The sequence below is a fragment of the Clostridium paridis genome (assembly GCF_016765615.1).
GTDB classification, from domain to species: Bacteria; Bacillota; Clostridia; order Clostridiales; family Clostridiaceae; genus Clostridium_T; species Clostridium_T paridis.
The window spans coordinates 1-57,671 of the sequence record NZ_JAESWA010000015.1; the positions used below are offsets into that span (position 1 = coordinate 1).

The 57,671-nt window shown below is 30.3% G+C and carries 50 protein-coding genes (1 of these 50 running past the window's edge); 39 read left to right on the plus strand and 11 right to left on the minus strand.

Going from position 1 to position 57,671, the window contains the following annotated elements; genetic code table 11:
- Window positions 1-118: 118 nt before the first annotated feature.
- Together JK634_RS02655 and JK634_RS02660 are read right to left on the minus strand one after the other, a co-directional pair.
- A complete protein-coding gene (locus JK634_RS02655) occupies window positions 119-700 on the minus strand; it encodes a TetR-like C-terminal domain-containing protein (RefSeq protein ID WP_202766076.1) in 582 nt (193 codons plus the stop codon).
- The gene (locus JK634_RS02660; RefSeq protein ID WP_202766077.1) at window positions 690-1,415 is read right to left on the minus strand and encodes an MBL fold metallo-hydrolase; all 726 of its coding nucleotides are present in this window, start codon (window positions 1,413-1,415) and stop codon (window positions 690-692) included. Before JK634_RS02660 ends, JK634_RS02655 begins: the two co-directional genes overlap by 11 nt.
- 353 nt (window positions 1,416-1,768) lie before the next feature.
- Between JK634_RS02660 and JK634_RS02665 the strand changes: the two genes are divergently transcribed.
- From JK634_RS02665 to JK634_RS02725, 13 genes are all read left to right on the plus strand, one after another.
- Entirely contained in the window at window positions 1,769-2,107 is a 339-nt protein-coding gene (locus JK634_RS02665; protein ID WP_274601332.1) for a methyl-accepting chemotaxis protein, read from the plus strand.
- Window positions 2,108-2,299: 192 nt separating this feature from the next.
- Window positions 2,300-3,211 carry a chemotaxis protein gene (locus JK634_RS02670; RefSeq protein ID WP_202766078.1) on the plus strand — a complete coding sequence of 304 codons (912 nt, stop codon included), beginning with the start codon at window positions 2,300-2,302 and terminating at the stop codon, window positions 3,209-3,211.
- Between the two features lie 298 nt (window positions 3,212-3,509).
- The gene (locus JK634_RS02675) at window positions 3,510-3,689 is read left to right on the plus strand and encodes a hypothetical protein (RefSeq protein ID WP_202766079.1); all 180 of its coding nucleotides are present in this window, start codon (window positions 3,510-3,512) and stop codon (window positions 3,687-3,689) included.
- Window positions 3,690-3,740: 51 nt separating this feature from the next.
- Window positions 3,741-4,214 carry a stage V sporulation protein AC gene (gene spoVAC, locus JK634_RS02680; protein WP_202766080.1) on the plus strand — a complete coding sequence of 158 codons (474 nt, stop codon included), beginning with the start codon at window positions 3,741-3,743 and terminating at the stop codon, window positions 4,212-4,214.
- Window positions 4,215-5,216: a stage V sporulation protein AD gene (spoVAD, locus tag JK634_RS02685; RefSeq protein ID WP_202766081.1), complete on the plus strand. Its 1,002-nt coding sequence runs from the start codon at window positions 4,215-4,217 to the stop codon at window positions 5,214-5,216.
- 16 nt (window positions 5,217-5,232) lie between these two features.
- Window positions 5,233-5,586: a stage V sporulation protein AE gene (spoVAE, locus tag JK634_RS02690; protein WP_202766082.1), complete on the plus strand. Its 354-nt coding sequence runs from the start codon at window positions 5,233-5,235 to the stop codon at window positions 5,584-5,586.
- A gap of 135 nt (window positions 5,587-5,721) precedes the next feature.
- Window positions 5,722-5,982, plus strand: a complete 261-nt coding sequence (locus tag JK634_RS02695) for a spore coat associated protein CotJA (protein WP_243425544.1) — start codon at window positions 5,722-5,724, stop codon at window positions 5,980-5,982.
- Entirely contained in the window at window positions 5,972-6,268 is a 297-nt protein-coding gene (locus tag JK634_RS02700; protein ID WP_202766083.1) for a spore coat protein CotJB, read from the plus strand. The genes JK634_RS02695 and JK634_RS02700 overlap by 11 nt, the downstream gene beginning before the upstream one ends.
- Window positions 6,269-6,271: 3 nt before the next feature.
- Window positions 6,272-6,871, plus strand: coding sequence for a manganese catalase family protein (locus JK634_RS02705; protein ID WP_202766084.1), 600 nt, complete (start codon window positions 6,272-6,274; stop codon window positions 6,869-6,871).
- 263 nt (window positions 6,872-7,134) lie between these two features.
- A complete protein-coding gene (locus tag JK634_RS02710) occupies window positions 7,135-7,572 on the plus strand; it encodes a LytTR family DNA-binding domain-containing protein (RefSeq protein WP_202766085.1) in 438 nt (145 codons plus the stop codon).
- 13 nt (window positions 7,573-7,585) lie between these two features.
- The gene (locus JK634_RS02715; protein ID WP_202766086.1) at window positions 7,586-8,023 is read left to right on the plus strand and encodes a DUF3021 family protein; all 438 of its coding nucleotides are present in this window, start codon (window positions 7,586-7,588) and stop codon (window positions 8,021-8,023) included.
- A 102-nt stretch (window positions 8,024-8,125) separates the two neighbouring features.
- A complete protein-coding gene (locus JK634_RS02720) occupies window positions 8,126-10,177 on the plus strand; it encodes a thioredoxin domain-containing protein (RefSeq protein ID WP_243425545.1) in 2,052 nt (683 codons plus the stop codon).
- Window positions 10,178-10,264: 87 nt separating this feature from the next.
- The gene (locus JK634_RS02725) at window positions 10,265-10,432 is read left to right on the plus strand and encodes a CDIF630_02480 family spore surface protein (protein WP_202766087.1); all 168 of its coding nucleotides are present in this window, start codon (window positions 10,265-10,267) and stop codon (window positions 10,430-10,432) included.
- A gap of 56 nt (window positions 10,433-10,488) precedes the next feature.
- Here the strand turns inward: JK634_RS02725 and nifJ are convergent, their stop codons facing one another.
- Entirely contained in the window at window positions 10,489-14,016 is a 3,528-nt protein-coding gene (nifJ, locus tag JK634_RS02730) for a pyruvate:ferredoxin (flavodoxin) oxidoreductase (RefSeq protein WP_202766088.1), read from the minus strand.
- 224 nt (window positions 14,017-14,240) lie between these two features.
- Between nifJ and cooS the strand changes: the two genes are divergently transcribed.
- Window positions 14,241-16,154: an anaerobic carbon-monoxide dehydrogenase catalytic subunit gene (gene cooS, locus JK634_RS02735; RefSeq protein WP_202766089.1), complete on the plus strand. Its 1,914-nt coding sequence runs from the start codon at window positions 14,241-14,243 to the stop codon at window positions 16,152-16,154.
- A gap of 100 nt (window positions 16,155-16,254) precedes the next feature.
- On the opposite strand, the gene JK634_RS02740 is transcribed toward cooS, so the two are convergent.
- The 3 genes from JK634_RS02740 to JK634_RS02750 form a co-directional block, all read right to left on the minus strand.
- The gene (locus JK634_RS02740; protein WP_202766090.1) at window positions 16,255-17,955 is read right to left on the minus strand and encodes a methyl-accepting chemotaxis protein; all 1,701 of its coding nucleotides are present in this window, start codon (window positions 17,953-17,955) and stop codon (window positions 16,255-16,257) included.
- Between the two features lie 794 nt (window positions 17,956-18,749).
- On the minus strand, window positions 18,750-19,220 hold the full coding sequence (locus JK634_RS02745; RefSeq protein WP_202766091.1) for a spore coat protein: 471 nt from the start codon (window positions 19,218-19,220) through the stop codon (window positions 18,750-18,752).
- Window positions 19,221-19,342: 122 nt separating this feature from the next.
- Complete coding sequence (locus tag JK634_RS02750; protein ID WP_202766092.1) at window positions 19,343-20,671, minus strand: FAD-dependent oxidoreductase; 1,329 nt, start codon at window positions 20,669-20,671, stop codon at window positions 19,343-19,345.
- 373 nt (window positions 20,672-21,044) lie between these two features.
- Here JK634_RS02750 and JK634_RS02755 point away from each other — a divergent pair, with 373 nt between their 5' ends.
- The 5 genes from JK634_RS02755 to JK634_RS02775 all read left to right on the plus strand — a co-directional run bounded on the left by JK634_RS02755 (window position 21,045) and on the right by JK634_RS02775 (window position 24,175).
- Window positions 21,045-21,920 (plus strand): response regulator, encoded by an 876-nt coding sequence (locus JK634_RS02755; RefSeq protein WP_202766093.1) that lies wholly within the window; start codon window positions 21,045-21,047, stop codon window positions 21,918-21,920.
- Window positions 21,902-22,369: a chemotaxis protein CheX gene (locus JK634_RS02760; protein ID WP_202766094.1), complete on the plus strand. Its 468-nt coding sequence runs from the start codon at window positions 21,902-21,904 to the stop codon at window positions 22,367-22,369. The genes JK634_RS02755 and JK634_RS02760 overlap by 19 nt, the downstream gene beginning before the upstream one ends.
- Window positions 22,370-22,552: 183 nt before the next feature.
- Window positions 22,553-23,002: a LytTR family DNA-binding domain-containing protein gene (locus JK634_RS02765; protein ID WP_338031203.1), complete on the plus strand. Its 450-nt coding sequence runs from the start codon at window positions 22,553-22,555 to the stop codon at window positions 23,000-23,002.
- Between the two features lie 13 nt (window positions 23,003-23,015).
- On the plus strand, window positions 23,016-23,444 hold the full coding sequence (locus JK634_RS02770; protein WP_202766096.1) for a DUF3021 domain-containing protein: 429 nt from the start codon (window positions 23,016-23,018) through the stop codon (window positions 23,442-23,444).
- A gap of 2 nt (window positions 23,445-23,446) precedes the next feature.
- Window positions 23,447-24,175 (plus strand): 4Fe-4S binding protein, encoded by a 729-nt coding sequence (locus JK634_RS02775; protein ID WP_202766097.1) that lies wholly within the window; start codon window positions 23,447-23,449, stop codon window positions 24,173-24,175.
- 53 nt (window positions 24,176-24,228) lie between these two features.
- Here the strand turns inward: JK634_RS02775 and JK634_RS02780 are convergent, their stop codons facing one another.
- Both JK634_RS02780 and JK634_RS02785 read right to left on the minus strand, forming a co-directional pair.
- The gene (locus tag JK634_RS02780) at window positions 24,229-26,322 is read right to left on the minus strand and encodes a glutamine synthetase III family protein (RefSeq protein ID WP_202766098.1); all 2,094 of its coding nucleotides are present in this window, start codon (window positions 26,320-26,322) and stop codon (window positions 24,229-24,231) included.
- Between the two features lie 481 nt (window positions 26,323-26,803).
- Window positions 26,804-27,688 carry an AraC family transcriptional regulator gene (locus tag JK634_RS02785; protein WP_202766099.1) on the minus strand — a complete coding sequence of 295 codons (885 nt, stop codon included), beginning with the start codon at window positions 27,686-27,688 and terminating at the stop codon, window positions 26,804-26,806.
- A 230-nt stretch (window positions 27,689-27,918) separates the two neighbouring features.
- Between JK634_RS02785 and JK634_RS02790 the strand changes: the two genes are divergently transcribed.
- The 10 genes from JK634_RS02790 to JK634_RS02835 all read left to right on the plus strand — a co-directional run bounded on the left by JK634_RS02790 (window position 27,919) and on the right by JK634_RS02835 (window position 41,573).
- Window positions 27,919-29,139, plus strand: a complete 1,221-nt coding sequence (locus JK634_RS02790; protein WP_202766100.1) for an MFS transporter — start codon at window positions 27,919-27,921, stop codon at window positions 29,137-29,139.
- A gap of 171 nt (window positions 29,140-29,310) precedes the next feature.
- Entirely contained in the window at window positions 29,311-30,003 is a 693-nt protein-coding gene (locus JK634_RS02795) for a L,D-transpeptidase family protein (protein ID WP_338031204.1), read from the plus strand.
- Between the two features lie 153 nt (window positions 30,004-30,156).
- Window positions 30,157-31,191 (plus strand): Tim44 domain-containing protein, encoded by a 1,035-nt coding sequence (locus JK634_RS02800; protein ID WP_202766102.1) that lies wholly within the window; start codon window positions 30,157-30,159, stop codon window positions 31,189-31,191.
- Between the two features lie 35 nt (window positions 31,192-31,226).
- A complete protein-coding gene (locus JK634_RS02805; protein ID WP_202766103.1) occupies window positions 31,227-32,558 on the plus strand; it encodes an SPFH domain-containing protein in 1,332 nt (443 codons plus the stop codon).
- Between the two features lie 202 nt (window positions 32,559-32,760).
- Window positions 32,761-33,363 (plus strand): DUF3793 family protein, encoded by a 603-nt coding sequence (locus JK634_RS02810; protein ID WP_202766104.1) that lies wholly within the window; start codon window positions 32,761-32,763, stop codon window positions 33,361-33,363.
- A 443-nt stretch (window positions 33,364-33,806) separates the two neighbouring features.
- Window positions 33,807-34,844, plus strand: coding sequence for a ribosome small subunit-dependent GTPase A (gene rsgA, locus JK634_RS02815; protein ID WP_202766105.1), 1,038 nt, complete (start codon window positions 33,807-33,809; stop codon window positions 34,842-34,844).
- A 128-nt stretch (window positions 34,845-34,972) separates the two neighbouring features.
- On the plus strand, window positions 34,973-35,533 hold the full coding sequence (locus tag JK634_RS02820) for a TetR/AcrR family transcriptional regulator (protein WP_202766106.1): 561 nt from the start codon (window positions 34,973-34,975) through the stop codon (window positions 35,531-35,533).
- Window positions 35,534-35,656: 123 nt separating this feature from the next.
- A complete protein-coding gene (gene lon, locus JK634_RS02825; RefSeq protein WP_202766107.1) occupies window positions 35,657-38,038 on the plus strand; it encodes an endopeptidase La in 2,382 nt (793 codons plus the stop codon).
- Between the two features lie 31 nt (window positions 38,039-38,069).
- Entirely contained in the window at window positions 38,070-39,233 is a 1,164-nt protein-coding gene (locus tag JK634_RS02830; RefSeq protein WP_202766108.1) for an iron-containing alcohol dehydrogenase, read from the plus strand.
- Between the two features lie 189 nt (window positions 39,234-39,422).
- A complete protein-coding gene (locus JK634_RS02835; RefSeq protein WP_202766109.1) occupies window positions 39,423-41,573 on the plus strand; it encodes a transporter substrate-binding domain-containing diguanylate cyclase in 2,151 nt (716 codons plus the stop codon).
- 70 nt (window positions 41,574-41,643) lie between these two features.
- Here the strand turns inward: JK634_RS02835 and JK634_RS02840 are convergent, their stop codons facing one another.
- Together JK634_RS02840 and JK634_RS02845 are read right to left on the minus strand one after the other, a co-directional pair.
- Window positions 41,644-42,021 carry a CBS domain-containing protein gene (locus JK634_RS02840; protein WP_202766110.1) on the minus strand — a complete coding sequence of 126 codons (378 nt, stop codon included), beginning with the start codon at window positions 42,019-42,021 and terminating at the stop codon, window positions 41,644-41,646.
- Window positions 42,022-42,124: 103 nt separating this feature from the next.
- The gene (locus tag JK634_RS02845) at window positions 42,125-42,991 is read right to left on the minus strand and encodes a LysR family transcriptional regulator (protein WP_202766111.1); all 867 of its coding nucleotides are present in this window, start codon (window positions 42,989-42,991) and stop codon (window positions 42,125-42,127) included.
- 144 nt (window positions 42,992-43,135) lie between these two features.
- Here JK634_RS02845 and JK634_RS02850 point away from each other — a divergent pair, with 144 nt between their 5' ends.
- Window positions 43,136-44,869, plus strand: coding sequence for an ABC transporter ATP-binding protein (locus tag JK634_RS02850; protein ID WP_202766112.1), 1,734 nt, complete (start codon window positions 43,136-43,138; stop codon window positions 44,867-44,869).
- On the plus strand, window positions 44,866-46,611 hold the full coding sequence (locus JK634_RS02855) for an ABC transporter ATP-binding protein (RefSeq protein WP_202766113.1): 1,746 nt from the start codon (window positions 44,866-44,868) through the stop codon (window positions 46,609-46,611). The genes JK634_RS02850 and JK634_RS02855 overlap by 4 nt, the downstream gene beginning before the upstream one ends.
- Before the next feature lie 43 nt (window positions 46,612-46,654).
- Here the strand turns inward: JK634_RS02855 and JK634_RS02860 are convergent, their stop codons facing one another.
- Window positions 46,655-47,263, minus strand: coding sequence for a DedA family protein (locus JK634_RS02860; RefSeq protein WP_202766114.1), 609 nt, complete (start codon window positions 47,261-47,263; stop codon window positions 46,655-46,657).
- A gap of 336 nt (window positions 47,264-47,599) precedes the next feature.
- Here JK634_RS02860 and JK634_RS02865 point away from each other — a divergent pair, with 336 nt between their 5' ends.
- The 8 genes from JK634_RS02865 to JK634_RS02900 form a co-directional block, all read left to right on the plus strand.
- Window positions 47,600-48,664, plus strand: coding sequence for an HD-GYP domain-containing protein (locus JK634_RS02865; RefSeq protein WP_202766115.1), 1,065 nt, complete (start codon window positions 47,600-47,602; stop codon window positions 48,662-48,664).
- Between the two features lie 137 nt (window positions 48,665-48,801).
- A complete protein-coding gene (locus JK634_RS02870) occupies window positions 48,802-49,680 on the plus strand; it encodes a S66 family peptidase (RefSeq protein WP_202766151.1) in 879 nt (292 codons plus the stop codon).
- Window positions 49,670-50,467 carry a RelA/SpoT domain-containing protein gene (locus tag JK634_RS02875; protein ID WP_202766116.1) on the plus strand — a complete coding sequence of 266 codons (798 nt, stop codon included), beginning with the start codon at window positions 49,670-49,672 and terminating at the stop codon, window positions 50,465-50,467. The genes JK634_RS02870 and JK634_RS02875 overlap by 11 nt, the downstream gene beginning before the upstream one ends.
- Window positions 50,464-50,919 (plus strand): hypothetical protein, encoded by a 456-nt coding sequence (locus tag JK634_RS02880; RefSeq protein WP_202766117.1) that lies wholly within the window; start codon window positions 50,464-50,466, stop codon window positions 50,917-50,919. Before JK634_RS02875 ends, JK634_RS02880 begins: the two co-directional genes overlap by 4 nt.
- Window positions 50,920-51,032: 113 nt before the next feature.
- Window positions 51,033-53,663: an EAL domain-containing protein gene (locus JK634_RS02885; RefSeq protein WP_202766118.1), complete on the plus strand. Its 2,631-nt coding sequence runs from the start codon at window positions 51,033-51,035 to the stop codon at window positions 53,661-53,663.
- A 104-nt stretch (window positions 53,664-53,767) separates the two neighbouring features.
- Complete coding sequence (locus JK634_RS02890; RefSeq protein WP_202766119.1) at window positions 53,768-55,480, plus strand: MCP four helix bundle domain-containing protein; 1,713 nt, start codon at window positions 53,768-53,770, stop codon at window positions 55,478-55,480.
- Window positions 55,481-55,980: 500 nt separating this feature from the next.
- Window positions 55,981-57,282: an MFS transporter gene (locus JK634_RS02895; RefSeq protein ID WP_202766120.1), complete on the plus strand. Its 1,302-nt coding sequence runs from the start codon at window positions 55,981-55,983 to the stop codon at window positions 57,280-57,282.
- Between the two features lie 18 nt (window positions 57,283-57,300).
- A protein-coding gene (locus JK634_RS02900; protein ID WP_202766121.1) for a metal-dependent hydrolase crosses the window boundary here: on the plus strand, window positions 57,301-57,671 show its 5' portion. 166 nt of this gene lie beyond the right edge of the window; only the first 371 of its 537 coding nucleotides appear in the window; the start codon lies at window positions 57,301-57,303; the stop codon falls past the right edge of the window.

The window sequence follows — 57,671 nt, forward strand, 5'->3', positions numbered from 1 at the left end:
AGGCCGTCTGTAAAAACTTTGCGGTTGGTGGATTTTTCAGCGTGTCTTGAGACACAGCCAGGAATATGCCCTTATAGGGCTAGAGCATGCCACCCGTTTTACGGGTGGTCATGACTAATTATTTGCTAGCAGTATCTTTAATGACATAAAATCCAGCTATTAATGCGTCAATTGTTAAATGCAAACTTTCATTTACACTTTGAGAAAGTCCAAATCCGTTGTTTTGATCCAATGAAGTAAATCCATGTAGAATACTTCTTAGTCCTCTTGTAGCGTGAATTGCACTATCTCCTTTTAAACCATAAGCAGCTAATACTTTTAAGACTACGTCTATAAGAGCATTTTCTTCAGCAATAAGATCCTCATCATTAAAGTCTGAAACATTATTGATAGAGGAATATAATCCAGGATGTTTCTTTGAAAAGCTTGTGTATGCGTCAGCCAGTGCATGAACAGCATCATCACCAGATTTGCCTATAGCAGCATTAGCCATATCTTCGCGAAGTTTTCGTATGCTGTATATACTTAATTTCTTTCTTAAATCTTGAATTCCATTAATATGATTATATAGGGAGGGTGTTTTAATATTCAAGAATTTAGATAAGGAAGCTAATGTAACTTCTTCCAAACCATTAGCATCAGCTAATTTTGATGTAGCTAGTAAAATTGTATTTATATCTAATCCAACTCTAGGTGACATATTTTTTCTCCTTTAGTTTAATTTCAGTATCATTAATTATTTTATCCATAGCGGCTTGAGGATTAATTAGCATATTCCCATGTCCTGTAGCCAAGATACTTGGATTTAGTCTTCTTAATTTTGTAGCACTTTCTAAAGAAACGATATTATTCCATGTGGCTAAAGCAGGGAAAGGAAATAAGACTTTCTTTTGTCCAGCAATGGCAAATCCACCTCTTACTTGAAAAGCATCTCCAGCAATCAGAATATTATTTCTTGTGTCCAAATATGCCATAGAGCCAGGGGTATGCCCAGGAGCAGATATTGCTAGTAATGAGCCTATCATATCTCCATCATTCAAGAAAATATCAGCTCGAGTTTTAAGGTTTTTTGGTACAGAACCCTTTATGGGTAAATTGCCTTCATCAGCATCTAAAGAGATATCTCCAGACATCAAACGTGAGTCCCTTTTAGACACATAGACTGGAACATTTTTCAATGTTTCTTTTAAAGCATCTAATGCACCTATGTGATCTCCGTGAACGTGTGTTAATAGAATTTTAGTTATAGGTTTACCGATTTTTTCAGAAGCTTTAATTATATCTTTATATCCGAAAGCAAGTGCTGCGTCTATTAATGTTAGGCCAGTTTCTTCTTCAACAAAATAGCAGTTTACTGGGAATAGAATAGGCATAAAAGTTAATTGATATACTGTTTTTTCTTGAATAAGTCTCATAATAACAACTCCTTTCATATAAAAACTAATATAATTAGTTTTTATAATATTATATTCTTGATTACAACTAATGTTATTAGTTTTTACAATAAAATAATTAGTTAAAAATAAATATACATAAAAAAGTTATAAAAGTTGTAAAATAAAAATGAAAAATTACTTAAAACGTACGATAAATATATAGATAGGGTTTTGAACTATTAAAGTAATATATAATGCAAAAATCATATTACATCTCACGGTCCAACTCTAAGTTGAAGCGTCTAAGAGCTGGACAGCGACATGTAAATTCTTTAATGCATTATATATATATAAGGATATTGAAAATAAAATTTAAAAGTGGGGGTTATATAATGGAATTTAACAATGAACAAATTAGTGAAATGGATGATATGAGTAGTTTTATATCAACTTTTGAAGAACTGGTGAAACATATAAAATTTATTGAAGAGATATCTGGTGATATCAATGATGTTGCCTCTAAAACAAATTTACTAGCACTTAATGCATCAATTGAAGCAGCAAGAGCAGGAGAAGCAGGAAGAGGATTTTCAGTTGTTGCAGAAGAAGTTAAAAAACTTTCTGTTAGCACAAAAGAATTAGTTTTAAGTATGAATGACGCAGTAAAAAAGATATATTCTCTTACTGAGGAAGCAAATGATAAAATTGATAAATTTAAAGCGAAAAAGTAGTATATAGTAAAGCAACAGATTTTTATCATTCAACTGACAAAAATCTGTTGCTTTTTTTTGGCAATATTACTATAGTTAAGTAGAATAAATTAACAATTAAAGTTTATAAAACTGTAGAATCTTCAACATAAAGTAAACTATATTATACTCGATAAAGTAAGTATAAAAATGATTATGAGAAGGGGTTTTAATATGGAATCAAAAATACTACTTGAATCTGGAACTGGAGAGTTAGAAATACTTGAGTTTTCCATTAGTAATAGACATTATGCTATTAATATTATAAAAATTAAAGAAATATTGGAAGTAAAATCAGAAAACCTAACTAAGTTACCCGAATCACACCCTGCTATTGCTGGATTAATTCTTAATAGAACTGAAATATTAACTGTAATTGATTTGAAGTATGTTATTGAAGGTACAAAGTGTCGTGATTTTAATAAATTGATTATATGTGAGTTCAATAAACTAAAAGTAGCTTTTATAATTGATGATGTTATTAAGGTACAAAGAATTAAGTGGCAAGAAATATTAAAACCTGATGATGTATCTACAAACTCACTAGTTGTAGGCAATATAATTATGAATGATACAATAGTACTAATGTTAGATTTTGAGAAAATAGTTACAGATATTAATCCAAGTACAGGAATTAGTGAAGATAGAATACATGAAGTTGACTATAAAGATAGGTCTAATATTAAACTAATGATAGCTGATGATTCAGCAATGATAAGAAAGTTACTTGAGAATACTCTTACTAAAGCAGGCTTTAAGAATATAAGTTTATTTAACGATGGAAAGCAAGCATTAGATTATTTGTTAAAATTAGCAGATGAAAAAGGTGCGAACTTCACTGATGATGTTCAACTTTTAATAACAGACATTGAAATGCCTCAAATGGATGGACATGCACTTACAAGAAATATAAAAGAAAATCCAATTTTAAGAAAGTTACCAGTTGTAATATTTTCATCGCTTATTACAAGTGACTTGAAGCATAAAGGTGTATCTGTTGGTGCGGATGGACAGCTAAGTAAACCAGAAGTTGGTGAACTAATTGAAATGGTAGATAGTTTAATATCAAAAAAACTAGGTAAATAATTCACATAAAAAAGACACAATTATAACATTGAAAGAACATAATAGAGGAGTAGTATTATATACAAGATAAGTTTTCTTTTTATAAATTTCTCCCCTTTAAAGCAGTTGGCAATTAATTTATTGTCAGCTGTTTTTTTATTATTTAAATAGTATTAGTTATATTAATATCTCTATCTTATTTAGTATAAATAAAATTTTATATTTAATACTAATAGAGTGACAGAAATTTATAAATCAAAGTTATAAATTTACAGAGCTTTGATAATAATAACTGTAATTAAATTTGGAGGTGACAATATTGCTAATAGAGTCAAAGAATAAGCAAGTATTAGCTGGAATTAAAGGAGTTGAAAGTGCATTAAGAAATAGCTCAAATCAATATAAAAGTGATAATGAAAGAATTGCATATAAAGAAGAATTAGATAAGGTTCGTGCAGTGATTAAAGGGATAGAAGACAATTGGGGAATAAAATCATAAAAAATATATAAGCTAATTAGGAATAGCATACTCTAAGAGGAGGCGTTAAAAATGTCAGGTAAGAAGGAGTTGACTCCAGTTCAACAACAATATCAAGACTTTGCAAAGGATAGAGAACCTAAACGTCCAGTAGTTAAGAACTGTATAAAAGCTTTTTTTGTAGGGGGAGCAATATGCACCTTTGGACAATTTTTGCAGTGGATCTTTATTACATACTTTAATTTTAAGGAAGAAACGGCTGGTGGTCCTACATCTGCAGTTTTAATAATTATATCTATTTTACTCACAGGATTTGGAGTATATGACCACATTGCCCAATGGGCAGGTGCAGGCACAGCAGTACCTGTAACTGGTTTTGCAAATACAATGGCTTCTGCAGCTATAGAACATAGAACGGAAGGATATGTATTAGGAGTAGGTGGAAATATGTTTAAACTCTCAGGGTCTGTAATAGTCTTTGGAGTTTTTTCAGCTTTTGTAGTATCTATAATAAAACTGATATTAAAGTGGATAGGTGTGATGTAAATGTTAAAAGGAAATCAAACATGGATATTTGAAACCAAACCAGTGATAATTTCATCAGCTGCAGTAGGTGGACCTTTTGAAGCTAAAGGGGCATTATCTGAGGATTTTGATTTGCTTCATGATGATGTATGGTTAGGTGAAGATAGTGTAGAAAAAGCTGAGAAGAAATTGCTTGAAGAAGCATGTGAAGCAGCTATAAATAAAGCAAACATGAAAAAAGAAGAAGTTCAATTTTTTATAAGTGGAGATTTAATGAATCAAATCATATCTAGTAGTTTTGCTGCACGTACATTAGGAATACCTTTCTTGGGGGTATTTGGAGCATGCTCAAGTGCTATGGAAGGTTTAGCATTAGCCTCTTTGTTGGTTGATAGTAAATCTGCTAAATATGTAGTTGCTGGGGCATCAAGTCACAATATAGCAGCTGAAAAACAATTTAGGTATCCAACTGAATATGGAGCTCAGAAGCCCCCAACAGCACAATGGACAGTTACAGGGGCTGGTGCAGGACTAGTTGCTCAAAAGGGAGATGGACCTAGAGTGACTTCAGCAACAATAGGCAAGATAGTGGATATGGGAATTTCAGATCCTTATAATATGGGTTCAGCTATGGCTCCAGCAGCAGTAGATACTATAGAAGCTCATTTTAGAGATTTAAATATCGAGCCATCTCACTATGATTTAATTGCTACAGGAGACTTAGGGAAAATAGGACATAAAATAGCTACAGATTTATTAGCAAAACATAATGTAAATATGTCAAGTACTGTATTTACGGATTGTGGAATGCTAATTTATAAGGAAGATCAGCCAGTGATGGCTGGTGCAAGTGGATGCGGTTGTTCAGCTACAGTTACATATGGTCACCTACTAAATAAGATGAAGAAGGGTGAATTAAAAAGAATATTAGTTATTGCAACAGGAGCATTATTATCTCCTTTATCATATCAACAAAAGGAAAGTATACCTTGTATTGCTCATGCAGTTTCTATAGAGATGTAAAGAGAGGTGTTATTAAGTGGGAATTTTTATATGGGCGTTTATAATTGGAGGAGTAATATGCGTTATCGGGCAAATAATGATGGATGTATTTAAACTTACGCCTGCACATACAATGAGTACTTTAGTTGTTGCAGGAGCAATATTAGGAGGATTGGGTTTATATGATTCCTTAGTAAAGTTTGCTGGCGCAGGTGCATCAGTTCCAATAAGTAGCTTTGGTAACTCCTTAGTAAAGGGAGCATTAATGGAGGCTGAACAAACAGGAATTATTGGAGTATTAACAGGAATATTTGAGATTACCAGTTCAGGAATATCAGCTGCAATAATTTTTGCGTTTATTGCATCACTTATTTTTAAACCAAAGGGTTAATATATATGCTTTTTATTAGTAAGGGAAGAAAATATCTTCTCTTATATTTTTTTGAAATGTTATTGTTAAATTTTGTCAATTTACTCCTTGTTTGAATACTATATCTTGTACTTAATATTCTATGGAGGATTAAAATTGAAAAAGGTAGAAACAACAAAGAAGATGGGGCAATTTCCTAAAATGAGTAATTGTGTACCACAAGAAACAGTTATAAAAGATGTAAGATTAGCTGCAGCATATGTTCCTTATGAAAATCTATGTGCTCTTTTTACACCAGTAGAAGCATTAAAGAGAGGTACAGCATTCCCAGAGCTTTATAGTCCTTATGAAGGGAATGAAAAGGAAGCTTATCAAATGAAATTGGCTGGAAAGGAGAGAGAAACCTATGAAGAATGAAATGCATGATATGAATGAAAAAGAATTATTAAAACAACTTCGAGCTGCAAACTTTATGAAAGTAGATTTAGGTTTATTTCTCAATACTCATCCAATGGATGGAGAGGCATTAAAAGAATTTAATTTTTATGTAATGGAATGTAGAAGATTAAAAGAAGCTTATGAGATGCATTGTGGTATGTTAACTCAACATGACTCATTAAGCCCATATCCATGGCAATGGATATGTGAACCTTGGCCATGGGAAGAAGAAGCTAATTCTAAGCTTGAAAGGGAGGAAAAATAGTTTATGTGGACATACGATAAGTTCTTAGAATATCCAGTTAAAATTAAAAATCCTAATCCAAAGATGGCAAAAATAATAATTACTCAATATGGAGGGCCAGATGGAGAATTAGGCGCTTCATTAAGATATTTAAGTCAAAGATTTTCTATGCTCACTCCTCAAGCTATAGCTACCTGTAATGACATAGGAACAGAAGAATTAGCACATCTAGAAATGGTAGGTGCAATTGTTCGTCAATTAATGAAGGGTGCAAGTCGTGAAGAGATAGAAAAAGGTGGAATGAGTGGATACTATACAGATCATGGAAAAGGAATATATCCTGTAAGTGCAGATGGAGTACCATTTAATGCATCATATATTCAATCAAAAGGAGATCCCATTGTAGATTTAACAGAAGACTTAGCAGCAGAACAAAAAGCAAGAGCAACCTATGAATATTTAATTAATATGGCTGATGATCCAGATGTAATAGAACCATTAAAATTCTTGAGAGAGAGGGAAGTTGTTCACTATCAAAGATTTGGTGAAGCTCTTAGAATAGTTCAAGATTACCTTCAAGAACCACATTTATTTGTAATGCCTAAACCAGAATCAATGAAATAAGTTTAACCCAAAAGCAGAATAATTATTTCGCATTTAGGAATGTGGAAATAGAGGAAAGTGTACCACTTTAGTAAGAGGTACACTTTCCTATTTTAATATACTTTTATAAAAGGTCATTTATGAATTAAATTATAAGTATTCTTACAACTTATTTCACTACCATTGCAACTTATACACTCAATTATGCATCATACAGTCTAGCTGGTTGAAGGAGATAAATTACTAACATATAATTAAATCATAGTAAGAGGGAGGGATTTAAAATGAAAATAACGATAGAAAATATCCCTGAAGGAAGTGAACCAGAGATAATAGTAAGATGTAATGAAATAGATGAATCTTTATTGCAGCTTATTTATTCAATTAAATCATCATCTAAGAAACTAATTGGTCTCACAGGCTTACAAATGAATATTATCAATCCGAAAGATGTTTTCTATTTTGAAGCAGTAGATAACAAAGTATTTATTTATTGTAAGGAAAAGGTCTACGAGTCAAGACTAAGGTTATATGAGCTTGAAACAGAATATGAGAACTTAGGATTCTTTAGAGCCTCAAAATCAACTGTTCTTAATATTTCAAAAATAAAATCTTTAAACCCAGTTTTTTATGGAAAATTTGAAGCCTTGCTACTAAATGGAGAGAAAGTGTATATATCTAGACAATATGTTCCTATCTTAAAAAAGAAATTAAATTTATAAAGGAGAGGTTATTATGGAAATTAGAGAATATTTAAAATCTATGGTTAAGGATTTTATTACTGCTTGCGGATTCCTAATGGTACTGATGGCTATATATTTAGGGTTGTATTCTATAACAGAAATTAACGTTTCATTTTTATTTCAAATTATAATAATAGCTTTATCTTTTACGTTTTATAAGTTTGCTTTTATTAATAAGTTTGAATTAAAAGAAAAGGCTAATATCATTAATTTCTCAATTTGCACTACATTGGCAGATATAATGATAATAGTATGGTTATGGTTATTTAGCCCAAGAAATATCATAGATAATGAAAATATAGTAGTTTATATAATAATTATTTTTGTTGTAAAGGCAGTAGTTTTTGCAATGATGTATATTAATGGACGTGAGGAAGCAAAAGAACTAAACGAAAAGCTAAATGAATATAAGAAGAGTGCAGCTAAATAAAATTGAAAAGAACAATTTATCATACCCCAAGCAGTTGTAGGTTATAGGCTATAGTTGTTTGGGGTATAGTAATATAAATAAAATATGAAAGGAGTCTAAAAAATGCCAAAAACAATGGAAAGAATAGCAAATAGATTGATTAATGAAAAATCACATTATCTTTTACAACATGCCCATAATCCAGTAGACTGGTATAGTTGGTCTGATGAAGCATTTGGAAAGGCAAAGACAGAAGATAAGCCGGTATTTTTATCAATAGGGTATAGCACTTGTCACTGGTGTCATGTAATGGAACGTGAATCGTTTGAGGATGAAGAAGTGGCAGAAGTTTTAAATAAACATTTCATTTCTATTAAAGTTGATAGAGAGGAAAGAGCAGATATAGATAGTATATATATGACTTTTTGCCAACTTTATACTGGTAGTGGAGGTTGGCCATTAACAGTTATCCTTACTCCAGATAAGAAGCCTTTTTTTGCAGGAACATATTTTCCAAAGAAAAGTAGACATGGTTCAATAGGTATAATAGAATTGCTAAACAAGATAAATGACATTTGGGAAAATGATAGAGAAAAATTTAATACAACTTGCGATGAAATGCTTAAGGAAATAAAAAAATATGATAAAAATAATGATAAAGAAGAGCTAAATGAAAAGATAATAAATAACACTGCTTTGCAGTTAAAACAATATTTTCAAAGAGATTATGGAGGTTTTAGCAGAGCGCCTAAGTTTCCTGTACCACATAATTTATATTTCTTACTAAGGTATTATTATCAAAATAAAGATCATGAAGTTTTAAAAATAATAGAGAAGAATCTTCAGTGCATGTACAAAGGTGGGATCTTTGACCATATAGGATTTGGATTTTCAAGATATTCTACAGATAATAAATGGTTGGTACCACATTTTGAAAAAATGTTATATGATAATGCACTATTATCCTTGGTATATACAGAAACATATAGCTTAACTGGCGATAGGCAATATGAGGAAGTGGCAGAGAAAATTTATGCTTACTTACTAAGGGATATGCTTTCACCTGAAGGAGCGTTTTATTCTGCTGAGGACGCAGACTCTGAAGGAGTTGAAGGAAAGTTTTATGTATGGACATTGGATGAATTAATGAGAGTGTTAGGTGATGAGGAAGGAAAAATTTATGCTGACATATATGATATAACTAATAGAGGAAATTTTGAAGGGAAAAGCATACCTAATCTAATAGATGGGGATTTAGAAAAAATGCAGAAATACACGGAACTGCAAAGGCGTTTAGAAAACAGCAGGAAAAAGTTATTTGAATATAGAGAGAAAAGAGTTCATCCTTTTAAGGATGATAAGATTTTGACTTCTTGGAATGGGTTAGCGATTGCATCGTTTAGTAATGGCGGGAAGATATTTAAAAAGCCTGATTATATTAAAGTGGCTAGGAAATCAGCTGATTTTATATTAAATAAATTAGTAAATAAAGATGGGAGGCTTCTTGCAAGGTATAGAGATGGAGAAGCAGCAAGTCTAGCAGTTCTAGAAGATTATGCGTTTTTAGTCTGGGGGCTTATAGAACTTTATGAAGCATGCTTTGATACTAAATATTTAGAAAAGGCCATAGAATTAAATGAGCAGATGATAGAACTCTTTTGGGATAAAGATAATGGGGGATTTTATCTCTATGGCAAGGATAGTGAGGAATTAATATTAAGACCTAAGGAAATATATGATGGAGCACTTCCTTCAGGAAATTCAGTTGCTTTATTAAATCTAATAAAACTTAATAGTCTAACAGGAAGTCTAAAATATGAAGAATTTATTGAAAAGCAAATAAATGCTTTTAGTGGAACAGTAAAGGAAAATCCTATAGGATATGTGAATTTTATTACAGCTTTTATGTATAACATAAGTTCCATAAGGGAGATAGTTATAGCCGGAAGCATAGGAGAAGAATTTGTAGAGAAATCTTTAGATATAATAAATGATAAATATAATCCGTTTCAATCAATAATCTTAAATAACGGAGACTCAAGACTTTACAAAATTAATAGTCTTGTAGAAATCCAAGGGAAAGCAGAAGGTAAAAGTATGATGTTTATATGTGAAAACTTTACCTGTGGAAATACAATGGATAACATAGAGCAAGTAAAGAAGTTTTTCAACTAATCTAATTTTTGAGATAAATATTACTATAATTTATATAATACATTTCACCAAATTGCAGATACTATTTAGAAGAGAGGAGGAATTATTATGGCAGATGAAAAAGTAAAAGATAGATTTATGGAAGTACCAATAGAACAACATGTAACAGCTGCTTGGGCCAATGAAGATAAAACAAAGCCAGTTTCAAAAGTAGTTATTCCTAGTGAAATGGATGTAAGGAATGCTAAAGAATATGTAGACTCAAATGAAAAATAATAAAATTTAATTAATTAAAAGAGCTATCTTTATTAAGATAGCTCTTTTAATATTTATTAGTACTCCATTTCGGCTAGTCTTCTATAGAAATCATATCTATCACGAGCATGTTCTTCAGATAGCTTAAACATTTCTTCAACCCTATCAGGGAATACATTCTTTAATGAAGAGTAGCGGATTTCTCCATTAATAAAATCTTGGTAAGAACCTTTTGGTTCCTTAGAATCTAGTATAAATGGATTCTTGCCTTGAATCTTTAATAGAGGGTTATATCTATATAGTTGCCAATAACCTGATTCAACAGCTTTCTTTTCTTCAGCTATACTAGTTCCCATACCAGTTTTAATACCATGACTGATACAAGGAGCATAAGCAATAATCAATGAAGTTCCATGATAAGCTTCTGCCTCAGAAATAGCTTTTACGGTTTGATTCATATTTGCACCCATAGCTATTTGTGTAACATAAACATGACCGTAACTCATAGCCATTAAACCAAGATCTTTCTTTCTCATATTTTTACCGCCAGCAGCAAATTTAGCAATTGCACCTGTAGGTGTTGATTTAGATGACTGACCTCCAGTATTTGAATATATCTCTGTATCCATAACAAAAATATTAACATCGTCACCTAAGGATAATACATGGTCAAGTCCTCCGTAACCAATATCATATGCCCAACCATCTCCACCAAGTAACCAATGAGATTTCTTGATTAGGTAATCTTTTCTGTCCATTATATCTTTTAGTACTTTGTTTTCATTAAGATTTTCTTTACCTAATAAATCTAATATTTTGCTGGTAGCAGATTTTGAAATATCAGGATCATCAATTCCGCTTAGCCACTCATTAAAGGCATCCTTGAGTCCGGAATTTATATTCATAGTTACAGCTTCTCTCATTAAGTCAGCTAATTTTTCTCTCATTTGCTTAACTGCTAAGAACATTCCATATCCATATTCAGCATTATCCTCAAATAGAGAATTACCCCAAGAAGGTCCTTTGCCAAAATCATTTGTAGAATAAGCAATGGCTGGTGCGCTACCTCCCCAGATTGAAGAACATCCAGTAGCATTAGCAATCATCATTCTATCGCCATAAAGCTGAGTTAACAGTTTGATATAAGGTGTTTCACCACAACCAGGGCAAGCGCCATTGAATTCTAATAGTGGTCTTGCGAATTGACTGCCCTTTAAGGAATGTAAATCCATTAATCCTTCTTTAGGAATTACCTTAATAGCATACTCAAAGTTTTCAGCTTGTTCTTTAATTTGTTCTTCAGCAGATCGCATTATTAAAGCCTTACCTGGAGCTGGACAAACATCTGCACAGTTTCCACAACCGGTACAATCAAGCGGACTTATTTGAATACGATAGTGTAACTTTTCAAATCCACCTTTTCCCATTGGAGTCTTAGTATAGAAGGTTTCAGGAGCTTTCTCTTTCTCTTCATCAGTTAATAAGCAAGCTCTAATAACAGCATGAGGACAAACTAATGAACATTGATTACATTGAATACACTTATCAATTTGCCATTCTGGAATTTTTACAGCAATACCTCTCTTTTCGTATGCAGTTATACCTAAAGGGAAAGTACCATCTTCCATTCCATTAAATGCACTTACAGGGAGTTCATCTCCTTCTTGTCTTGCCATAGGTCTTTCAATTTTTGTAATAAATTCTGGTACTTGCTTCTTCTCTGGAAGATTATCTTCTGCATTTGCCCATCCAGATGGAATGGTAACCTTATGGGCTGCTGTTGCACCTCTATCTATAGCAGCCTTATTAGCATCAACAATATTTTGGCCTTTCTTGCCATAAGTCTTTTCAACAGAATTCTTTAAATATTCCATTGCCTGTTCTATAGGAATAATATTAGCTAATTTAAAGAATGCAGATTGCATTACCATGTTAATTCTAGTACCTAATCCAACTTCTTGTGAAATTGATATAGCATCTACTGTATAGAATTGAATATCATTTTGAGCTATATATTTCTTTACAGATGCAGGAAGTTTATCTTCTAGTTCTTCATCTGACCAAGGGCAATTCAATACAAAGGTTCCATTTTTCTTTAAACCTCTTAATACGTCTAGATTATATAAAAATGATTTATTATGACAAGCTATATAATCTGCTTCAAAAACTAGATAAGGAGATTTTATTGGATTTTTACCGAATCTTAAATGGGATACAGTACTTCCACCTGATTTTTTACTATCGTAAGAGAAGTAAGCCTGTGAATAAAGATCAGTATTATCACCTATAATTTTTATTGCAGTTTTATTAGCACCAACTGTTCCATCAGAGCCTAAACCATAGAATTTACACCTTATAGTCCCTTCTGGAGTAGTTTCAATTGGTTCAGCTTCAGGAAGTGATGTATGAGTAACATCATCTACGATACCTATTGTGAACTTATCTTTTGGCTGAGCTTCTTTTAGGTTATTGAATACAGCTAGAATTTGAGATGGTCTTGTGTCTTTAGAAGCTAATCCATATCTTCCTCCAACTACTAGTGGCTTATTTGGTTCATTATAAAGGACTTTTAAAATATCAAGATATAAAGGTTCACCTACTGAACCTGGTTCTTTAGTTCTATCAAGAACAGCTATCTTTTTAACTGACTTAGGAAGAACATTGAAGAAATAATTGCAAGCAAATGGTCTATATAGATGTACTTTAAGCACACCAACCTTTTCACCTTTTTTCATCAAATAATCAACAGTTTCTTCAATAGTATCGCATACTGATCCCATAGCTATAATTATGTTTTCTGCGTTTGGATCTCCATAATAATCAAAAGGATGATATACTCTGCCTGTTATTTTTTCAATTTCTCTCATATAATTTTCTACGATATCTGGTGTAGCATCATAGAATTTGTTTGAAGCTTCTCTTTGTTGAAAATAAATATCAGGATTTTGAGCAGTTCCCTTTAGGGTAGGGTGCTCAGGATTTAGAGCTCTATTTCTAAATTCTTGTAATGCATTATAATCTATAAGTTTTGCAACATCATCATAATCTATAACTTCTATTTTTTGAATTTCATGAGAAGTTCTAAAACCATCAAAAAAATGTACAAATGGTACTCTTGATTTAATGGCAGATAAATGTGCAACGTTTGCTAAATCCATAACTTCCTGAACATTAGAAGAAGCTAATAAAGCAACTCCAGTTTGTCTTACAGCCATAACATCTTGGTGATCTCCAAAAATAGAAAGAGCATGGGTAGCAATAGCACGAGCACTTACATGAAGAACTCCTGGCAATAACTCTCCAGCAAGTCTATATAGGTTAGGGATCATTAATAGTAATCCTTGAGAAGCAGTATAGGTAGTTGTTAGTGCACCTGCAACTAGAGAACCATGAACTGCACCTGCAGCCCCTGCTTCAGATTGCATTTCTACGATTTTTACTGGCTGTCCAAATATATTCTTTTTACCATGGGCAGACCATTCATCAACACCTTCTGCCATAGGAGTTGATGGGGTTATTGGATAAATAGCAGCTACTTCTGTAAAAGCGTATGAAGCCTCAGCTGCAGCTTGGTTTCCATCCATGGTTTTCATTTTCTTAGGCATATCAATTCCTCCTTAATTAGTAGTATATAATCTATTAAAGTTAATTCATTAATTTATGCTTAATGAACTAGTTTATTAGATTACATAGGTTAAATAATTCATATTCCTCACTAGTATTTACAAAGATTAGATTATGAATTCATAAAGGAGATAAATTTTTGAATATTTTTATTTTGTTTAGAGAAAACTTATGCTGAAAATGTAAATGTTGGAGGAATGAATATATGAGTGAGACTATTTTAGAGAAAGCTGAAGGTCGTGTAAGCTATCATGATTCTGTAGAAGAGATGGTAAAAAGAATCAGAGAAGACGGTATGTCAAATGTATTTGATAGATGGGCATTACAAGAAAAAATAAGATGTAAGTTTTGTCTTGAAGGATTAAGCTGCCAATTATGCTCTCAAGGACCTTGTAGAATTAGTGAAAAAGGAGGTCAAGTTAAAGGCGTATGTGGAATAGGACCAGATGCGATGGCTATGAGAAATCTCTTGCTACAGAATATTATGGGAGCAGGTACATATAGTCATCATGCTTATGAAGCATTCAGAACACTTAAGGCAACAGGAGAAGGTAAAACACCATTTAAAATCAAAGATGAAAATAAACTTAAATGGATGTGTGAGAAATTAGGTGTTAGTACTAATCAAGAGATTAATAAAATGGCAATTGAATTAGCTGAATTACTAGAAGAACAAATGAAAATAGATTCTGAAGACAAGAATTTAATGGTTGAAGTTTTTGCACCTAAAAAGAGAAAAGAAGTATGGAGAAAATTAGGTATATATCCAGCAGGAGTACAACATGAAGAACAGAATAGCGTAGCGAGCTGTTTAACTAATGTTGATGGAAATTATGCTTCTCTTGCAATTAAGGCACTGAAGCTAGGTTTAGCAACTATATATAATGCTCAAATAGGCTTAGAAATGACTCAAGACATTTTATTTGGAACTCCAATGCCTCATGAGGTAAATGTTGACTTAGGAATTATGGATCCAGATTATGTAAATATAGTATTTAATGGACACCAGCCATGGGCAGGAGCTAGAACTATTGAAAAGGCAAGAATGGCTGAGGTCCAAGAAAAAGCAAAAGCAGCAGGTGCTAAGGGGCTTCGTGTAGTAGGTTCAATAGAGACTGGCCAAGAATTACTTCAAAGATTTGAAGTTGATGATGTCTTTGTAGGATTAATGGGAAATTGGCTTGCCATAGAGCCATTGCTTGCGACTGGAACAGTAGATGTAATGGCTATGGAAGAAAACTGTTCTCCACCAGCTATTGATCATTATGCAGAAAAATACCAAGCAACTTTAGTGGCAATAAGTACAATTATAGATATACCAGGACTTCAACATAAAATACCATATCATCCAGATAAGGTAGATGAAATGACTGATGCGTTGATTGATCTAGCTATTGAAAACTTTAAAAAGCGTAAGGATAATGTTAAACCAATGGTTCCAAAGATAGTACAAAAGGCAATAGCTGGATTCTCAACAGAGGCTGTGCTTGGAGCTCTTGGAAATAAGCTAGATCCATTAGTAGATGTGATCTCAGCTGGAAAAATTAAAGGGGTAGTAGCTCTTGCTAATTGCTCTACATTAAGAAATGGCCCTCAAGACTGGAATACAGTAAATCTTACAAAAGAACTTATTAAGAAAAATATTCTTGTGGTAAGTGGAGGATGTGGAAATCATGCACTTGAGGTAGCAGGTTTATGTAGTTTAGAAGCAGCAAATATGGCTGGTGAAGGATTAAAAGAAGTATGTACTATGTTAAAGATTCCACCAGTATTAAGCTTTGGAACATGTACTGATACTGGAAGAATATCAATGCTTGTTACAGCACTTGCAGATCATTTAGATGTAGATGTGCCACAATTACCTATAGCTGTAACTGCACCAGAATGGATGGAACAAAAAGCAACAATAGATGGAGTATTTGCAGTGGCATATGGTGCATATACCCACCTATCACCAACACCGTTTGTAACTGGAGCACCTGAATTAGTTAAACTTCTTACTCAAGATGTTGAAGGATTAACAGGCGGGAAAGTTGCATTAGGAGATGATCCTGTAGAGGTTGCAAATGGTATAGAAGCTCATATTAATGCAAAGAGAAAAGGGTTAGGATTAAGTTAAATAAGGAATGAATAAGAATCATAAAGAGATTGAATAATTATTTCATTCAATCTCTTTATTTTTTTGCAAATACTTAATTAGTTATCATAAATAAGTAATATTATAATTTGAATTTCTTAATAAGCCCAACCATGGTTTGTGTCATGGAAGAAAGCTCCTGTGCTGATACTGCAACTTCTTCAGAAGAAGAGTTTAATTCTTCAGAAGAGGCTGCTATTTCTTCAGAAGAGGCAGCTATTTCTTCAGATATAGCAGTAGTATCAGTAATTTTCCCTATGATAGTATTCTTTTCAACATCAATATTTTTAACAGAATTAGTTACTGAGTCTATTCTTGGTATTACATCATTAATTTGCTTAATAATATTATTAAAGGAAGCGGTCGCATCTTCAATAGAATTCAGTTCAACATTTAATTCATTATTCATGGTGTTAGTTGTATTAACAATTATTTTAGTATCACTTGAAATACCTGAAGTGATGTTATCAATTTGCCCAGCAGAAGACTTAGATTGTTCTGCTAATTTTCTTATTTCATCTGCTACTACTGCAAAGCCTTTTCCAGCTTCTCCAGCTCGAGCAGCTTCAATTGCAGCGTTAAGTGCTAAAAGGTTTGTTTGATCTGCAATATCATTAATTAAGTCTGTAATTTCATTCACCTTATTAACATTTTTGTCGAGGTGAAGCATTTTATCTGCAAATGAGTTAAAAGAGTCCGCCATATTGTTTATAGAAGTAACTGTAGTCCTCATCTTTGAACTACTTTCTATAGCTAGTCCGATCATGTTTTTAGATTTTAAATTTATATCTGAAATAGAGTATGCAATACATTCAATCTCACTGCCTAATTTATTTAGAATAGTATTAATAGATTGCATATCTTCTGCTTGACTTCCAGTACCTTGTGCAGTTTCTTGAATTGCTGTAGAGATATTATTTGTTACAGCGGCCATTTCTTCAGAAACTGCTGATAAATTACTTGAATGACTGTCTATTTTTTCAGATTGTGAATTTATAGTTTTAAGTATAGTCCGTATATTCTCTACACTAGTTGCTAAGGCACTTTCCATAATTCCAAATTCATTTTTATTACCAGTGCTTAACTCTATAGAAAAATCCCCTAAAGCAACGGCTTCTAAGTTATTTATCATATTATGGGATGATTTTATTATTGTTTTTATTAATATTACTGAAGTCATGGTTAATATTAATACTATTAGAATGAGAAGAATTATAAAGATATAAATACTATTAATAAAAACAGTATGACTATCTTTGTTAACTTGAGCTGCAGTTGCTTGGTCATTGGCCATAGCAGTGTTTATAAGAGGTGATATTTTATCACCTAAGTCCCCAAAGGCTTTAGCATCTTCTGAAGATAATTTGCCTCCAGCCTTTATAGAATCTATGTTTTTATTCCACAGATTGATATATTGGTTATAATAATTACTAAGTTCTTTTATAGCTTCTAATTTGTCAGGATTCTTAGTATCTTGAACATAAGAAGCGATGTTTGTCTTTACAATATTATCATGATTATTTATAAGATCATTTTCATTTTGGGTGTAGCCACTATGGCTAATAGATGTTGCGTTTAAGCGGATATTTAAAAAACTTGATCTAATAGCAGCTAAACGTGATATGGAAATTAAATTTTGATCATACATAGTATCAAGGTTACTATTGATTTTATACATATTCATAATCCCCAGAGCACCAATGCTGAAAGTTAATATTAATGATAAACTGGACATAGCGAGTATAAGACTTCTTAATTTCATATTATTTAATAGCTTAAACATGGTATGGTTGTCCCCCTTTGTAAATTATCCTTTGCAATTAAAGTAAAACGTTTACTGAAATGAGTTTACATAACACAAAATAAAATTATTTATTATAATTAAAACCTCCTAATGATAGAATAATTTTGTTTGATTTATTATTAGATTAAAAAAACAATTAAAGTTTCTTTTAAGTGAATTCTATATGAGAATGAATATCCAATCAACGATTAATCTATGGAGATAACGGTAAAAATTTCACCTAAAGAAATATTTGATTTATTCGCTACTAAATGAGGATAGAAATTATTAAAAAATTTAACCGTGTATTTGTTAATTAGTTCAGGGATATACTTATATGGTAAAAAAAATACGAGATTTGAATTTCGGAACTTAATTGGGAGAAAGTTTCAAGAAAGGGAATGAGATTTAGTTATTAGAAGTGAAATATTCAAGAATGAAAATAGACGGTTGAAGTAAAATTTAATTTTATCTTCACCGGCATTAGTTTTACTCTTTAGGAATTTATAATATCATAATGTTGTGGATAACATTATGAGTTTGAATTATAATCTAAGGATTTACTTTAGGGTTTTAAGTTCAACTAATAACTTATACATCAGTGAAAATGTCCAGAAACCGACATTTTCACACATGCATAAATTAATTTTCCTATAAGAAAACCCTATGGACTCCCCTAAAGAGTAAAAAAAGAATTGGTCGCCTGCCAAATTTTCCTCACATGCGTTTGGAAAGGCAGATGCGAGAAAAAAATCGACGGCACATAATCACCTTGACGATTTTTTTATAAACAACTATTCAGTTGTATAATAACCTTTTTCACTCATATAATTAAAAATCTGCTCACCATGCTCTTGTTCTTCTTTTTGTATATGATTTAAAGTTTGCCTAATGTTGTGGTCTTTAAATTCAAAAATTGATGTATTGTAGGTTGAAGAAACATACTTTTCTGCTGTTAATGCATCTTGGCAAAAATCACAGTCTTTTTGGCTGAAGCCTGTTGTTGATTTGACATTCTGTTGTTGATTTTGCTGACTTTGTTGGCCTTGCTGTCCTTGTTGATTAACATTCGGAACTTGACCATTAAGTATACTATTTATAGTATTTAAATGTTGATTTTCATGCTCAAGAATAGAAGAGAATAGTTGTTTTAATTTTGGATCTTCTGCCTCATTAGAATATTTAGTATATTTTTTTATACATAAGTCCTCATGAGATTTCTCATCCTTAAGAAGAAGGGTCTCTTTTTGTGTTAATGTTGCCATAAATTCCACCTCTTTAATTTTGATATATTAAATAAGAATACAAGTAATATTCAAAACTATTGTTTGAAAAATAAATAAAAAATATACACACTCTAATTATTAATAGAAGTATTAATTTTTATCTATTTTGCATTTAAAGCAGCTAAGTTCAGTAAATTCCATGGTTTGTTGAAGTGTGGTTGGAAAAAGAAATCTAAAAAAGCAAGTTCGTCAATAGTCATTTCATTTTGTATTACGACAGACATGGTATTTATAAGCTGAGTTAAATCAGTTTTTGAAATAATCTGCGCACCAAGGATGATTTCCGTATTAGTTTCATAAATGATTTTTATAGTTACAGCGTCAAATGATGGCATGAATTCTGGCCTATAATTATCAGTTACTGATGTTATTTTAATGCCATATCCAGCTTTTTTTGCAGCTTCTTCAGTAAGCCCAGTTGAAGCAATATTATACTCATAGATTTTTATTCCTGAAGTTCCCTGAGTGCCTAAATATTTAGTAGTTGGAATAACTAAGTTTCTTCCTATAAGAGTACCCATTCGAACAGCATTGGTAGCAAGGGGGATATATTCTCTTTCACCAGTCGGATTATAAGTTACAGCACAACAATCTCCAGCAGCAAAAACACCTTCCTTACTTGCGCGCATATATTCATCAACGATAATCGCTCCGTTTGGAAGCATATCTAATTTCCCTTTGAATAAATCTGTACTTGGCCTAAAACCAATACATAGAATTACAAGATCAGCTTCATATTCGCCTTTATTTGTTATGACTTTTGTAACTTTGCCATCTATGCCTTCAAATCTTGTTACAGTTTCTCCTAAAGCAAGCTCAACACCTCTATTTCTAAAGGCCATTTCTGCTAAACTAGTAAATTCTTTATCAAGATATTTACTTAAAATCCTATCTAAGCTATCAATTAAAGTGACCTTCTTGCCATTAAGTTCAAAGGCTTCTGCAAGTTCAACACCTATATATCCGGCTCCGATAACTACTATCTTGCTGGAGTCTTTAGCCTTTTCAATAATAGTAGTAGAGTGATTGTAATTTTTAGAAAGTAATATATTATCTAAATCAATTCCTTCTATGGAAGGAATTATTGGCCAAGAACCTGTAGTTATAATTAGTTTATCAAAGATATCCTCAAATTCTTCATTGGATTTTAAGTTTTTTACTTTAAGTATCCTACTATCCATATCTATATCTAATACATCATGAGACATTTTTGTTTTTACCCCAAGATCAGCTAAGGCTTCAGGAGAACTATAAAATAAACCTTTAGGATCTGAAACAATTCCACCTACATATAATGCAATGCCGCAAGATAAGAAGGAAATATTATCATTTCTTTCATAGACTGTTATGCTAGCATCCGGATACCTCTTCGCAACGTTTATTATTGCAGCTGTACCAGCATGAGTACAACCGATAACTGCTATCCTCATTTTACTTCTCCTTTCAATTTAAGAAATATAATATTATTTTTTCAATAGAAGATAATTATATTCTGTGTTTAATTTAGAAAGTTAAATTAAGATAAGTAAGAGATAATTATGTAATAAATTGTAGTTGTTGGAAGTTTTAAATAGCTAAGAATATCGAAAAGGATAGATGTTTAATTGAATTAATAATTTAATATAAGATTAACGTTAAATATATGTATTTTAACTTCAAATTTGGGAAAATGCTATTGAGTATTATCAGAAATTACAATATAATTGTATCATGATAATTATTATGTAGTTTTCTAGTGAAATTATCTATGATTATATTAGAGAAATCTAATTAGCATGTGTTAATGAAAGGGTAGGTGGAAATATGAGCAGTGTAAACGTTGTAATAGTTGATGATTCTCCTTTCCAAATTTCAATCCTTACGGATTTATTGACAGAAAGTGGATTCAATGTTATTGGAAGTGCTAGTTCTTTAGAAGAGGTAATTGAGGTTACTAAGACTTTGAAGCCAAACTTAGTAACAATGGATATGACTATTCCAGGAACTGATGGACTTGAATGTACAAGAGCAATACATAAAATTGATCCTAACGTAAAAGTAATAGTTGTTAGTTCAATGATGGATGAAGAAATTGTAAGAAAAGCTAAAAAGAATCGTGTTTCAGGATACGTTCAGAAGCCAGTTGATAGTGAGGAAATAACATTATTAATAAATAGAGTTATGGCAAATGAGGAATTGTTTTTAGAATTAGAAGGGTTATATTCTAAAGTATTTAAGGAGGCATTATTAGATTTATTTAATAAGCTTACAAAGACAGTACCTGAAGTGACTGAGGAAAATAATATAGATGTAGAGAAAAGCAGTAGGGGAATATCTGTAGTACTAGGTATTATAGGAAAATGTTCTGGAAGAATGATTTTTGATATGTCATTTGAAACAGCTGAAAATATCTCTAAAATATTATTAAAGAGAGATCCTAAAAATAGTGAAGAAATTCTAAATGTAATGGGTGAGATATCTAATATGGCAGCAGGTAATGCTTGCTCAATGATGAACAAAAAGAATAAGATATTTGGACTTAGAGTTGCACCACCAACTATATTTCATGGAGAATCAATTAATATATCAAAGGCAGAATTAGAAACTACATATACTGCAGAAGTTAAAACAGCATTTGGAGACATGTCCATAAATGTAGGTTTTGGAAGAGGTGATGATGAATGGATGTCAAGCATATAAATCCTTTTTTAGATTCATTTTTAAATGTTATGCCTCAAGTAGGTTTGACAGATGTTCAAAAGAAAGGAATCAGCTTAAAGGGTAGATTTATAGAAAGCCCTGGAGTAATGATTATTCTAGGAATAATGGGAGATATTAAAGGTAATGTTATTTACGGAACTAGTATAGAAAGTGCGAAGAAAATAGCATCTTCAATGATGATGGGAATGCCAGTAAATGAACTTGATGAATTAGCTCAGAGCGCTATCTCAGAATTAACAAATATGTTAACAGCAAATGCAGCAATTAATTTTTCTAAAGAAAACATTGAAATTAACATTTCAACGCCTACATTGGTACATGGAGAATTTACAGCAAACTCTAGTTCAGATAAAGTTGTTTGTGTTGAAATGCAAGTAAATGACATGGTATTTGAAGTTAATATAGCACTTGAAAAAAATACTCTTTAATAATGTTAATAATGAACTGACATCATACATTGGTGTCAGTTTTTTTACTTTTTAGAGGAATTTATAATATTTTAAGATTGAGACCATTTATATAGAGAAAACTACCACTTATATAAGAACTGTAGTTAAGCTGCAAAATATATTTTATACTTTAAGTAACAAAGAGAGAGTTTAAGGATAGAGGTGAATTGTTTGAAGGTAGAAGTAAAGATAGAAGAAGATATAAAGGAATGTAAAGTAGTCATCTTCACTAATGAAATTACAGAGGAAGTTCAAGAAGTGATTAATAAACTTAAGAATAATCAAAATAAAGTTTTTAATGGAACCATGAATCAGAAAATATATTTATTAAATCCAAAAGAAATATATTATTTCTATGCTGAAAACCAAAAGGTACTAGCTAAAACTGAAAAAGCTATATTACAAATAAAACTGAAGTTATATGAGATTGAAGAGCAGGTTAGTGGGACAAATTTCATAAGAATTTCAAACTCAGTAATAGCTAATGTGGATAAAATAAAAAATTTAGAGATGTCCCTAAATGGAACTATGTGCATTAAATTTTTAAACGGTGATATTGAATATTCATCACGAAGATATGTAAGTAAGATAAAAAGCTATCTAGGATTATAGAGGAGGTAAGGCTATGAAATTAAAAGATGTTATAGGAAGAGGTCTCAAAGGAATAGTGATTGGAGTATTTTTGATTCAAACTATAGGTGTATTAATGATGTTATTCTCAAAGGAATCCGCGACCTTTAGTAAAGAATTTTTAATTAATCAATATGTTGCAGCTTCAATTATTGGATTTACATTCGGCGCTTTAAATATATTATATCAATCTGAAAAATTAGGCTTAATAGGAGCAACCATATTACATTTTATTGGAGTTTCACTGGTTTATATCCCTTGTGCAATAATGGCAGGATGGCTTATTAATGATTCTGAGGTAATAATCTCAACTATAACAATATTTATTGCAACTTATTTTATAGTTTGGTTAATATGTTATTTACAATGGAAAAATTATATTAAGCAAATAAATATGGAATTAAATATTAGGAGGAAGGAATAATTATGAAAAGACAAAGAATTAGAAGCACACTATTAATAATATCATTTTTATTATTCCCACTAGTTTTATATTATTTTTCACCATATCTTATAGTTATGGGGGCATCAGAAGGGGTAATTACCGGAAGCTTTATAGTTTTTGGGATAATGTTTTTAACTTCATTATTCCTTGGGAGAGGGTTTTGTGGATGGATATGTCCTGCAGGAGGACTCCAAGAATGTTGTTCTATGGCGGTAGATAAAAAAGTTAAAGGAGGTAAATTAAATTGGATAAAGTATCTAATTTGGACTCCTTGGATTATCTTAATTATAATGATGTTTATCTCAGCAGGGGGAATAAAAAAAATAGGTTTCTTTTATCAAACTTATTACGGGATATCCGTTATTAATGTACAAGCTTATGCAATTTATTACTTTGTAGTTGGAGGAATAGCCTTATTAAGTTTATCAGTAGGAAAAAGAGCATTTTGTCATTATGGCTGTTGGATGGCGCCATTTATGATAATAGGTAGCAAGATTAAAAACAAGTTTAAATATCCTTCATTACATTTAAAAGCAGATGAGAAGAAGTGCATTGATTGCAAATTATGTAATAAAAAATGCCCTATGAGCTTAGAGGTTAGTTCAATGGTTCAAAAAGGAGATATGCATAATTCTGAATGCATCTTATGTGGACAATGTGTTGATACATGTCCAAAGAATGTGATTAAGTATAGTTTTATAAAGAAATAATAAATAAAGAAAAACAGAAACCTTAAAAGGCTTCTGTTTTTAGTATTAATAAATTAAACGTTAAATAACATATCTCCATAAGTTGGTAGTGGCCAGAATTCGCTATCTACTATAGTTTCAAGCTTATCAGCATCTTCTCTTAACTCATTCATCTTTTCAAACACTTCAAATCTATAAATCATACCTAATTCGTATGCATCACCTTCGAAGTTGTCTGCCTTAGCTACAGCTTCTTCTAAAACAGCTATTTTCTTCTTTAATGAAGAAGTTAAAGTAGATACTTCAGTTAATAATTCAGTTTGAGCAGATAAATCTACACTAATACCAGTTGCATTAATTGTATTTATAGAGCCAGCAAGACTAGTTGCAAATTTAATAACTGCTGGTAATATTTGGCGCTTAGCGATTTCAAGAGTAGTTAAAGCTTCGATATTAATAGTCTTATTATAATTTTCAAGCATTATTTCATAACGAGATTCCATTTCAACTCTGCTTAATACGCCATGCTTTTCCATTACAGCTAAGTTCTTTTCAGCAATTAATGATTTAGTAGCTTCTACAGTTGATTTTATATTTGGAAGACCTCTCTTTTCAGCCTCAGCTACCCATTCATCTGAATATCCGTTACCATTGAATATTATTCTCTTATGAGATTTAACAATTTCATTAAGGATAGTTTGAATTTCAGCATCTAAATCAGAAGCTTTTTCAAGTCTATCAGCAATTCCTGATAATACTTCAGCAACTATTGTATTTAAAGTAAAGTTACAAGCTGCAATTGAAGCAGAAGATGGAACCATTCTGAATTCAAATTTATTTCCAGTGAAAGCAAATGGAGAAGTTCTGTTTCTATCAGTTGCATCCTTTGGAAGTGCAGGGAGAGTATTTACCCCTATTGTTAATTTACTTGAAGATTTTGAGCTTGTAGCTGGTCCATTTTCAATTTGTTCTAATATATCAGTTAATTGATCTCCTAAGAATATTGATATTATAGCTGGAGGAGCTTCATTAGCACCTAAACGATGGTCATTTCCAGCATTAGCAGCAGACATTCTTAATAAATCAGCATATTCATCTACAGCTTCTATAACTGCACAAAGGAATAATAAGAATTGTTGATTTTCGTGTGGAGATTTACCTGGTTCAAGTAAGTTTACTCCATCATCAGTTCCCATTGACCAGTTGTTATGCTTACCAGATCCATTTACACCTGCAAATGGTTTTTCATGCAATAAGCAATAAAGATCGTGTCTTAATGCAACTTTTTTCATAACTTCCATTGTAAGTTGATTGTGATCAGTTGCGATATTTGTTGTAGTAAATATTGGAGCTAATTCATGTTGAGCAGGAGCAACTTCATTATGCTTAGTTTTAGCTGAAATTCCAAGCTTCCAAAGTTCTTCATCAACTTCTTTCATGAATTCAGAAACTCTTTCTTTTATTGTTCCAAAGTAATGATCTTCAAGTTCTTGACCTTTTGAAGGCTTTGCACCGAATAGTGTTCTTCCAGTAAAAATAAGGTCTTTACGAGCATCATACATTTTTTTGTCGATTAAGAAGTATTCTTGTTCAGGTCCTACAGTTGTGATAACTCTTTGAGTAGTAGTGTTTCCAAGAGCTCTTAGTACACGTAAAGCTTGTTTTGATAGAGCTTCCATAGAACGTAGTAATGGAGTTTTCTTATCTAAAGCTTCTCCATTATAAGAACAGAATGCAGTTGGTATGCATAGAGAACCATCCTTTAAAAAGGCTGGTGAAGTACAATCCCAAGCAGTATATCCTCTAGCTTCAAAAGTAGCTCTTAATCCACCTGATGGGAAAGAAGAAGCATCTGGTTCCCCTTTGATTAATTCTTTTCCTGAGAATTCTAATATTACCTTTCCATCAGAGGTTGGACTAATAAAAGAATCGTGTTTTTCAGCAGTAATACCAGTTAGTGGTTGGAACCAGTGAGTAAAATGAGTTGCACCATTCTCAACTGCCCAATCTTTCATAGCAGAAGCAACAACATCAGCTACTTCAGGTGAAAGAGAAGTTCCTTCTTGAATTGTCTTTTTTAAAGCTTTATAAGTAGCCTTTGGAAGACGATCTTTCATTACGGAATCATTAAATACATATGATCCAAAAATTTCAGTGACTTTACTCATTAATAAATTCTCCTTTCAATATAGACAAGATTATATAAAATGTTATTAATTAACTTATGAAAATAATAATTATAAAAAAATTCTAGAATATAACTGATAAATTGTCAACGAAAAATATAAGAATTGTGACAAATTGTTTTTAAGTTCGTTATATTTTTGAAATTATAATAATAACAGTGGTGGAATCTAAAAATATGAATAAATGGAATAATATTACATTAAAAAAAGATAGAGCTAGAGAAAGGTTCTCTAGCTCCGTTGCTAAAAATTTACATTTTAATTCTAATATAATAAAAATTCATTAATTGCATATTATATAAACTACCATAGCTTGTATAATATTATACATTAATTATACTCGTCCAATAACATTAATTCAATATCAAAAATCAAATTTTAATATTAAATTAGCCATAAAATCAAAAATAAATTATGAACTTCTTATGAAGGATTATGTTTGTTAAGAACTTTTTATAAAGGATTATTTTAGGTCTCTAATCTTATTAGGTGAAATATTTTTATATCTTTTAAATATCCTACTAAAATAATTGCTATCATTAAACCCTACGCACAAGGCAACTTCATTTATATTCAAATCTTTATCTTTTAATAGTGAAATAGCTTTATTTATGCGTAAAAGATTAATATAATCAGTAAAGGTTTTGCCTGTAAATCTTTTAAATAGTCTGCAAAAATGGTGTTTACTTAGATTTGACATAGATGCAAGCTCTGAGAGAGTTATCTTTTCACTATAATGAGAATCTATATATTCTAATACTTCCTTTAAGTTATTCATACTATAAAGACTTTTTCTATTATTTTTTGATATAGATATAGATTCCAAATTGTTTCTAAGTAATATAACTATTATGCGAAATATAGAAGATTTTACAATCAATTCATATCCCAAATTCTTATTTTGAGATTCGATTATTAATGTTTGAATTTCTTCCAATAGTTCCTTGTGCTTAGGAATCTCATTGGAGAATCTAACGTTATTTTTTATTAATGCTTTAATATAATCAGTTTTATCTAAATCTTTTTGGTTTCCTAATAGAAAAGCAAAATCAATTTTTATTATATAGTAAATCAAATTAGTACATAAACACTCTATATAATGGGCATCGTTATTGTTTATTACTATTAAGTCATCTTTTTTTGCAGCAATATGTTTAGAATTACAGTGAACTATACATTCCCCATTTGCTATATAACATAACATAAAGTGATCATGAAAGTGACTTTCTACAATTGGACCAGGTTCAGCATGTTCATAACATCTAATTTTTATAGGAAATTCTATGTTAATATCGTAATCAATTTTCATTTTAGGACTATCTAAATTTGATAGAGATGTAGAATTCATAATAATTCCTTTCTTAAAGTAAAAATCAATATAATGCTATTTTGGAGCAACTTTATTAATGAAATTACTTAGATTAATGTTTATAATGGTATATAAAAATACTAAATTTAAAGCTTTTATGTTGAAAAAAATTAGGAATATAGAAATTAGATATTTTTAAAAACTAATTCTATAATATCAATTTTATACTAATAATTAGCTAATAAACAAGTAGAAAGGTTTTGAGTTTTATGACGTCAGTAAATACATCACAATTATTAGAAAATAGATCATTAGCATTTTTGCTATTTGCACGTATAATAGGAGCATTTTCAGTTCAAATGGTTACTATTGCAGTAGGGTGGCAGATATATTCAATTACTGATAGTGCTTTTTATCTAGGTTTAGTTGGATTGGTGGAGTTTGTTCCAATGTTTCTTCTTACCATTGTTGTTGGATATGTGGCAGATAGATTTAATAGAAAGATTATAATTTGCTTGTGCAAATCATTAGAAGGAATAGCAGTTCTCTTCTTAGCTTTTGCTAGTTATAAAGGGATAATTACTAAAGAAATAATTCTTGTAACAGTCTCTATATTAGGAATAGTTAATGCATTTCAGGGTCCTCCAATGCAATCAATGTTACCTAATATAGTTAGTAAAGAGAGTTTTCCTAGAGCAGCTGCATTATTGGCATCAGCATTCCAGTTTGCAACAATAATGGGACCAGCTGTTGGAGGGATATTATATTCGTTAGGGGCAAATGTTGTATATACTATTGCAGGCGTATTATCTCTTTGTACAAGCTTTCTTATTTCACTAATAACATTAAGAAAGCAACAAGAGAAAGCAGATGCAGCAACTATTAAAACATTATTTGCAGGAATTTCATTCATAAAGAGTAAACCTATAATTCTTGGTGCAATATCCTTAGATCTTTTTGCGGTGCTATTTGGGGGAGCTACAGCAGTATTACCAGTATTTGCAAGTAAAATTTTGATGGTAGGACCAATAGGATTAGGTGTTATGCGTTCAGCACCTGCAGTAGGTGCGTTACTTATGTCAATTGTATTGGCAAGAAGACCATTAAAAAGAAGAGTAGGACATATTATGTTTACTGCAGTAATATTTTTTGGAATAGCTACTATACTATTCTCACTATCAAAATCATTTGTTTTATCTTTAGCATTTCTTTTTGTTCTTGGAGCATCAGATGTAATTAGCGTAGTTATAAGATCTACATTGGTACAGTTAGAAACTCCAGATAATATGAGAGGAAGGGTGAGTTCAGTTAATCAAATGTTTATAGGAACATCAAATCAGCTAGGAGAATTTGAATCGGGATTAACAACAGCATGGTTTGGACCTGTGAATGCAGTTTTAATTGGGGGAATAGGTACAATAGTTGTGGTACTTTTGTGGATAAAATTATTTCCTAAACTTTGGAGTGTTGATAAATTAGAAAATAGTTAATAAATTAGTACATATTAAGAAATAAAATACAGTAAGATAGATGGTGTGAAGTCTTAAGGACTTCACATCTTTTTTTTATAAAAAGAAATTGAAAATTATAAATAGGAACAAAATACCGCTTATTGAGTAATTGATTTAGGACAAAATAAAATTACTATTGATGAATTTGGGGTGTTACACTTGAAGAAAAAAAATTTAAGAGAAGCAATATGTTTTTTATGTATTTTTAGTATTATTTCATGTTTATTTCCTATTTGTTGTAAAGCTGATAATAAAAAGAATAATAATGCAATTTTAATTGATTTAAATGAAGAGAGACTTTATTTAATAAATAAGGATAGAAATACAATTATTAAGAGTTATATTGTGGCAAGTGGAAAATCTAATACTCCATCACCTATAGGAACTTGGAAGGTTATTAGCATGGGTGCTTGGAGTGGAGGCTTTGGAACCAGATGGATTGGATTAAATGTTCCTTGGGGTAAATATGGAATTCATGGTACGAACAATCCTGGGTCAATTGGTTCTGAGGCGTCCCATGGGTGTATAAGAATGTTTAACAAAGATATTGAAGAATTATACGAAAAAGTTTCATATGGAATGATAGTAACAATATATGCAGGACCTTATGGTCCTTTCGGGAAAGGACTAAAGATATTAAAACCAGGTGATAGAGGGGCAGATGTCCTTGAAATACAAAGAATATTAAAAGAAAAAGGATATTACTTTGGAAAAGTTGATGGAGTTTATGGGGAAACCATGAAGAAAAGTATAATGGAATATAGATTGGAAAATAATTTATCTATTAATCATTTTATAGATAAAGAACTATATAAAAGTCTAGGAATAAGACTAATTGATTAGGTAGCTTCAGATTAATGAAGCTACCTAATTAATTTTAGTTGTAAGGATTAACTCACTAGAGATATATAATAATTAACATATATATGAAAATTGTTATATTTATATAAGTTATAAACTATATATTAATATATTGGTAATAGCGGGGGAGTAAAAATGAAAAAATACATTAGAATTCTTTTGATAGCTGCAGTAGTTTTCATTACTTTTGGACAAGCTAATAATATTGAAAAATCAACAGCAAAGCTTTTGAATCAGGTAGGGATTCAATATGCTATTTGTGATTACGACAATGTAAAAGCAGATGTTGGTAACAATAATAATCAAAAAAAGCCTTCTAGTAACAAGGCTAAATCTAGTAGTTCTAAAAGTACAACAAATAGTAAGTCGAAAAAATCATTCATTGGAGGAGGACTATCAATAGGAGCAATAGTTTTAATTGGTATAGTACTATTGATAGTTTTTGTACTAAAAAGAAAGGGTGCAATTAAGCAAGAAGACATAGATAACTTTAAAGATTTTCTTAATGATGAGAATAACGATGGAGATATTTCACCAAGTGTTAGACAGGAAGTAGCAGATAATACAGTAGCAATTAGAAATGAAATCGTAAAGATGGATCCATTATTCTCACCTGATAAATTTATAGGCTGGAGCCAGGAGGTATTTGTATCATTACAAGAAGCTTGGACCTCAAGAGATTGGGCGAAGATAAGACCATTTGAAAAAGAAGAGCTATTTAGAATGCATGAATTACAATTACAAGAATATAAGAAAATGCATAGAATTAATGTGGTTGAACGTATTTCAGTTAATCAATCATATCTATTTAAGTATGTAAGAGATGCAGAGTATGAATATTTAACTGTATACTTACATGCATCAATGAATGATTACATTATAGATGAAAATACCCGAGAGATAGTTAAAGGAGACGATGAAACAAGATTCACTAACAAATATCTTTTGACATTTATGAGGAATGTAGGGGTGAAGACTGATCCTGCTACAAGCAATATGAGTACAAAACAATGTCCACATTGTGGAGCACCAATTCAAGTTACAAGTGCTGGTAAATGTGAGTACTGTGATTTTATTGTAACAACAGGAGAGCATGATTGGGTATTAAGCGATTTAGACTGTATAAATGAAGATACCCAAGTAGGAAATGGTGGAGTATTTATAAATTAACTATCAAATATAAATAAAGGTGGAGGATTAAAAAAATGGGGATAATAGCGGCAGCGGCAAATGCAATTAAAGGTACATTAAAGGATCAATATAAAGAGTTTATGTACTGTGATTCAATGCCTATGGATGTACTTGTGAGAAAAGGACAAAATAAAAGATTAGATGGAAGTACAAATAGAGGAAATGATAATATTATAACAGATGGTTCCAGATTAGTGGTTTCAGATTCACAGTGTATGATAATAGTAGAAGATGGAAAGATAATTGATTTTTGCGCTGAACCAGGCGAATATATTTACAATACAGGAACATCACCATCGATGTTAACAGGCGGAATGAAGGAATTAAAGGATGGCTTCATGAAAAGCATAGGAACTGCCATGGATAGGTTTAAAGCAGGTGGACAGCAAGACCATGATCAAAGAGTTTACTACGTAAATATGAAGGAACTAATGGGAAATAAAATAGGAGCAGGTGATATTCCGTTTAGGGATAGTGAGTTTAATTTTACTATTAAACTAAGATGCTTTGGAGAATATTCCTATAAGATTACCAATCCAATAATGTTTTATACTAATGTTTGTGGAAATATAGGCTACGAATTTACCAGAGATCAGATAGACTCTCAATTTAAGTCAGAGATACAAAATAATTTACAATATGCTTTAGGTAAAATAGGATTAAAAGGGATCCCATATGACCAGCTTACATTATTTACAAAAGAACTAGCTCAAGCTTTGAATTCTGAAATGACTACTGAATGGGTAGAGAAAAGAGGTATATCAGTAGTATCTTTTGCGTTGGCATCAGTAACACCTGATGCAGATAGTGCAAAAAAGATAGAAGAATTCCAAAGTACAAGAGTTTATACAGATCCAAGAATGCTTGCAGCAAGTTATATACAATCAAAGGGTGCTGCACTTGAAAAAGCTGCATCAAATAAAGCTGGAGCTATGACTGGTTTCATGGGAATGGGATTTGCTCAACAAGCAGGCGGTAATGGAGGTTTTGATGAGGCACAGCTATTTAATTCATTAACCCAAAATCCACAGCAAGAACAAAAGCTAAAAGAAGAAAGTGCCCCAGTTCAAAGTAAACCTCAAACATCTCAACCTTCTCAAACTTGGACATGCGAATGTGGAACAGAAAATACTGGGAAGTTCTGTATGGAGTGTGGGAAAACAGCCCCAGTACCAGTCAAAGCAGCAAATACATGGATTTGTCAATGTGGTACTGAGAATACAGGAAAGTTTTGTGGAGAGTGTGGTGCAAAAAAACCACTTGATAGTAAGTGTGAAACCTGCGGCTATGAAGCAGATAAACCATTTAAATTCTGTCCAGAATGCGGAGCAGAAAATAAAATATGATTTATAAACTGAAAGATAAAGCTTTTAAGCTTTATCTTTTTTAGTTTATAAAAGAGGAAGTGAACTTAAGATAATAACTATTGTTAAAAGAAGTAGAATCAATAGAATAAGAATAGATTGCAAAGCTCAAAATAGAAGGGAAAATATATAATAAAAAATAATGAGTTTAAAAGAATATAAACAAAGCAGTGGAGGTAAAAGCATGAGGAGGGATGAAGTTGATAGTTACTTAAGGGTTTTAAATACATATAATAAAGTAGAGTTTTTATTCTCAACGATAATGTATAGTGCTGGCCCAACATTAACTAAAGAAAAAGCAGCTTCATTGGTTATATTTTGTAATGATAAACGTAATCTACAAAAAGATTGGGAGAGCTTTAAAGACGAGGTTAAAGATAAATTAGGTATAAAATTCTTAGAACTTAAAAAGGATCAAAAAAGTACAGTTGTATTATTCTATAATGAAGAGATTTTAAATAAAATCTTGAGTGAAAAAAGGGTTATAGAGTTTTTAAAGAATCTTGGATATAAGAGGGAAATGTCAATAAATGAATGTTTATTAGTTCTAAAGGCACGATATAGAGAATTTTGCCCCCATGAAATTGGAATTTTTCTAGGATATCCATTAGATGATGTAGTTCAGTTTATGAAGGATACCAAAAAGGACTGTAAATTAGTTGGTTATTGGAAGGTATATAATAACACCGAAGAAGCTCAAAATATCTTTAAAAAGTATGATAGCATTAGAAATGACTTAGTTAGGATTATGATATCTGGAATAAAGCCTACAGAAATATTTAGATGAAGAAATACATAAATTTATTGACAGTTAAAACTACAAATAGTATTATTTGTAATAGTAAGATATATTTTATTTAGTAAATATATCTTTATGAAAGGAGATGGTATTAATGAATAACAGATTAAAGGTGGTTATGATTTAAAACTGAATATGGGCGAAAATGTAATGATTAAAATGTGATTTTATAAACATACATTTCCGCAGATTAAAGTAACCTTTCATAAAAACTTATTTGGATAAGTAACGCCGTGAAAAGGGCGTATTTTTTTTACTTAAATTTATAATATACTCATTTATCCGCAGAAGGTGACAAGTGTTTTATGATTACTCCTGCGGAATTTTTATGCCCATTTTTAGAAGGATGTTTATTTTTTGAGAGGAGTGATGTTATATGATGAATTCATTTTATATTATTAGAAAAATTAATAAACACTTGGAGGGATTAGATGAATAATAGTATTATTGAAAACTATGGTTATACAGATTTTTACGAAAAACAAATATTAGAACAAGATAATTTAGATAATGAATTGATACCAGGAAGAATTGTAGAGGTTCATAAGGAAAAGTATAAAATTATAACAGAGTATGGCGAGGTTCCAGGAAAGCTAAAAGGGTCTATTTTTTATAGCGATAAAGTAGAAAATATATACCCTACAGTTGGTGATTTTGCACTTCTAAAATACAATCCATATGGAGAGAGTACTATTTATAAGGTGCTTGAGAGAAAAACTAAATTTTCGAGGTTAGATTCATGGAATAGAATAGAGCAAGTTGTTGCAGTGAATTTTGATTATGTATTTATTATGGTATCACTTAATCAAGATTTTAATATTAAGAGAATAGAAAGATATTTAAGTACAGCTTGGCAGAGTGGAGGAATTCCTGTAATTATATTAACAAAAGCTGATCTCTATGATGATTATTATAGTCAAAAGAATGAAATCGAAAATATAGCAGTGGGAGTAGATATAATACCAGTAAGTTCTTACACAGGTCAAGGAATTGATTTATTAGGTAAATATATTAAACCTAAAAAGACAATTGTATTTTTGGGATCATCTGGTGTAGGAAAGTCATCACTTGTAAATAGAGTTTCAGGTAAAGAAGTTATGAAGGTAAATTCAATTAGAGAAGATGATAGTAAAGGTAGGCATACAACAACTCATAGACAATTAATTATGTTAGATAATGGTACTATGATAATTGATACTCCTGGAATGAGGGAATTGGAAATGTGGAATGTAACAGATGGGTTAGACATTGCATTCTCTGAAATTGAAGAACTAGCAGTTAAGTGTAAATTTAGAGATTGTAATCATCAAAGTGAACCTGGTTGTGCTGTTAAAGCTGCATTAGATAACGGTGAATTATCAAAGGATCGTTGGAATAATTATTTGAAGTTAAAAAAGGAAGCTGAATTTGCTAAGAGAAAGGAAGAAGCTAATATTAGACAACAACAAAAAAAATTAAAAAAGATATAGATTAATTAAAAGCTGCCTTAAAGTGTTAAGGCAGCTTAATAAAACAAGAAAGTATAATTTTTAATTGATAATTACTATTGACAATAAATGAATGAACATTTATTATAGAATAAAATAGAGGTGAGTTAATGAGAAAGAAAGATGATGAAAAACAAAAGAAAATAAAAGAAGCTGTTATTAAGTTAACCCTTCATGAAGGTTTTCATGGTGCATCAATTTCTAAAATTGCAAAAGAAGCTGGAGTTTCACCTGCAACAGTGTATATCTATTATGATAATAAAGAAGTAATGCTTAGGGATATTTATAGAGAATATTCAGAAGAAGTATTTGAATATTTATTAAGTAAACTTAAAAATGAAGTGGATGGAAAGAAAATAATAGAACAGCTTATTAGAAATTATTATTCATATATAAATGAAAATGAAGAAGTTTTTCATTTCGTTGATCAATTCTCAAGTTGTCCAGCACTGTCTAATAATTGTAAAGGGAAGTCTGGAATATGTATTCTTTATAAGTTGTTAGATGATATGAAGGATAAGAAAATCATTAAAAATTATAGAAATGAAAATATAGTTGCAATATTATTTTCACCACTAAAAGCAATTACTATTAACAAAAATGATAATGATAAGGAAAAAGAGCTAATTGAAGAAATGATACAAATAATTCAATATGCTCTATTAGTATAAGTAAATGATTCATTTATTTTGCGAGGCTATTTTTATAATATTATAATAAATAATCTCGTTAAAAAAATAGAATATAATAAATGAACATTCACTTAAGAATATTTATTAGAAGGAGTGAGTAATATGGAAAAATATAATTTAAAGAATAATGAAGCAATAGTAATACCTGTAGCAAACTTAGTTTTATTAACAGGTATGACATATACATTAAGAATAAATAGATTAACAAAAGAGGAATTAGAGATTTTATCTAATGGAGATAATAATGCTATTGCTCTACCCTTAAGGCAAAACTTTAATAGAGAGGACTTAAAGGAAGAAGACTTACATAATGTAGGCGCATTGTTTAAGATAATTGATATAGTTAATAAGGATGATGCACATCAAGCAAAAATCAAAGTTATAGATAGAGTAGAAATAAAAACATCAAGTTTTAAAGAAAATACTATAGTAGCTGAATATGAATTGGCCTCAGATATAAATGATATTGACGGAAAAAATAAAGAAGATATGCTTAAGTATATTAAGAAAACAACTGAAGAAATTGGTGAAAACTTTAAAGGGGCAGAAGCCTTCGTTAAGATTATCGAGGGCATGAGTGACTTAAATGCACTAATCGGATACTTAACTCAATACATGCAAATATCTAGTGAAGAAAAATATGACTTAATGAAGACTCAAAGTGTAAAAGAGAGAAGCTTAAAGTTTATAGATTATCTTCTAAAACAAAGAGAAAGTATTCAATTGCAATTTGAGATGGCTGAACGATTCAATAAAAAAGCAAATAAGAGTTATAGAGAAGCTGTTTTAAGGGAACAACTTAAAGCAATTCAAGAGGAACTAAGTATAGGAAAAGATGGAAGTAAGAAGAAGGATGCAGATTATAGAGAAAGAATAAAAGACGCAAAAATGCCATCAGAAGTGGAGGAAGTTGCATTAGAAGAAGTAACAAAACTAGAAAATCAAAACCCAAGTAGTTCAGAATATAATGTTATACGTAATTATTTAGAACTTTTATTAAAGCTTCCGTGGAACGTTGATGAGCAAAAAGGTATAAATGTTGTTAGAGCAAGAAAAATTCTTAATGATGAGCATTATGGATTAGAAAAAGTTAAGGAAAGAATATTGCAATATTTAGCAGTAATGAAGCTTAAGAAAAATAAGAAAGGTTCAATTTTATTATTAGTAGGGCCTCCAGGAACAGGTAAAACAAGCTTAGGTAAAAGTATCTCAGAAGCGCTTAATAGAGAATATATACGTTTAAGTTTAGGTGGAGTTAGAGATGAGGCTGAAATACGAGGTCATAGAAGGACATATGTAGGAGCAATGCCTGGAAGAATAATTCAAGGAATTAAAAATGCAGGAGTTAAAAATCCAGTAATGATACTTGATGAAATTGATAAGTTAATGACTGGTTACAACGGAGATCCTGCAAGTGCATTATTAGAAGTTCTTGATCCAGAACAAAATAGTACATTTACTGATCATTATTTAGATGTACCATATGATTTATCACAAGTATTCTTTATAGCAACAGCAAATTCTACTCAAGGAATACCTGCACCATTATTAGATAGAATGGAAGTTATCCAAATATCAAGCTATACAATAAATGAGAAGTTTCACATAGCTAAAAATCATCTAATTCCTTCAGTAATTGAGGAACATGGATTAACATCCAAGAAATTAATTATAGAAGATGATGCACTGCAAGCAATCATAAGTGATTACACTATGGAAGCAGGGGTTAGAGGACTTAAAAAGCAATTAGCAACAATAGCTAGAGTAGCTACTGAAAAAATTGTATCAAGCAAGAAAAAGGATGCATTTATAGTAAAAGAAGACCAATTAGAGGAACTACTAGGAAGAAAGGTATCAATACATGATAAAGCTCAGGATAGCAATCCAGCTGGTGTAGTAACAGGCCTTGCTTGGACACCTGTAGGGGGAGAAATTCTCTTCATAGAAGCTACAGATATGCCTGGTAATGGACAAGTTATTTTAACTGGTAAACTTGGAGATGTAATGAAGGAATCAGCTAGAATATCTTTAAGTCTATTAAAGTCAAGATTTGCAGTGAATACATTTAAAGAAAAAGATTTACACATTCATGTACCTTCAGGAGCAGTTCCAAAGGATGGTCCATCCGCAGGAATAACCCTATTTACAGCACTAGCATCTTTAGTTACAGGGGTGAGAGTAAATCCTAAACTAGCAATGACAGGTGAGATTACTTTAAGAGGTGCTGTATTACCAATAGGTGGATTAAAAGAAAAACTCATAGGGGCTCAAAGAGCTGGAATAAAAAAAGTGTTAATACCAAAAGATAATGTTGTGGACTTAAAGGATGTTCCAGAAGAAATCAAGGAAGAATTAGAGATAATAGCTGTGGAGACAATAGAGGAAGTAATAAAAGAAGCTTTAGGAATATCATTACCATCAGTACAACGAGTGTTAAACCCAGAACTATCCATTGAAGGACAGTTTAATATCTCAGAAGTATAAGTAAATTATAGATTTAAGGAGAATTAATTAAATGCTTAATTTTAACTATTCAATACCAACTAATATATTTTTTGGAAAGGAACAAGTTAGTGTTTTACCGAATGAAATAAAAAAATATGCATCTAAAGTGCTAATTGTATACGGTGGAGGAAGTATTAAGAGAAGTGGACTATATGCTAAGGTTATTGAACTTTTAAAAGGAAATAATATTGAATATTGGGAACTCTCTGGTGTAGAACCTAATCCTAGAATAACAAGTGTTCGTGAAGGTGTTAGAATATGCAAAGAGAATAATATAGAATTAGTACTTGCAGTAGGCGGAGGAAGTTCAATAGACTGTGCAAAAGTAATTGCAGCTGGTTATTACTATGAGGGAGATTCATGGGATATAGTAAAAGATCCAAGAAAAATAACAAATGTACTTCCTTTAGCCAGCATACTAACATTATCTGCTACAGGTTCTGAAATGGATGCGGGAGCTGTTATCAGCAATTTAGACACAAATGAAAAACTTGGAACAGGACATCCGTTAATGGCACCAAAATTTTCTATATTAGATCCAACCTACACATTTACAGTACCTGCTTCTCAAACTGCAGCAGGCACTGCAGATATAATGAGTCATATATTTGAAGTATACTTCAGCAGGACAAAAGAGGCATATTTACAGAATAGAATGGCAGAAGCACTGCTTAAGACTTGTATAAAATATGGACCAATTGCAATGGAAGAGCCAGAAAATTATGAAGCTAGAGCTAACTTAATGTGGACATCAAGCTTAGCGATAAATGGATTATTAAGCTATGGTAAGAGAACTGAGTGGAGTGTTCACGCTATGGAGCATGAATTGAGTGCTTTTTATGATATTACACATGGGGTTGGTCTTGCAATATTAACTCCTCATTGGATGAAATATATATTAAATGAAGATACTTTAGATAACTTTGTTCAATATGGAGTAAATGTTTGGGGAATAGATGAGAAGGAAGATAAAATTGCTATAGCAAATAAAGCAATAGAAAAAACTAGAGAATATTTCAATGGATTAGGAATTCCATCAAGATTATCTCAAGTGGGCATTAATTCTGAAAAGTTAGAAGTAATGGCAAATCAAGCTACAAGAAGAGGGGTTTTAGGAAATCTAAGACCACTTAGTTCGCAAGATGTATTAAATATATATAAATTAGCACTATAGTAAATAGAAAATGATATTTATCTCTAATGTCATCCTGTAATAATGGATAAGGCATTAGAGATATTTTATTATAGGAAAAATATTCATAAAAAAGCTTAAAGAATTAGCTTGGATATACTATAATAATTCTAAGTTATATGGATAATTAAATAAAATAATAGATAATAGTTTGATTGGAAGTGCATTATAATGAAGCAAACCAAAAGAATAATAATTTTTGCCATTGTTTTGTTTATTGGAACCATTATTCTTAATAATAAAGCAATAGTTAAGGCAAAGATGAATAATAAACTAAGTCTTACAGAAGATGAGATAAACTGGCTTGAAGAAAATAAGGACAAAACCTTTACCTTAGGAGTGGATCCCAATTTAGGCTCAGAGTATTTCAAATATAATAATGAAAAACAAGGTTATATTACTCCCCTTATGAAAAATATAAGTGAGGATCTTGGAATAAAAGTTAAGATAGAAACTGATAACTGGGGAAAAATTTTTTCAGACTTAGAAAGTAATAAAATAGATTTACTTTATGGTGCCAATGAAACTCAAGAAAGAGACAAGTTTATGGTATTCACAGATCCAATTATTAAAATTCCTTATGTAATAATTTCAAGAAAGAATAATTCAATAAAAACAATTGGAGATATAGATAAAAAAACAGTTGGATTTATGGAAAAGGACTATATAATTGATAACCTGCCTAAAGTGTATAAAAATATTTATTATAATAAAAAAACATATGTAAATCAACAACAAGAAATTAATGCGCTATTACATAATGAAGTGGATGCTGTTATTATGTCTGGAGGTTCAGTAATTTACGATTATTTATATAAATACCCTGATTTAGATTATGTATCTAAGATAAGTAATATAAACTCTGATATGACTTTTTCTGCGAAAAAAGAAAATACTACATTGATAGAAATAATAAATAAAGAAATAGAATATTTAAAAAACAATAATTTATCAGAAATTATAAATAGCGCACAGATAAAATATAACCTGAAAGTAATGAATTTGACTGCGGAAGAAGAAAAATGGCTTTTAGAAGATGGAAAAGCTAATGTAGGTGTAATAGAAGATTATCTTCCTTTCGACTATTATGATGAAGGTGAATTCAAAGGAATCGATGGAGAACTAATAAAAGAAATATCAAGAATGACTGGTATAAAATTCAGCTATACTCTTAGTGATTTTGATAGCTTGTCAGATAGTCTTAGGGCAGGGAAAATAGATGTAGTAAATATTGCGAAAACGGATGAAAGAGTGAGTTATGTATTATATCCTCAATCTTTTAGTAAAGAAAGAAACATAATAGTTGGAAGAAAAGATGAAAAAGAAGCCAGAGATATATATGGGTTAGAAGGGAAAACTGTTGCAGTTATAAATGGTTTTTGGCAGGATGAAGTTTTAGTTAAAAGTCTTTCAAATGTAAAGATAAGAAGAACTAACAATATTCAAGAATCTATGCAACTTGTTCATGAGGGAAAAGCAGATTATCTTATCGAAAATCCAACTGTTGTTAGATACTATACTGAGGAGCTTCAGTATTATGATTTAGTTCAAAGAGGAAATACTAGTAATGATTCATTTTTGTATTTAGGAGTTTCAAAAAATAAGCCTGAGTTAGCAGGGATAATAAATAAGGTATTACCTATGATAGATATGGATGAGATATATCAAAAGGGTTACGAGGAAGTACCCCATGTGAATTACGATAAAAGCAATAAAAATCTCTTTATACTGGTAATAGTTTTATTAATGATTATAATTATAATAATACTATTTATTGTTAAATTAATAGGTGCATTAATAGGTGCAAAAACGGAGAAAGAACTGTTGCAGCAGAGAGAATATTATCTTTCAATAGATCCTCTCACTGAATTTTATAATAGGAGTTACTTTAATACTAAGTTTTTAAACAATACCGATGAATCAATTTATCCTCAAGTACTAATTGTAGCAGATATAAATAATTTGAAGATTGTAAATGACACATATGGACATTACTATGGAGATACATATATAAAAATATTTTCAGATGCTTTAAGAGAAGCGTGTCCAAATGATAGTGTTATATTTAGGATTGGTGGAGATGAATTTTTTATAGTAATCAATAATTCAAATGAGGAAATTGCAGTCGAGGTAATAAATAAAATACATGAAATTTCTAAGGAAAAGAGAGTATCATTTGATGGAAAGGATATATTTGTTCCAACTGGAGCTATAGGATATTCTATTAGATATTCATCAGAAATATCATTTGAAGACTTATATAAAGCAGCAGATGAGAATATGTATATGAATAAACGAATGTTTAAAAAGAAAATTGAATAGAAATAAAAAAAGGAGTTGAGCATTGGTGTTTCTTTGAACGCTAATGCAACAACCCCTTTTTAATTTGAAATTAATCTTCATTAATGAAATAGTCTAGTAAATCTTCTATGCTAACAATACCAACTACTTTATCATTTTTAACTACAGGCATAGCAATAATATTGTTATCACGTAGGCGTTTTGCAACAACAAGTATATCTTCATCAGATCCAGCAGTTATTACTGATTTTGACATAACCCAGTCTACAGGACAACTATCATAATGACCAGGATGAATCATGAATCTATATATATCAGCTTTTACAACCATACCTACTAAGGTATTGGTTTCATCTACTACAGGCATACCGTTTAGATTAAGATTTTGTAAGGTTTCTAAGGCCTTATCTACAGTGTCATTTACATTAATGGTATGTAAATCGTGTTTAATAATTTCAGTTATTTTCATAATATCATCCCCTTTAAAATTGTTATACTAACTAAATGTAAACGATTGATAGTTATATTAGTATTTTACTATAAAAAGAAGAAGTTTAAAATATAAATTTAAACTAATCTTCTTTAAAAGACTCTATAAACTTTTTAGATAGAGCAGAAATATATTTACTTTTTGACCAAATGAGAGCAATTCTGGTTGTTAAGTTTTCATTTAATATCACTTTTGTATACAAATTTTTATTATAAGCTAGTGGGAATGCAGATTTGGGGATTATTCCTACACCTAAACCCGCATTTGCCCATAATATTGTGGTTCTGGCATCGTCATTTTTACAAAAAATATTTGGAGTAAATCCTTCTTCTACACAAGTGTCGCTAATTAGTTGTTCAAATCTTCTATATATAATTAAAGGAATACCTTTTAAATCTTTTATGGATATGGTACTTGCTTCTGATTCAAGGTATGATTTTGTCATAACAGCAATCATTGGTTCCGGATCAGTATATATGCAATTATAAGACTTAGTAGCAAAAGGTGTTCTAACTACTCCAAGTTCTATTACTCCTTTATCAAGTAAATCTAACACTTTAAATGTATTTCCTTCATGTAGTTCAAATTTTATTCCAGAATATTTATTATGAAACTCTGTTATCTTATTATTTAGCAAAATAGTACCTGAGGAAGAAACAGTACCTATTGAAATACTGCCATTCAAACCATTGCTAAAATCAGTTATTTCATTAATAGCATATTCTGAAAGATTTATAATTTGTTCAGCTCTATTTTTTAGTATTTTTCCAGCATCAGTAAGTTGAAGGCTTCTTGCACCCCTGTCAAAAAGTTTAACGTTTAATTCTTCTTCTAGAAGCTTAAGTTGGTGACTAAGAGGTGGTTGAGCCATATGAAGTCTTTTGGCTGCAGCAGTGATTTGTCCTTCCTCAGATATGGTTAAAAAATATTTTAATTGTTTTAAATCCATAGTAACCTCCAATTAACCATACTTTTTTCGTATGGCATATATATATAACCAATATTTTTAATATGGAAAATGCTATGTTATAATCATAGCTGCAAGAAGCAACAAAGGCAATATTATTTTATTGACTGTGGGGGAAAGTTAAGTATGAATGTATTAAAGGAATTCATTAGACCATATAAAAAAGAATGTATATTAGGACCAATCTTTAAGCTAATTGAAGCTATTTTAGAGTTATTACTTCCAGCAATAATGGTGCTTGTAATTGACAATGGTATAAAAAATAAGGATATAGACTACGTTATTAAGATGGGTGTATTAATGTTAGCCATGTCTATACTCGGCTTTGGAAGTTCATTAGTATGTCAGCATTATGCAGCAAGAGCGTCTCAAGGGTTTGGAACTAATCTCAGAGAGAAGTTGTTTTTACACATATTACAACTCTCTAGTGCCGAGGTAGATAAACTAGGGAAAGCATCATTAATAAATCGTATTACAAATGATATAAATCAATTACAAGTTGCAGTGGCTATGTTTATTCGATTGGTAATAAGAGCTCCTTTCATATGTATAGGTGCGATATTTATGTCCATGCTATTAGACTTTAAATTATCATTGATTTTAATTGTTTCAACTCCTATATTTGGAATAGTAATTTATTTTATTATTAATAAAACCTCGCCTTTATACACAATATATCAAAGTAAGTTGGATAAACTAGGGAGAACAATAAGTGATAACCTTACTGGTATAAGAGTGATAAGGGCCTTTGCGAAAGTTGATTTAGAAAAAGTAAAATTCAACGATGCAAATGATGAGTTAACTAATACCATAATAAAAGTGGGGAGAATATCTATATTACTAAATCCATTAACAACCCTCGGAATGAATATAGCAGTAATTATAATTCTCTGGATAGGAGGAATAAGAATCAATGCAGGAGATCTTACCCAAGGTGAGATTATTGCCTTTGTTAACTATATAATGCAGGTTCTTTTAGCATTAATTGTTGTATCAAATTTAGTAATAATTTTTACAAAGGCAAACTCGTCTGCCAAAAGAGTAATAGAAGTAATTAATATAACCCCTTCAATTACTAGTGAGAATATTGAAAAAGTAATTGAGAATTCTGAATCTCCAGTGGTAGAATTCGAGGATGTTTCATTTAGATATAGTGAAGCAGGAAATCTTGCCTTGAAGAATATTACTCTTAACATAAATCAAGGTGAGACTATAGGAATAATTGGAGGGACAGGCTCAGGAAAATCCACGTTTGTGAACTTGATTGCTAGGTTATATGATGCTAGTAGTGGTGAAATTAGAATAGATGGAAAAGATATAAAGAAATATAATCTAAAGGAATTACGAGAAAAAGTAGCATTTGTACCACAAAAATCAGTACTTTTTAGTGGAAGCATATTAAGCAATATTCAACTTGGAAATAAGAAGGCAGATATGGAAGATATTAAAAGGTCTAGTAGAGTAGCCCAAATAGAGGAGTTCATAGATAATTTACCAGAAGGATATAATAGTGAGGTTAATATGGAAGGTAGAAATTTCTCAGGAGGTCAAAAGCAACGTTTATCAATCGCTAGAGCTATGGCACGTAATTCAAAAATACTAGTATTAGACGATTCATCAAGTGCGTTGGATTTCTTGACGGATTACACATTAAGAAAAAGCATTAAAGAGGAAAAGAAGGATGTTACGTTAATTGTTATATCTCAAAGGATTTCTAGTGTAAAAAATTCTGATAGAATTATTGTGTTTGATAACGGGGAGATAGTGGGTGTTGATACTCATAAAAATTTATTAATGAATTGCAATGTTTACAAGGAAATATACTCCTCTCAGCATTTAGCTAAGGGGGAGAAAATATGAAAAAGAATACACTTTTAAGGATACTAGGGTATCTTGGAAATTATAAATTACTTTTTGTAGCATCAATTATATGTGCTATATTAAGTGTGATAATGAGCTTGATAAGTCCATATTTAATTGGAGTAGCTATAGATAATATGGTTGCACAGGGAATGGTAGATTTTGAGTATATTGCTAAAAGCTTATTTTCGCTTTTCATCATATACGCCATTAGTAATACTTTAGTGTGGCTACTTAGTTATTTAACAAATTATATATCATTTAAAGCAACAAATGATATGCGACGTGAATTATTTAATAACATGAACCAGTTCCCATTAAAGTTTTATGATACTAGTAATCATGGTGATATAATTAGTAGATTTACAAATGATATAGATGCAGTTTCAGATGGAATGGTGCAAGGAATATCAACATTATTAACTGGAATAAGTACAATAATAGGAGCAATAGGGTTTATGATATATATAAATCCAAGTATGACTTTAGTTGTATTGGTATCAGCTCCAGCTTCATTTTTTGTTGCAAGGTATGTTACAAAAAATTCTCAAAGGATGTTTAAAGAACAAGCTAAAACACTAGGAAATTTGAATGGGTATGTTGAAGAGTATATTGGAGGATTACAGGTTGTACAATTATTTAATGCAGAAGAAGAGATATTTAATAAATTCAAGAAGATAAATAATGAGTTGTATGATACAGGCGTAAAAGCCCAATTTTATGGATCACTTACTAATCCGTCTACTAGATTAATTAATAATATGACCTATTCTATAGTCGGTATTATAGGCGGGATAGCAGCAATTCTGGGAAAAATAACTGTTGGAAATATAAGTAGTTTTCTTATATATTCTAACCTATTCGCAAAGCCTTTTAATGAAATATCTGGTGTACTAACACAAATACAAGCAGCTATAGCTTCAGCTGATAGAATTTTTAATGTAATGGATATGAAGCAAGAAAAAAAAGATGGGACAATATCACATAGCAGATTAATAGAGACAAATGAAATTGGTAATTTAGTATTCAAAGATGTTAGTTTTTCATATTCTACTGATATATCATTAATTAAGAATTTTAATTTAAAGGTAAAGGCAGGAAGTAGGATTGCGATAGTGGGGAAAACTGGATCAGGAAAAACAACCTTAGTAAATTTACTAATGAGATTTTATGATATTAATTCAGGGAGTATTTATTTAGATAATGCTGATATTTCAGAAATATCTAGAGATAAATTAAGAAGATATTTTGGAATAGTACTTCAAGATTCATGGTTGTTTGAAGGAACCATATTTGATAATATCGCCTATGGAGAACCAGATGCAAGCTATGAGGAAGTAGTAAAGGTAGCCAAGGAGGTAGGAGCTCATAATTTTATTATGCAACTACCGAAAGGGTATTCCACTACAATTAGTAGTGCCGGAGAAAATTTATCTCAAGGACAAAAACAGCTAATAACTATTGCAAGAGTTATGCTTATAAATCCTCCTATGCTCATATTAGATGAAGCAACTAGTAATATAGATACTAGGACGGAAATAAGAATACAAAAAGCATTTTTAAAATTACTTAATGGAAGAACTAGCTTCATCATAGCGCACAGGTTGTCAACTATTAAAGAGGCAGATTTAATATTAGTCATGGATAATGGGAATGTTGTGGAGAGTGGTAATCACGATCAATTAATAAAGATGAAAAGTTACTATTACAAGTTGTATAATAGCCAATTTGAAGATATATAAAAAAAGGGAGCATTAATTCCAATGCTCCCTTTCTATGTATGTGTTATTTTTTTCTCTTTTTGGCAAATACATAAACAATAAATACTAGTACAGCAGCTATAACTATATAGTCAGCGATATGAAGCCAAGAACGAATTACTTCCCAATTTTCCCCCATAATATAGCCTGCATAACCAAGTATTATGCTCCAAATTAATGAGCCTAAGAATGTATATATAACAAATTTATTGAAATTCATTTTGCTAATTCCGGCAGGAAGTGAGATAAATGTTCTAATAATAGGTAGTAATCTAGAGAAAAAGGCAATTTTCTCACCATACTTATTAAAATAATTGTCACTCATTTCTAGATGTGATTTTGATAATCTCAATTTAGTTGCATATTTTTCAACTAAAGGTCTACCACCTTTGGCACCAAGGTAATATGCAAAAATAGAACCAGCAGTTCCGCCTAATGTTCCAATGATAATAACAAGCGGAAGACTAAGACGTGTGCCTTCATATGCTGAAGAAGCTAAATACCCACCAAAAGGAAGAATTGCTTCACTTGGAATAGGAATACACGCACTTTCTAGTCCCATTAATAAAAAAACACCAAAGTATCCTAATTTGCCTAAGACAAAGATAGCCCAATTAACAATAAATTCAATCATTTAAAATCTCCTTAATTAAAAGTTAATATATTATGTAGACATAATTATAACATATGAATGTTTAATAAACAAAAAATATGTGAATAAAATGGCTTACTTATAAGGGATTGTTTAAAATACTCAATGCTAAATTTGCATAAAAAACCTCTTAAACAATTCATAAATTTATGAAATTATTTTTTTAAATGATTTATTTAGATAAAATTGAAAAATTTTGTCTTACATATAAACTAATGTAAGGAATTATCCGAAATATTGTATATCCAGAATATATTTATTAAGTGTGTAATTAAATGTTAAAATAAAGTTATATTATCAAAAGTGGAGGTACATTATATGGAGGCTGCAAAAAAATCATTTTTAGTTGAAGATTTAAAACCAGGCATGATTGCCGCGAAGGAAATAAGAGCTGAGGGCAAGGTGCTTATTGCAAAAGGATTCCCAATTACCGAGGCAGTATTACATAGGTTAAAAGAAAAATATATTTTAACAAAAATTGAAGTCTATTCTGAAGATGATGCAGTTTTAATGAATACCACTCTTGAAAAACAGAAAACAGTAAAACAGATAGATGAAGAATTTAATAGATTTTCAGAGAATATAAAATACATTTTTAATAATGTATTTAATGTTAAAATATCAGGGATAGATGAAGTAAGAAAGTTTGCTAAAGAGATTCAGGATGAGCTTGACTCAACTAGCGCAATTATTAAAAACATTGTACTCTATGGTAGTGGAGATGATGCTATATATAGACATTGTGTTAATGTAGCAGCATTAAGTTGTATCCTAGGAAATTGGTTAGAGCTTAGCGATAAGGATAACAACTTACTTACATATTCAGCCATACTGCATGACTTTGGGAAAACAAAATTAAAAGAAGATGTTTTATATAAGGTAGATCCATTAACAACTAAAGAATTTAGTGAAATTAAGAATCATACTGTACTAGCATACAATTCTATAAGAAGTGTGCCATACTTAGATAGTTCAGTTAGTCTGGGTGTATTAATGCATCATGAAAGAATGGATGGTTCAGGTTATCCATTTGGGATAAGAGATGAGCAGATACATGATTTCGCAAAAATAATAGCAATTGCAGATGTATTTGATGCAATTAATTCAGACAGAGTTCATAAAAAGAAGAGAAGACCTTTTGAAGCCTTAGAGATAATAAAAGAAGAAAGTAAAGGGAAATTACATTATGAATTCTGTAATGTGTTTCTAAGTAATATAGTAAATTATTATACAGGCGAAAAGGTACTTTTGAGTAATGGAGAAGAATGTAAAATAATTCAGATTGATATAAATGATATAGCAAGACCATTATTATTTAGCAAAGATGGTTTCTTAGACTTAAAGAAAGAAAAAGATATATACATAGAGAAATTGCTTGTTTAATATAAAAATAAATTTGATGACTAAAAGGGTATTATTAAGTAAACTAATAATATCCTTTTGCTTTAGCGTGGATATTAGTTTTAACCAATTAAGGATATAATTAAGGAAGATATTTATTGGATGGTGGAATTTATATGATGAAAAGTTTAAAAGATGGAGATTTCATTGGAATAGTAGCATGCTCTAATAAATTACAATTGAGGAATAGAGAAAAAATTCATGAACTAGAGGAGTTTATTAATTGTTTAGGTTTAAAGATTAAGTATGGCAACAACATATATGAAGAAGAGTGTTGTTATGAAGAACCAAGAGAGAAAGCACAAGGGCTTATGAATCTATTTATAGATAAAAGAGTTAAAGTAATATTTGATATTTCTGGTGGAGATTTAGCTAATGGAGTATTAGATTTTTTAGATTTTAATTTGATAAAAGATAATCCCAAAATATTCTGTGGATATAGTGATTTAACAGTTATTATAAATCCACTAAACACTAAGGCAAAGATTGAAACCTATTATTATCAAATTAGAAACTTAGTAGGAGAATATAAAGAACAACAGCAGACAGAATTTATGAGAACATTTTTCCAAGGATATGATGATTTAATAAATTTTAAATACAACTGGATTCAAGGGGATAAAATTCAAGGTGAAGTAATTGGAGGAAATTTAAGGTGCTTTTTAAAGCTATCAGGAACAAAATATATGCCGAGTTTTGATAATAAAGTTCTTTTTTTAGAAAGTTTAGGTGGAGATGATAAGAAGATAACTACATATTTAACTCAATACAAGCAAATAGGAGCTTTTGAAAAGATAAGTGGTATTATTTTAGGCTCTTTTTCGGAATTGGAGGATAAAAATTATTATCCAAAGGTTGAAGAAATACTTTTAAATATTATAGAAGATAAAAAGATCCCTATTATTAAGACAGCTTATTTAGGGCATAGACAAAATAGTAAGGCTATTTCAATAGGTAAGAGTATTAATTTATTTAAGGAGACATTTTATGAAAAATAAATTTAACTTAGAGAAATTTATAAAAAAGTATCCTTATGCAAAGGATGAAATTGAGAATAATTATGTTGATTTAGTAGAATTAAATAATATATATGATGATTACATGAATTTTAAAGATAACTATGAATCTCAAGCAGATTTTATATCAAATATATTAAGAACTCATAATCAAATTCACTCAGTTAAATCAAGAGTTAAGGAACCTGAAAGATTGATAGAAAAAATCATTAGAAAGACCTCAGATAGGAAGGAAAAGTATGGGGAAGGTTTTAAGTTTACAACAGAAAATTATAAAAATGAAATAAATGATTTAATTGGCATAAGAGCAATACATATATTTAAACAGGATTGGGAAAGTATACATGAATTTATACAAGCTACATGGAAGGTAATAGAAATTACTGCAAATGTAAGAGCAGGAGATGACACTAAGAGATTTGAAGAATTAGGAATTGAAATTAAGTCTAGACAATCTGGATATAGATCAGTCCATTATCTCATAGAATTTTACCCTACTAATCAAAAGGTCATAGCAGAAATTCAAGTTAGAACTATATTTGAAGAAGGGTATGGGGAGATAGATCATCAACTTAGGTATTCTCATAAAGAAATACCAAGTATACTAGAATCAAATTTGTTATTATTCAATAGAATTGCTGGAAGTGCTGATGAAATGGCATCATTAATCAATTTATTAAGCAAAGACTTGGGTAAAATAGAGCAAAAGTATGCCCAAGCAATAACTGAAAAAGATGAAGAAATAAAGAGGTTAAAGGAGAAGAAATGAGAGTAGATTTAGAAGAAATTATATATGCAATGGATTTTATGGATGAGGGAGCAGGTGCATACTATCATAAGAAAAGTGAAATAGTTTTATCCATATCACAAAGAGAATATTTAGCAGCTAAAACTGGAGTGGAGATAGATAATTATCCTGAGTGGCAGCAAGAAGCAGTAAAATGGGCCTATGATATAGTTGAAAATAAAGAAAGTTATATAAAATTACCTGATAAATTAGAGTTTGATGATAATACAATATTAAAATTATTCATAAAAGAAATTGATGAAAGTGTAAGGGGGAAAATTGAGGCTGACCTGTCTAGAGGGAAAGATATTAGATACATAAGAGAAAATTATAGTGAAATTTTTGATGGCGAAGCATGGTATGAATATAAGGATAACTTTTTCATAAGTTTAGCAAAAGACTGGTGTAAGGCTAATAATATTATATTTAATTAAATTAAGAAAAAACTAAAATATACGATAAAGTTGTTATATAATAAAAGTTTTTAATTCGAAAATAAAAGAGAAGGTTTATATCAAAACTTTATTCCAGAAAGTAGGTATATTTGATGTTATATTCAGTGCAATTCATTAGAGCTGTAATTGAAAATATGATAAATGCTTTTTCGTATAATAAAATAATAACAGATGAACTAGGTAATGCTATAGATTATGAAATTGTTGAAGTTAATAAGGCATTTGAAAGTGCTGCAAAAATGAGACGTGAAGAGATAATAGGAAAGCGTATAAAAGAAGAAACGAAAAATAGAGGCAAGGAAAAGGCTCATTGGCTTGAATTTTATAATGATGTTTCTATTTGCGGGAAATGTAATATTATAGAACGATATAGTGAAGTTACTAATAGGTGGTACCTAATAAATACATACTCAATAGAGAATGGATATTTTGTTTTAATATTTATAGATGTAACGGCAATAAAGGAAAGACAATTAGAATTAGAAAAAAAGAATTCAATATTAAATAAGCAAGTTGAAGAACTTGAACTTAAAATTTCTATGGCTTTAGAAAAAGAAAAAAGACAAAAAAGAGCACAAGAAATAGGAAATCTAGGTAGCTGGGAACTGGATTTGATAACAGAAAATCTGAATGCATCGGAAGAAGCTTTTAAATTATATGGGTTAAAAGAAAACCGGGACATATTAAAATTTGAAGATTTAAATTTCTATGTTCATAAGGATGATAAAGAGAGAAAAATTAAAGCTTTTGAAGATTTGATTTGTGGAAAAGGAAAGTATGATATTGAATATAGAATAATAAGGGAAGATACTAATGAACTTAGATATATTCATTCAATTGCAGATGTTGAAAAAGACATTAATGGAAATTCAATACGAGTTATTGGTGTAATTAATGATATTACTGATAAGGTAAATTATGAGATTGGATTAAGCAATAAAAATCAAGAATTAGAAGCGCTTTACGAACAAATTGCAGCATCAGAAGAAGAATTAACTAGACAATTACAAGAAATTCAGGATAGTAATAAACTGTTAGAATTAAGTGAAGAAAGATATAAAACTTTAGTTAATTCATCTCAAGACATGATATATAGTTGTGATATAAATGGGGTCTTTACCACTGTAAATAAGAAGTTTTGTGAGATAATAAAACGTGATTCAAAAGATATTATTGGAAAAACTATGGCTGAAATAGTAAATAAACAAGAGAACTCAAAGAAATGGGACATAGTTATTCAAAAAGTAATAAGTTCGAAGGAAACAATAATCACAGAAAATAAATTTATAGCTCAAAATGGTAGAACACGGTACTTTAATGTTACTTTATGCCCAATATTTGATGGTAAAGGAAATGTTATAGGAGTTACGGGAACAAATCATGATATAACTACGCTAAAAGAACATGAGTTAACAATTTCTTATATGGCATATCACGACAATTTAACCAATTTACCTAATAGAAATCTTTTCTTAGACAAATTAAAAGAGGCAATTTCAGATTCAAATGTAAATAACACTAAAGTTGCAGTATTATTCTTAGATGTTGATAATTTTAAAAAAGTTAATGATGCTTTAGGTCATTCAGTTGGCGATGAATTACTATTACTTACAACTCAAAGATTAAATGAATGTGTAAATGAGAAGAATTTAATTGCTAGACTTGGTGGAGATGAATTTTCAATTCTTTTTGAAAATATTAATAAGGTTACTGATATTATTGAAATAGTGGAAAATATTAACAACTTATTTGTTGATGATTTTAATATTAATGAGAATTTCATTAACTTAAGTGCAAGCATCGGAATCTCAGTTTATCCAGATGATGGACAAACCGCTGAAGACTTAATGAAAAATTCTGAAACTGCTATGTATAGAGCTAAGGAATTAGGCAAGAATACCTATCAGATTTTCAATGTAAATATGAAAGAGGAATTAATTAAGAAAATAAGTATTGAAGGTATGATAAGAAATGGATTAAAGAAGAAAGAATTTCTTTTATACTATCAACCGCAATATCAAGCAAAAACAAGAAAATTAAGAGGATTTGAAGCATTAATAAGGTGGGACAATCCCGCGGTTGGGTTTTTAAGTCCATTAGAATTTATACCAATTGCTGAGGAAACTGGATTAATTGTTCAACTAGGTGAATGGGTACTGAATACTGCAGCTGAAATGTATAAAAAGATAAAAGACATGTATGGAATTGAAGTAATAATGAGTGTAAATATCTCTCCTATTCAGCTAAGACAGAAGAATTTTGTTAATTTAGTTTTAGGTGTAATTGATAGACTTAAAATAAAACCAGAAAATATAGAACTAGAAATTACAGAAAGCGTATTTATTGATAACTTTGACAATAGTATTGAAACATTAAAGAGACTACGGAATTATGGAATAAGAATAGCACTTGATGATTTTGGAACAGGGTATTCTTCACTAAGCTACTTGAAAAAGTTACCTATTAGTATTTTAAAAATAGATAAATCTTTTGTAAATGAGATTGATGAAAACAATAAAGAAGTAATACTTACTGATTCAATAATTTCTCTAGTTCACAAGCTTAATATAGAAACAATTGCAGAGGGTGTAGAAGATGAATATCAGCTTAAATACTTAGAAAAGGCAGAATGTGATAATTTTCAAGGATACTATTTAGGAAAGCCTATGCCTGAGGAAATGATAGAAAAAGTGATAAAATTTAAAGAAATTAATAAAAAATAGATAATATATGCTATAATTAGATTTATTGAATTATACTATAGATTTAGAAAAAGAAAAGCTTAAGTTTAAGTTTTCTTAATTGGGGTACTTAGGAGGTAAGAGAAGTGAAAGTTATCAAGAATTTGTCAATTAGATTAAAACTAATAATTACATTTGTTGTTATAGTTTTAATGATGTTAGCAGTAGGGATTATAGGTAATTATGGGGTTAGTACTATATCTAGCAATGCAGATAATATGTACAATGTGAATTTAAGAAGTGTAGATACTATTCATTCAATTAAAGAAGATGTAACAGATATTAATGTTTATCTTCAAAATATAATTGTTTATAAGGATGCAGCACAAACTGAAGATGCAACAAAAGCGATTGGTGACTTAGATAAAAATCTTAGAAAATCTATGGATCTTTACGGTAAAGAATTGTTAAAAAATGAAGATAAAGAGGTTTGGAAATCAATAAATCAAGATTACTTAAAATATGCCAATGCTAGGGAGCAAGTATTGAATTTAACAAAAGAAGGAGATTATGATACAGCGACTAGTAGATTAGAAGATGTAAGTGATATAAGGAAGCAGCTTTCAGATAATTTAGAAAAGATAATTACTAAAAATCAAAATGATGCAAAAGTACAAGCATCCTCAAATGCTTCAACTAAAAGTGGAGTAATAATAAAAATGTACCTTATAATAGGGGCTGGCTTTATAATATCTCTAGCACTTGCAACAATATTATCAATTTACATAATAAAGGTAATAAGACAAGGTTTGAATTTTGCTAAAGCTCTATCAGAAGGAGATTTAACATATTCATTAGAAATAGATTCGAAAGATGAATTTGGTAAATTAATTGGAGCTTTAAATGAAGCAAGGGAAAGAATTAAGTTTATAATAAAGAAGATATCAGAACAAACACAAGAAGTTTCGGCATCAAGTGAAGAATTATCAGCAACCCTTGAAGAGATGTCAAGTACATTTGTAAATATCGAAGAAAATACAAGTAACATAGTTCAAAACATTCAAGATATAAATGCAGTAACAGAAGAATTATCAGCAACAGTGGAAGAAGTAAATATAGGGATAACACAATTATCGAATAATTCAACAGATGCAAGTGAACAATCAGTAGAAATAAAAGATAGATCTGAAAACATTAAAGAAAGAGGAGTAACTTCTGTTAAAGTTGCAGATAATCTATATGAGGAAAAAGAAAAAAATATCATTAAATCTATTGAGGATGGAAAAGTTGTTAGTGAGATATCAGTAATTGCTAATTCTATAGCATCAATAGCTGAACAAACTAATCTTTTAGCTTTAAATGCGGCAATTGAGGCAGCTAGAGCAGGAGAACAAGGAAAAGGATTTGCTGTTGTTGCGGAAGAAGTTAGAAAGCTAGCAGAAGAATCAGCAGGTTATGTAGAAAATATTCAAAGAGTTATTAAGAATGTTCAAGGAGCCTTTGATAATTTATCTGCAAATTCAAGAGATGTTCTTGGATTTATAGATAATAAAGTTAAAGAAGACTATAATCTTCTTGTTGAAACAGGAGAGTTATATGGTAAAGATGCTACATATGTAAGTAATCTTTCACAAAATATTGCATCAATGTCTCAACAATTAAATGCATCAACTGATGAAATAGCAAGGGTTGTACAAAATATGGCAGAAAATATGCAAAATACAACTAATAGATCAGAAGATATTTTAACAGGTATTGATGAAACTTCAAAAGCTATAGAACAAGTTTCTATTGCAGCTCAACATCAAGCTGAAATTGCAGAAGTTCTAAGTGCATTAGTTAGTGATTTTAAAATATAAGATATTACAAAGGGCTATATCAAATTTTTGATATAGTTCTTTTTAACTAAAAAGAACAGATTAGATAACTAACACTATTATAAATAACTTATTATCTATATTTAATCTATAGACTAAATATAAACAAATCACTACCTGTAATAATGCTTCGTTCCACCATATAAGATATTTACATAACTTTAAAAAACCTTATGGCTTAGTAAAATCACTACAACACCGAATATGATGTGAGCTAGACTCTATAGAATAAGTTGGAATATCATAGTGATAGAAAGACTTCAACCACTATAACACTTTTCCTAACTCTATAAAATCCATAACTTCTTACAAATCATAATAAGAATTGTAAGGTGGCTTATCTAATCTGTTCTCTGATATTATGTTACCCAAAATAAGCTGAAGTATACTATGGAAAATATTTCAATAAAATAAATTTATAACTGTACAACAGATTAAACATAAAGCATAATTATTACAGAACATTTTTTAGGGGGACTAAAATGAAAAGATCATATGATTTTTATAAGTGGAGAATATGGATAATTCTTTCACTAACTTTTGTTATGTCATTATTTCATAGAAGTGCATTAGGAGTAGTATCAGATGATATTTCAAGGACATTAAATTTATCAGCTGTTCAGTTAGGAAACTTAGCTTCAATAACTTTTTATAGCTATGCTATTATGCAAATACCTGCAGGAATATTACTAGATGTGTACGGATATAAAAAAGTAAGTATTTTTGGGGTAGTTTTCACTGGCATAGGTTCAATTTTACTAGGATTTTCGGAAAGTATTTGGATGGCGTATGGAGGAAGGCTTTTAGTTGGAATAGGAACTTCAGTAATATTTATTTCAGTGTTAAAAGCTCAATCTATTTGGTTTAGTAAGGAACAATTTTCTAAAGCATCATCAAAACTATCTTTTATAGGAAACTTAGGAGGAGTAATAGCAACATTTCCATTAGCTGCTATGGCTATAGCGCTAGGCTGGAGGAAATCCTTTTATATAATGGGATTAGCTTGTTTTTTTATTGGATTTATGGTTTATAAATATGTATATTCATCGCCTATGGATGTTGGGTTTAGCGCTGCAGGAGATGAAACTAAAGTTCAAAAAATTAAATTAGGACTTGCATTAAAAAGAGTTGTTAGTAATAGGGCAACTTGGAGAAATTTTTTTATTTTATTTTCGTTAGTAGGCTGCACAACAGCATTAACAGGATTATGGGGAGTTTCATATTTTACATCAATTTATGGAGTAGATAAGACTACATCAGCCTTTTACATATCATTTACAATTTATGGATTGGTTGGAGGGTCAATTTTAGTGGGAAATGTAGATAGGTTTCTATCTAATCCTATTAGAACATTCCCAAGAATAAGTTTAATTGTTAACACAAGTATTTGGATATATATATTAATAATTGAAGGCGGAAAACCTCCAATAAAAGTAGTTCCATATTTGTTCTTTACAATGGGGATGTTTGCAATGGCTCATATTCTGTGCTTTACAGATATTAAGGAAAAAGTTGATAGTTTATATATAGGAATAGCTACAAGTGTTGTTAATTCTGGGGAATTTGTTGGAAGCTCAATAATAAGTATTTTAATAGGTTGCTTTTTAGACTTTAATTGGAGTGGTGAAATAAGTAATGGTGTAAAGATTTATGGGCTAGTAGAATATAAGATAGCATTTTTAATTTTTTTAGTTATTTCAATACTAGGCATAATTATGACTTTTATTAAAGATAAAGAAGTAAGTATAGAAGAGAACGAAATGAGTTGCATGAATGTTTCGTAAAGTAAAGGGGAGAAATATATGATTTTCTTTGGACATTTAGGACTAACAACTGGAGCAATGAAGATTTATGAAAAAGTGTCAAGTGAAAAATATGATATTAAAACAAAATTGGATTATAGAGTAATTTTAATTGGGTCCATATTACCAGATATTATAGATAAACCAATTGGAGCAGGTATATTTAGAGGAATATTTCATAATAGTCGAATATTTGCACATACTTTAATTTTTTCAGTTAGCTTATTACTTCTTGGAGGTTATAAGTTGTATAAAAGTAATAAAAATAAAATATTGCTGTTAGGAATAAGTAGTAGTATACATTTAATATTGGATAGCATGTGGTTATTTCCATCAATATTACTTTGGCCTTATTTGGGATTTAAGTTTCC

Bases quoted from the DNA above. Each gene is read 5' to 3' on its own strand.
- cooS (WP_202766089.1), top strand. From the start codon at position 14,241: ATGAGTGAGACTATTTTAGAGAAAGCTGAAGGTCGTGTAAGCTATCAT.
- JK634_RS02820 (WP_202766106.1), top strand. From the start codon at position 34,973: ATGAGAAAGAAAGATGATGAAAAACAAAAGAAAATAAAAGAAGCTGTT.
- JK634_RS02750 (WP_202766092.1), bottom strand. From the start codon at position 20,671: ATGAGGATAGCAGTTATCGGTTGTACTCATGCTGGTACAGCTGCAATA.
- JK634_RS02785 (WP_202766099.1), bottom strand. From the start codon at position 27,688: ATGAATTCTACATCTCTATCAAATTTAGATAGTCCTAAAATGAAAATT.
- JK634_RS02745 (WP_202766091.1), bottom strand. From the start codon at position 19,220: ATGGCAACATTAACACAAAAAGAGACCCTTCTTCTTAAGGATGAGAAA.
- JK634_RS02700 (WP_202766083.1), top strand. From the start codon at position 5,972: ATGAAGAATGAAATGCATGATATGAATGAAAAAGAATTATTAAAACAA.
- JK634_RS02665 (WP_274601332.1), top strand. From the start codon at position 1,769: ATGGAATTTAACAATGAACAAATTAGTGAAATGGATGATATGAGTAGT.
- JK634_RS02870 (WP_202766151.1), top strand. From the start codon at position 48,802: ATGAAAAGTTTAAAAGATGGAGATTTCATTGGAATAGTAGCATGCTCT.
- JK634_RS02725 (WP_202766087.1), top strand. From the start codon at position 10,265: ATGGCAGATGAAAAAGTAAAAGATAGATTTATGGAAGTACCAATAGAA.
- spoVAC (WP_202766080.1), top strand. From the start codon at position 3,741: ATGTCAGGTAAGAAGGAGTTGACTCCAGTTCAACAACAATATCAAGAC.
- JK634_RS02850 (WP_202766112.1), top strand. From the start codon at position 43,136: ATGAATGTATTAAAGGAATTCATTAGACCATATAAAAAAGAATGTATA.
- JK634_RS02865 (WP_202766115.1), top strand. From the start codon at position 47,600: ATGGAGGCTGCAAAAAAATCATTTTTAGTTGAAGATTTAAAACCAGGC.
- JK634_RS02835 (WP_202766109.1), top strand. From the start codon at position 39,423: ATGAAGCAAACCAAAAGAATAATAATTTTTGCCATTGTTTTGTTTATT.
- JK634_RS02805 (WP_202766103.1), top strand. From the start codon at position 31,227: ATGGGGATAATAGCGGCAGCGGCAAATGCAATTAAAGGTACATTAAAG.
- nifJ (WP_202766088.1), bottom strand. From the start codon at position 14,016: ATGCCTAAGAAAATGAAAACCATGGATGGAAACCAAGCTGCAGCTGAG.
- JK634_RS02860 (WP_202766114.1), bottom strand. From the start codon at position 47,263: ATGATTGAATTTATTGTTAATTGGGCTATCTTTGTCTTAGGCAAATTA.
- JK634_RS02655 (WP_202766076.1), bottom strand. From the start codon at position 700: ATGTCACCTAGAGTTGGATTAGATATAAATACAATTTTACTAGCTACA.
- JK634_RS02740 (WP_202766090.1), bottom strand. From the start codon at position 17,955: ATGTTTAAGCTATTAAATAATATGAAATTAAGAAGTCTTATACTCGCT.
- JK634_RS02720 (WP_243425545.1), top strand. From the start codon at position 8,126: ATGCCAAAAACAATGGAAAGAATAGCAAATAGATTGATTAATGAAAAA.
- JK634_RS02760 (WP_202766094.1), top strand. From the start codon at position 21,902: ATGGATGTCAAGCATATAAATCCTTTTTTAGATTCATTTTTAAATGTT.
- JK634_RS02840 (WP_202766110.1), bottom strand. From the start codon at position 42,021: ATGAAAATAACTGAAATTATTAAACACGATTTACATACCATTAATGTA.
- JK634_RS02885 (WP_202766118.1), top strand. From the start codon at position 51,033: ATGTTATATTCAGTGCAATTCATTAGAGCTGTAATTGAAAATATGATA.
- JK634_RS02875 (WP_202766116.1), top strand. From the start codon at position 49,670: ATGAAAAATAAATTTAACTTAGAGAAATTTATAAAAAAGTATCCTTAT.
- JK634_RS02670 (WP_202766078.1), top strand. From the start codon at position 2,300: ATGGAATCAAAAATACTACTTGAATCTGGAACTGGAGAGTTAGAAATA.
- JK634_RS02660 (WP_202766077.1), bottom strand. From the start codon at position 1,415: ATGAGACTTATTCAAGAAAAAACAGTATATCAATTAACTTTTATGCCT.
- JK634_RS02830 (WP_202766108.1), top strand. From the start codon at position 38,070: ATGCTTAATTTTAACTATTCAATACCAACTAATATATTTTTTGGAAAG.
- JK634_RS02895 (WP_202766120.1), top strand. From the start codon at position 55,981: ATGAAAAGATCATATGATTTTTATAAGTGGAGAATATGGATAATTCTT.
- JK634_RS02800 (WP_202766102.1), top strand. From the start codon at position 30,157: ATGAAAAAATACATTAGAATTCTTTTGATAGCTGCAGTAGTTTTCATT.
- JK634_RS02845 (WP_202766111.1), bottom strand. From the start codon at position 42,991: ATGGATTTAAAACAATTAAAATATTTTTTAACCATATCTGAGGAAGGA.
- JK634_RS02790 (WP_202766100.1), top strand. From the start codon at position 27,919: ATGACGTCAGTAAATACATCACAATTATTAGAAAATAGATCATTAGCA.
- rsgA (WP_202766105.1), top strand. From the start codon at position 33,807: ATGAATAATAGTATTATTGAAAACTATGGTTATACAGATTTTTACGAA.
- JK634_RS02780 (WP_202766098.1), bottom strand. From the start codon at position 26,322: ATGAGTAAAGTCACTGAAATTTTTGGATCATATGTATTTAATGATTCC.
- JK634_RS02755 (WP_202766093.1), top strand. From the start codon at position 21,045: ATGAGCAGTGTAAACGTTGTAATAGTTGATGATTCTCCTTTCCAAATT.
- JK634_RS02855 (WP_202766113.1), top strand. From the start codon at position 44,866: ATGAAAAAGAATACACTTTTAAGGATACTAGGGTATCTTGGAAATTAT.
- spoVAD (WP_202766081.1), top strand. From the start codon at position 4,215: ATGTTAAAAGGAAATCAAACATGGATATTTGAAACCAAACCAGTGATA.
- lon (WP_202766107.1), top strand. From the start codon at position 35,657: ATGGAAAAATATAATTTAAAGAATAATGAAGCAATAGTAATACCTGTA.
- JK634_RS02775 (WP_202766097.1), top strand. From the start codon at position 23,447: ATGAAAAGACAAAGAATTAGAAGCACACTATTAATAATATCATTTTTA.
- JK634_RS02710 (WP_202766085.1), top strand. From the start codon at position 7,135: ATGAAAATAACGATAGAAAATATCCCTGAAGGAAGTGAACCAGAGATA.
- JK634_RS02770 (WP_202766096.1), top strand. From the start codon at position 23,016: ATGAAATTAAAAGATGTTATAGGAAGAGGTCTCAAAGGAATAGTGATT.
- JK634_RS02810 (WP_202766104.1), top strand. From the start codon at position 32,761: ATGAGGAGGGATGAAGTTGATAGTTACTTAAGGGTTTTAAATACATAT.
- JK634_RS02880 (WP_202766117.1), top strand. From the start codon at position 50,464: ATGAGAGTAGATTTAGAAGAAATTATATATGCAATGGATTTTATGGAT.
- JK634_RS02705 (WP_202766084.1), top strand. From the start codon at position 6,272: ATGTGGACATACGATAAGTTCTTAGAATATCCAGTTAAAATTAAAAAT.
- JK634_RS02715 (WP_202766086.1), top strand. From the start codon at position 7,586: ATGGAAATTAGAGAATATTTAAAATCTATGGTTAAGGATTTTATTACT.